Genomic DNA, 47,080 nt, shown 5'->3' with positions numbered 1-47,080 from the left:
CATGTTGAGCCGCGTGCCGCTGACGCCCGAAGGCGTGCCGCTGCGCGACGCCATCCGGGCGATCGACGCGCTGATGGAGGAAGGTGTGAGGGTGCTGAGCTTCAGCTTCCATTCGCCCACGCTTGAGCCGGGGCATACGCCCTATGTGCGGGACGAGAGCGATCTGACCGCATTTTATCGCTGGTGGGACGGGGTGCTGGAGCATCTTGCAAGGCGCAATGTTCAGGCGGCGGCGCTGGAGCAGCTGCTTGCCGCCGTGCCGCGACGCGGAGAGGCTTGCAAAGCCGCCTGATGCCTCCTAATCCCGCGACAGGTGGGGCCTGTAGCTCAATGGTTAGAGCTGGCCGCTCATAACGGCTAGGTTGCGGGTTCGAGTCCTGCCGGGCCCACCAATCCTCACATCGGTTTATCTATGCGGACGCGCCGGCGCATGGGCAAAATTGTGCGGTGCAAAAAATCGCTTGCGACTCGATCCAATCGATGACAGCTTTCCTTCGCCGGAGCAGGGTAGCTTCGGTACATAGGTGATCCTTGCCGATGACGGTGAGGGTTGCTGGCGATCCCAGTGGATCGAAATTGGCAATGACGCCGCCCGGACAGGTCCGACAGACCTGCTTCCTGGCGGCTTTTTTGTTGCTTTTCAGCCGTGGACGCGAGTGCGCGCCGCGGACTTCATCTTCCTTTCGACCGGAGCAGGTTTCCGGCGGCGGCTGGCTGCATGCCTTCCGCGCCGGGACGGGCTTGGCCGGGAAGGATCTGGGGAGAGGGCGCCCTGAATGGCTCAAGCCATCGGGAGCGATGAGGGGGACGTATGAGGAATGTTTGTCTGATGCTGTCGGCGAGTGCTTTGGCCAGTGCCGCCACGCCGGTTCTGGCGCAGGAGGTCATGTTCAAGCCGATCATCGACGCGCGGCTGCGCTATGAAATGGTGGAGCAGGACGGCCCTTTGCCCTTGCAGGAAAGCCGGGATGCCGATGCCGTGACGATGCGGATGCGCGCTGGCGGGGAATTGTCGAAGGGTCCGTTCGCTTTCCTGGCCGAGGCCGAAGGGACGCTCGCCCTTGACGAGGATTATAATAGCGGCGTGAACGGCAAGACGCTTTATCCGATCGTGCCCGATCCTGAAAATGTCGAGGTGAACCGGGTCCAACTGCAATACCGGACCAAGCCGTTGATCGTCACATTGGGCCGTCAGCGCATCAATCTGGACGATCAGCGCTTTGTCGGGTCCGTGGCATGGCGGCAAAATGAGCAGACGTTCGATGCGCTGCGCATCGAATATATGGGGGTGAAGGACCTGAAGGTTGATGTCACCTACGCCATTTCGGCACGGACGATCTGGGGCATTGATGGCGGGAAGTTCGGATCGGTCAACCGGCCGACGCAGATCGATGGCGACAATGTCTTCGCCAATGTCGCCTACAAGACGAAGCTGGGCACCGTGACGGGCTTTGCCTATCTGGTGGACGAGGACGTGGCTGTACCTGCGCTGCTCCGCAACAGCAGCCAGACCTATGGCGCGCGCTTTGCCGGGGCCGTGCCGCTTACGGGAAAGGTGAAGCTCAGCTATCTGGCCAGCTATGCCCGGCAAAGTGATCGTGCCAAAAACCCGGTCGACTATTCGGCGGATTATGTTGCGGCCGAGCTGGGGTTGGATGTCGCGGCGTTCAAGCTGACCGCTGGATATGAATTGCTGGGATCGGATCGGGACGCGGCCGGTGCTGCGGGAGGCTTCGCCTTTCAGACGCCCTTTGCGACGCTGCACAAGTTCAACGGCTGGGCCGACAAATTCCTGACGACCCCGGCGACGGGGCTTCAGGACTATTATGCCGGGGTCGCCTATAGCTTGCCCAAGGTGGGGAAGGCGGGACCGCTGGTGGCGTCATTCACCTTTCATCGATTCAGCAGCGACCGGCAGTCGATCCATTATGGCGACGAATATGATGCGCAGTTGACGTTGAAGATCGACACGCATCTGAGCGCCCTGGTGAAATATGCCGATTACGACCGGCAGGGCATCGCCAGCTTTGCGGGGGACGCGGACACACGGAAATTCTGGGCGCAGATCGACTATGCGCTTTGAAGCCTGGCCCGGCGCGGGGACTCAGCCGGGATAGGGCATGGCCGGGATAGGGCATGAGGGTGAAAGTGGTCGGGGAGACAGGATTCGAACCTGCGACCCTCTGCTCCCAAAGCAGATGCGCTACCAGGCTGCGCTACTCCCCGACGCCTGCGCCTTAGCGGCGAAGGAGGCTTGCCGTCAATCGGCGTTGATGGCGGGAATGGCCCACCATCCATGTTGCTGACGGATGCGCCCGCCACAACGAAGAAGGGCGGACCAAACGGCCCGCCCTTCGGAAATCTCGCTGACGCGAAGATTATTCGGCGGCGTTCGCGGCGTTCGAAGCAGCGTTCGCGGCGTTGTCAGCAGCATTGTCAGCCGCGTTGGCAGCGTTGTCGGCTGCGTTGGCAGCGTTTTCGACGACGTTTTCGACAACAGCGTTCGAAGCGTTCGCGGTCTCGTTAGCCGGCTTCTCACCGCAAGCGGCGAGGGCCATCAGGCCGGCCGAAGCGAAAACAACAGCGATCTTCTTCATTGTGTACGGCTCCCATAGCATATTGCCGCGTTGGTCCGTTCATGACGTCACCTACGCGAGCGACCCGCATTAACGTGTGCGTTGCACAAATCAATGCTTTTCTGCGTCGGTGAAGCGACGGAATCACGCGACGGGTCGTTGTCTACAATAAAAGTTCACTTATTGGCTAGTGATTCCGATGCGTTCGCCGCCAAATGGAGAGTAACTGCCCAGGCGGCGACATTCTGCTGCAATCGCGCTGGATCGACCTTGTCCAGCGTATCGTCCGGCGTGTGGTGAATGTCGAAATAACGCCTGCCGTCCTGTTGAAGGTCGATGACCGGAACGCCGGATTTCACGAGAGGCTCTATATCCGCGCCGCCGCCCGCAGCGACGCGGCTGGCCGCGATGCCCAATGGCGCAAGCGCGTCTGCGATCCGCCGGGCAATCGCTTCCTGCCCTTTCCCAAGACCGAAATCGACGCGCCATATGCGATCGGCGCCAAAGTCCGATTCCATGGCAAGGGCGTGGTGTTCGCTGCCATGCGCGGCGAAATAGGCCCTGGCACCGTCTCCGCCGACTTCCTCCGCGCCCGCAAGCAGCAGGCGGATGGTCCGGCGGGGTGTTCCAGTCTTGGCGGCATGCAGGGCCGCGGCAGCGATAATCCCGCAGCCTGACGCATCGTCGATCGCGCCGGTGCCCTGATCCCAACTGTCGAGATGGCAGGCGGCGAGGACGAGTCCGGCGGCCGGGTCGCTGCCGGGAATCTCCGCTATCACATTGCCGGATGGCTGGTCCTTGAGCATCCTGGAGATAAGCGTCAGATGGATACGCACCGGCTGTCCGCGGGAGATGATGCGCGTGAGTTGTTCGGCATCCGGGATGCTGAGCGCCGCCGCCGGGATGGGCTTGACGCCATCGGCCCACATCTGGACGCCGCTGTGCGGCTGCCGATGCTTGTCCGTGCCGATCGAGCGGATCAGGATGGCGATTGCCCCCTTTTTGGAAGCGATGCTGGGCCCCTGACGGCGGACCGCGCCGAAATAGCCGTAGGAAGATCCGTCCTGCGTCGCATGCATGGCATGGCTGACGAAAGCGATCTTGCCCTTCAGGCTGCCTTCGGGAGCCGCTTCGAGCGCGGCCAGTGACGGGAAATAGGCGACCTCGCCCTCGATACCCTTGGCAGGCGTGGAGGCGCTGTTGCCAAGCGCGGCGAGCACGAGCTTCTGGGGGAAGGGGGCCAGCACCTGCGCTTCGTCCCGCACCCTCTCCCATACCGGCATGCGGTAAGATTCTGCGCGCACGTTCGAGAAGCCTAGCGCCTTCAATCGCGCCACGGCCCAGTCGCGGGCGCGTGCCTCCTGCGGCGTTCCTGCGGGGCGGGGGCCGACTTCGGTGGTGAGTCCCTCCACGAAGTCATAGGCCGTCTGATCCGCCAGCGCGGCCGATCGAATCGCCTCGACAGGATCGGCCGATGCGCCTCGCGCGAGGGAGGGGGCAGCCATGCCGCTCAGCAGCAGCATAACCAGCGAAAACGGTCGGATTTTCTGCATGAATGATGGTGTAACCGGCCATCACCCATTTGCCAACGTGCGCGGCGTTCGCTAACTCCGGGCCAAATTTTCCTGTTTACCCCATCGGAGCTGCTTCAAGCCATGTCCGCCTCGTCCCAATACGCCTTCGTCATGAAGAACATGACCAAGAGCTTTCCCGGCGCCCAGAAGCCGGTGCTCAACGGCATCAACCTGCAATTTTACCGCGGCGCCAAGATCGGCATCGTCGGCCCGAACGGCGCGGGCAAGTCCACGCTGATGAAGATCATGGCCGGGATCGACAAGGATTTTACCGGCGAAGCATGGCCGGGTGAGAATATCACCGTTGGCTATCTGCCGCAGGAGCCGCAGCTCGATCCTGCCAAGACTGTCCTTGAAAATGTGAAGGACGGTGCGCGCGAGATCGCGGACAAGCTCGATCGGTTCAACGAAATCAGCATGATCATGGCCGATCCGCCGGAAGACGCTGATTTCGATGCGCTGATGGAAGAGATGGGGTCGTTGCAGGAGCAGATCGACGCAGTCGACGGCTGGACGCTCGACAACCAGCTTGAAATCGCGATGGAAGCGCTGCGCTGCCCGCCTTCGGACTGGGCGGTGGACAATCTGTCGGGCGGTGAAAAACGCCGCATCGCCCTGACGCGCCTGCTGATCCAGAAGCCGGACATCCTGCTGCTGGACGAACCGACCAACCATCTGGATGCCGAAAGCGTCGAGTGGCTGGAAAATCACTTGAAGGAATATGCCGGTGCGGTGCTGATGATCACCCACGACCGCTATTTCCTGGACAATGTGGTCGGGTGGATACTGGAACTCGATCGCGGCAAATATTTCCCGTACGAAGGCAACTACTCCACCTATCTGGAGAAGAAAGCCAAGCGCCTGGAGCAGGAGGACCGCGAGGAATCCGGCCGTCAGAAGGCGATCAAGGACGAGTTGGAATGGATTCGTGCTGGCGTCAAAGGCCGGCAGACCAAGTCCAAGGCGCGTATCAAGAAGTTCGAGGAACTGGTCGCGAGCCAGGAGAACCGCATCCCTGGCAAGGCGCAGATCGTCATTCAGGTGCCCGAACGCCTCGGCGGCAAGGTGATCGAGGCGAAGAACATCAGCAAGGCCTATGGCGACAAGCTGCTGTTCGAGAATCTGTCCTTCACGCTGCCGCCGGGCGGCATCGTCGGCGTTATCGGACCGAACGGCGCAGGCAAGTCAACGCTGTTCAAGATCATCACCGGGCAGGAACAGCCCGATTCGGGTGAGATCGATGTCGGTTCGACCGTGCGCCTGGGCTATGTCGACCAGAGCCGCGACCATTTGGACCCGTCGAAAAATGTCTGGGAAGAAGTGTCCGATGGCCTGGATTATGTGAAGGTCAACGGGCACGATATGTCGACCCGCGCCTATGTGGGCGCCTTCAACTTCAAGGGGCAGGACCAGCAGAAGAATGTCGGCAAGCTATCGGGCGGTGAGCGCAATCGCGTCCACATCGCCAAGATGCTGAAGAAGGGCGGCAATGTGCTGCTGCTCGACGAACCGACCAACGACCTGGACGTCGAAACGCTGGGCGCGCTGGAAGAGGCGATCGAGAATTTCGCCGGTTGCGCCGTGGTCATCAGCCACGACCGCTTCTTCCTCGATCGTCTGGCCACGCATATCCTGGCGTTCGAGGGCAACAGCCATGTCGAATGGTTCGAGGGCAATTTCGAAATGTATGAGGAAGACAAGCGCCGTCGCCTGGGCGATGCGGCGGATCGTCCGACCAGCCTTGCCTATAAGAAGCTAACTCGCTGATATCACGAGCAGTTGCAGAAATTGCAACACGGATAACGGCTTTCGCACTTGCGGAATTTAATGCTGCATCGCACATAGGAAGGGCCTTTCAGGCATCCTCTCCTAAAAACTTTCCGGCCGGTCCTTCGGGATCGGCCTTTTTTTTATTGATGCCTTATTCTTCCCATTTCCCGCTTTCTGAGTTTGCAGAACCGGGGGCGGGTTTGGAAAAAAGCGCGGTACTCCTGCGCATGCAGTAGCGCAGTTGAAGCGTCTGATGGACGGCGCGTCTTATTGAATACTTGGCCGCGCCCTTAGGCTGTCGGACGCTTATCGAAGGTGGTTAGTCCCTCTGGCGCCACTTCGGCGGAGTCGATGTTCGCGACTCTCGCAGCGGGCGGCCCCTCGTGGGCGCGTTGAATGAATAGCTCGACCGCTTCGGGTGTGCCTTCCACCCAGGCTTCGACTCGCCCGTCCGCCTTGTTACGGACCCATCCGGCAAGGTTGAGATCGCGCGCGGTCTGCACGGTCCAGTTACGGTAGAAGACGCCCTGCACCTGGCCGGTGATCAGCAGATGCCGTGCGATCATGGTCATCAACGCACCCGCTTGATCCAGGTCTGGCCATTTTCACGCGTTTCCGTGATGAAATTGGGGATGGCCTGCACAAGGTCGGACAGCCGTTTGAAGCCATAGTTGCGCACGTCGAAGCTGGAGCGATTGCCGACCCGCTGGCCAACGGGTCCCAGGGCTGCAAAGCCATTCTGGTCGCGCTTGGCCGCGTCATAGGCTTCGATCAGGAGCCGCACGACTTCATCATCCACTTTCTTGACGCCGCTCTTGGCTGTTTCATCCGGCTGCGCGGAAGCGGGATCGGCGGCGGTCACGTCCGGCAGGGGGTGCCCGGCAGTTTCGGCAAGCGACCGGGCGAGCGCCGCCACGTCGATGAAGCGGGTGCATGCGCGGCGGAAACCTTCGGGCGTCTTTTCCGATCCGAAGCCGTATACGTCGATCCCCTCCTGGCGTATCCGGGTGACGAGCGGCGTGAAATCGCTGTCGCTGGACATCAGGCCGAAGCCGGTGACGCGTCCGCCCGCCATCAGGTCCATGGCGTCGATCGTCATCTTCATGTCGGTTGCGTTCTTGCCCTTGGTCAGGTCGAACTGCTGCTGCGTTTCGATTGCCTGGGTCACGGCCTGGCGCGCCCATCCCTTGAGAGCGGGCTTGCTCCAGTTACCGTAGGCGCGGCGAATGTTGACGGTGCCGAGTTCGGCCAGAACCGTCAGTACCGGGTCGAAATGGTCGGCGGAAGCGTTGTCGGCGTCGATCAGCAGGGCCACATTGCCGCTGGGGATCGTCGAGGCCATCAGGCGGATTCCAGCGCCGCCGGATGGAAATTCCCGCTCTGTTCGTCCAGCAGATGCAGTTGCCCGTCAGCGATGGCGAAAAAGGCGCCGATCAGCTTCAACTCGCCAGCACGTTCCTTGGACCGCACGCAGGGGAAGGTGCGCAGATTGGCCAGGCTGACCTTCACGCCTTCCTGTTCCATCGCCCGGTGCGCGTCGCGCCCGCGATCGTCGCCAAAGCGGCTGATCACCGTTTCGCGCGCGGGGGCCAGCATGTCGATCCAATTGTGGATGAAGCCGCCCTCGCCCGGAGGCGCATCCTTCAATTCCTGGCTGAGCGCAGCCTTGCAGCCGCCGCATTTGCCATGGCCCATGACCACGATCTCCCGGACCTTCAGGACCTGAACCGCGAATTCGAGGGCGGCCGAAACACCGTGATGGCCCGGAGTCGTTTCAAACGGCGGGACCAGCGCGGCCACGTTGCGCACGACGAATATCTCGCCGGGCAGGGTGTCGAAGATCTGCGCCGGATCGACGCGGCTGTCGGAGCAGGCGATGACCATGACTCCGGGACTCTGCCCTTCGTTCAGTTCGTCCCATCGCCCGCGCTGTTGCGTCCAGCCAGTGTTGCGGAAGCGGCGGTAGCCCTGGAGCATGTCTGCAAAGTCGGTCATGGGCAAGTCTCTGCCGGACAATCTGGGGGCTGGCAAGAGCGTGCTTGCATCGCTATCTGGGGCGCATGAACGATGTCGTCCCGAACGCCGCCCTGAAGCCCGAGCGCGTCCGCAAGCCGGACTGGATACGCGTGAAGGCGCCGGTCAGCCCCGGTTACCACGAGACGCGCAAGCTGATGCGCGAAAAAGGGCTGGCGACGGTGTGCGAGGAAGCGGCATGTCCCAATATAGGGGAATGCTGGACCAAGAAGCATGCCACGGTCATGATCCTGGGCGACGTGTGCACGCGGGCCTGCGCCTTCTGCAACGTCAAGACGGGCATGCCGCGCAAGGTCGATCCCAATGAGCCGCAGAATCTGGCCGACGCCTGCGCGGAAATGGGGTTGGAGCATATCGTCATCACCTCGGTGGACCGTGACGACCTGCCCGATGGTGGCGCTTTGCAGTTCGTGAAGGTGATAGAGGCGCTGCGCCGGACCACGCCGGGCACGACGATCGAGATATTGACCCCCGATTTCCGCAACAAGCATGAGCGCGCGGTCGAGATGATCGTCGCCGCGCGGCCGGACGTCTATAATCATAATCTGGAAACGGTGCCGCGGCTTTACCCCACCATTCGCCCCGGCGCGCGTTACTATGCGTCGCTGCGGCTGCTGGAGTCGGTGAAGAAACTGGACCCGTCGATCTTCACCAAGTCCGGCATCATGCTGGGCCTGGGCGAGGAGCGGCTGGAAGTGCATCAGGTGATGGACGACATGCGATCGGCCGACATCGATTTCCTGACCATGGGCCAATATCTTCAGCCGACGCCGAAGCATGCGAAGGTAATGGAGTTCGTCGCCCCGGCGGCGTTCAACGCCTATGCCGCGATCGCGCGGGCGAAAGGCTTCCTGCAAGTCGCGTCGAGTCCGTTGACGCGCTCCAGCTATCATGCGGGCAAGGATTTTGCCGAGATGCGGGCGGCGCGTGAAACACAACTGGCTAAACAGCAGGCGCGCTGATCGCAATGCCGAAGCATCACGAAACGCGGCCTCTGCCTTATACACCGGACCAGATGTTCAACCTGGTGTCGGACGTGGCGGCCTATCCGCAATTCCTGCCATGGATCAGCGCGATCCGTGTCCGGTCAGACAGTGATGCTGAAATGGTCGCGGACATGATCGTGGGGTTCAAGGGCATCAAGGAAAGCTTTTCCTCCCGAGTCCACAAGCATCGGCCCGATTATGTCCGGGTCGATTATCTGGAGGGTCCGCTCAAGCATCTGCACAATGAATGGCGCTTCCGCGACGATGGCAAGGGCGGGACGCTGGTGGATTTCGAAGTCGAGTTCGAGTTCAAAAACCGCCTGTTCGAAATGCTGGCCGGGCAGATGTTCGACAAGGCGCTGCGCAAGATGATCGGCGCGTTCGAAACGCGGGCGGCGCAGCTTTACGGAGATTCAGGCAGCAAAAGCTCCAGCGCGCAGAGCGCCGCCTGAAGGCGCACGCCGCCGCGGCCATTATTTTCAAAGTGCCGCATATCGGCAAGGACGGTATCCGGTGACGCGCCGCGTTCGGCCCGCGCGAACACCACCGTGCCCACGGGCTTCTGCTCCGACCCACCGCCCGGCCCGGCGATGCCCGTGATGGCGACGGCGACGCTGGCATGGCTTTTGATCAGCGCCCCCTGCGCCATTGCCCAGGCGGTCGCGATCGATACAGCCCCGAAGGTCTCCAGCACATCCTGAGAGACCTTGAGAAGCTCATTCTTCATATCGTTGGAATAAGTGATAAATCCCGCTTCGAACACGTCGGACGAACCGGCGATTTCGGTAAGCGCGGCCGAGACCAGCCCGCCGGTGCAGCTTTCCGCCACGGCGATGGTGCGGCCAGCGCGGCGGTTGGCGATGATGACGCGCTCGGCAAGATCGACCAGCGGCGGGGGAAGGATGCTGTCAGGCATAATGGTCAGGATAGCGCGGGGAGGGCGAGGGTTGCAACCGCCTGCGCGGCAATGCCTTCGCGGCGGCCGGTGAAACCCAGGCGTTCGGTGGTTGTCGCCTTCACGCTCACCCGGTCAAGGCCGATGGCGAGTATCTCCGCGATGCGCTGACGGATGGAATCGCGATGGGGCCCAATCTTGGGCGCTTCGCAGATGATAGTGAGGTCGATATGCTCGATCCGCCCTCCGCGCGCGGTTACACGATCGGCGGCATATTCGAGGAAGCGGGACGAGGCCGCTCCCCGCCATTGCGGATCGGATGGGGGGAAGTGGCTGCCGATATCGCCCTCCGCCAAGGCTCCCAGCAGCGCGTCGACAATGGCATGGAGGGCGACGTCGGCGTCGCTGTGCCCGGCAAGGCCGTGATCATGGTCGATCCGCACGCCGCCCAGCCACAATTCCTCGCCAGCGGCAAGGCGATGGACGTCATAGCCCATGCCGACGCGCGTCGTGCGCTGGGCGGACAGGCGCGCTTCGGCCCTGGCGAAATCCTGAGGATAGGTCAATTTCTCCAGCCTTTCATCGCCTTCGACAAGGATGACGTCATGGCCCTGTTCCCGCAGCATCTGGGCATCGTCGGTAGCTTCGCGGTCCTCGTCCCATCTGCGATGGGCAGCGAGTATCGCATCGAAGTGGAAGGCTTGGGGCGTTTGCACGCGGAAAAGGGCGCTGCGGTCCACGACCGGCCCGGCGCGGCCTTCATCGCCCCTGACCAGCGTATCGGCGACAGGCAGAGCCGGGACGGCTCCGGCATGAAGGTCGAGTGCGGACAGGAGTCGATCGATCACCTCGCCCGGCAGGAAAGGGCGGGCGGCATCGTGAATGAGGACGCGTTCCGCTCCTCCCGATGCGGCCATGGCTTCAAGGCCCGCCCGAACCGATCCCCGGCGGCTGTCTGCGCCCGCGACGATCCCGGCGATCGGGCGGCCGGGCAGCAGGGCGCGTACGGCCTCTTCCTGCCCAGCGCCCACCACCAGCAGGATGGCGTCGATCGGGGCATGGGCAGCGAGCGCATCGACGGCATGGGCAAGCACCGGCTTGCCCGCGATCTGCCGGAACTGCTTGGGCATGTCGCCGCCCGCGCGGCTTCCCTGACCCGCCGCCACGAGTAGCGCCACGACGCCATGCTTGATCTTCATCATGGCGCGGCCTGTAGCGGAGGGGCGGGCGGTCCGCCAGACCCAGCTTGCTTGCCGCCGGTGCGCTTTTCCGCTAAGGCCTGCCTGTTTTTTAGGCAGATGTGGTGATGCGCAGACTTTCCCCGATTAAGGTCGGTCCCGTGACGATCGACATGCCAGTGATACTGGCCCCCATGACCGGCGTCACCGACATGCCGTTCCGTACGCTCGTGCGCCGCTATGGCTCAGGCCTCAACGTGACGGAGATGATCGCGACCGCCGCCATGATCCGGGAAACGCGCCAGTCCCTGCAAAAGGCGGCCTGGCATCCGGTGGAAGAACCGGTTTCGATGCAGCTTGCCGGATGCTCTCCCACCGAAATGGCGGAGGCGGCCAAGCTGAACGCCGATCGTGGCGCGGCGATCATCGATATCAACATGGGCTGCCCGGTGAAGAAAGTCGTGAATGGCGACGCGGGCAGCGCATTGATGCGCGACCTTCCCCTGGCTGCGGCCTTGATCAAGGCGACGGTGGACGCTGTTGACGTGCCGGTCACGGTCAAGATGCGAATGGGCTGGGACCATGCCAGCCTGAACGCCCCCGAACTGGCGCGCATCGCCGAAGATCTGGGCGCGAAGATGATCACCGTGCACGGCCGGACCCGCTGCCAGATGTACAAGGGCAGCGCCGATTGGGCTTTCGTCCGCAGCGTCAAGGAAGCGGTCAGCCTGCCGGTCATCGTCAATGGCGACATCTGCTCGATAGAGGATGCTGAAACCGCGCTGGAGCAGAGCGGCGCGGATGGCGTGATGATCGGGCGCGGGGCATATGGACGCCCCTGGTTGATCGGTCAGGTGATGCAGTGGTTCCGCACAGGGCAGAAGCTTGGCGATCCTTCGCTGGCTGAACAATATGGCGTGATTACGGAACATTATCGTGCGATGCTCGACCATTATGATGGCATGACCGGCGTGAACATGGCCCGGAAGCATATCGGCTGGTACACCAAGGGCTTGCCGGGATCGGCGGAGTTCCGCAACGCCGTCAATCAGGAGCCGGACGGCGATGTGGTGCTGGAGATGCTCGCCCGTTTCTATGAACCGCTGATCGAACAGGAAGGCCCGGCGGAAACGCGCAAGGCGGCATGACGGTGGCGTCAACTGCCACGCCATCCTTTCGCGCCCAGTCCGATGGGCCGTCTCTGCCGGAACTGATGACGGCGCTTCCGGTGGCGACGCTGGTGGTCGGCCCGGACAACCGCATTGCCGACGCCAATGTACGTGCCGAAACGCTACTCAACATGGCGCGGTCCGCGATCGTTGGCAGCGACATCACGCGCACCATCAGGATGGCCGAAGCGGGTGCGCGTTTCGACATATGGCACAGCAACAAGCCGATCGCCGCCTATGACATCAAGGTTCATGCCGGGCGGACCGCCGAAATGGAGGTCGACCTGATGATCGCGCCGATCATCGACCATGAGGGATGGCGCATCGTTTCCATCCATGCGCAAAGCCAGGCGCGCAAGATCGGGCATCGCGGCACGACCGGCGGCGCACGGTCGGCGATCGGCGCGGCGGCCATCCTTGCTCATGAGATCAAGAACCCCCTGTCCGGCATACGCGGCGCGGCGCAGTTGCTGGAATCGGGCAATAATGGCCATGACACGACATTGACCCAGCTGATCTGCAATGAGGTCGACCGCATCGCCGCGCTGATCGACCGGATGCAGGATTTCACGACGGACCGGACGCTGGAATGCAGGCCGGGGAACATCTATCCGCTGATCGATCGCGCCGCCAATATAGCGGCGGCGGGCTTTGCCAAGGACGTCAAGATCATAAGACGTTATGACCCGTCATTGCCGTTCGCCATCATCAATGATGACGCGCTGGTTCAGGTGATGATCAACCTCATCAAGAATGCGGCGGAGGCCCTGGAGCATGTCGACGATGGGTGCATCCGGGTCGAAACGGCTTTCCGGCATGGCGTGTCGGTGGTGATGGGGGAGGGCAAGGGGAGCGCCGTCCTGCCCATTGAGATATTGATCATCGACAATGGACCGGGCGTGCCGGACCATATCCTTGATCACCTGTTCAACCCGTTCATCACGGGCAAGCGCGACGGCCAGGGCCTGGGCCTGGCGCTGGTCGACAAGCTGGTGCGGGACATGAATGGTTTCGTTCAATATTCGCGGGATCAGGAAGCGGGCGAATCCACCTTCCGCATCCTGCTGCCGATGGGGATGGGATGATGAGCGCGACGGGCGCCATTTTGGTGGTGGACGATGATCCGGCGATCTGCGTCGTCGTGGGTGAGGCGCTGCGGCGGCAGGGGCATAAGGTCAAGACGGCTTCCTCCATCAAGGAGCGCGGGGCGCTGCTGGAAAGCTTCGCGCCCGACGTTCTGATCACGGACGTCATGCTGCCCGATGGCGACGGGCTGGACGGGGTTGCCGAGATATTGGAGCGCAAGCCCGACCTTAGCGTCATCGTGCTGTCCGCCCAGAATACGCTGAACACGGCGATCCGCGCGACGGAGAAGGGGGCGTTCGAATATCTTCCAAAGCCGTTCGACCTGAACGAACTGGCGCGGGCGGTCGGGGATGCGCTGGGCACGGGCAAGGCGCAGGAGGGTGAGGATGGCGCGACCGGATTGCCGCATGACGGACTGCCTCTGGTGGGGCGATCACCGGCGATGCAGGAGGTCTATCGCACCATCGCGCGGGTCCTTTCTAATGACTTAAGTATATTGGTGCTGGGGGAATCGGGGACAGGCAAGGAACTGGTCGCGGAGGCCATTCACAGCCTGGGCCAGCGGCGGACCAAGCCCTTTGTCGCGATCAACATGGCGGCTATTCCGCGTGAGTTGATCGAAGCAGAACTATTTGGTTATGAAAAGGGCGCCTTCACCGGCGCGCAGGCGCGCACCGCTGGCAAGTTCGAGCAGGCGCAGGGCGGCACGCTGTTCCTGGACGAGATTGGCGACATGCCGATGGAGGCGCAGACGCGGCTGTTGCGTGTCCTGCAATCGGGTGAGGTGACGACAGTCGGCGGATCGAAGCCGGTGCGGGTCAACGTCCGCATCATCGCCGCCACCAACAAGGACCTGCCCAAGCTGATCGAGGAGAACAGGTTCCGGCAGGACCTGTATTACCGCCTCAACGTCGTTCCGATCGCGCTCCCAGCGCTGCGCGAGCGGCGGGAGGACGTCATCCTGCTGGCCCGCCATTTCCTTGACCGCGCGGCGCTGGAAGGCTTGCCACGCAAGGCGCTGTCGGACGATGCCGCGCAATTGCTGATGGCCTATCACTGGCCCGGCAATGTCAGGGAATTGCAGAATCTGATGCAGCGGCTTGCGGTGCTGAGCCGCGAGAATGTGATCGCGGCGGATGTATTGCGAAACAGCCTGCCGCTGGACATGGTGCCCGCCGATCATGCCGCGCCCGCCGACCAGCTTGGCCAGGCGGTGCGCGAATGGGCCAAGCGGCAGCTTGGGATCGGCATCGGCCAGCCCAACAGAGCGCTGCACGATGACCTTCTTGCCCTGGTCGAGCCGATCCTGCTTCAGGAAACGCTGGCGAGCGTGGACGGCAATCAGATCCGCGCCGCGGGCCTGCTGGGCATCAACCGGAACACGCTTCGCAAGAAGCTGACCGACTATGGGCTCGACCCGCTGCAACTGCGCGTGGCGGAATGATGGCGGCGAGGCGAAGCGCACGCCTTGTCCGGCAGGAGGACAGGCCGGTACGATTACTGTGTTTGATCGAGCACTGCATTGTTGTAACAAAGCAACTATGGAAGGCGCAGTGACTCTGCCCCGCCGGGGCCGGACATGGAAGAAGATCGTCCCGCCCTTCTTGCGGCGGCGGCTTGCTTCCCTGGTGGAAGCGGCGACGCTGCTGCTGTTCCTGGGAACCGCCGGGCTTACCTATTTCCTGCTGTCGGGGCAGGGGCAATCCTACACGCTGCTGACGCCGCCCATCGTCGCGCTGCTGCTGGTGTGCAACCTGGTCCCGGCGATCGCGCTGCTGGTGCTGCTGGGGCGGCGCGTCGCCCGCCGCCGCGCCGCTCAATCAGCGATCGGCAGCGACGGGCAATTGCATGTGCGGCTGGTCGCCATATTCTCGCTGGTCGCCAGCGTGCCGATGCTGCTGGTCGTGATCTTCGCGTCGCTGCTGTTCCAATATGGCGTGCAATTCTGGTTTTCCGACAGCGCGCGGACCATGTTGCAGAATGCGAGCGATCTGGCGCGCGGCTATTATGAACAGAATCTGCGCGAGGTCGGCGACGAGACCGTCACCATGGCGAGCGACCTGCGCGATTACCTGTCCCAGTCCAAGGTATCGAGCCCGCGCTTTGCCGAGGGCTATATCTATCAGGTCGTCACGCGGAAGCTCAACCGCTCCGCCATTATCGAGGTGGGCAAGGACGGCGTGGCGCGCACGGCGGCGACGGTCGATCCCGACAGCCGCCCCGCGTCCGAAATGCTCTCGCAAGAGGTCATCCGGCGGCTGAACGCTGGGGAGAATGTCGTCGTCGCGGCCAAGCCCACGCAGATCGAGGCGGTGACGCTGCTGTATCCGGGCGCGAAAATCTATCTCTATGCGACGCGCGATTCCGGCTCCACGGCGTTCAGCAATGTCGAGCGGGCGCAGAAAGTCCTGTCCGACTATGACATTTTCGCGGCGCAATCGCGCGCCTTGCAGTTGCGCTTCAACGTCGCCTTGTTCGTCGGGTCGCTGCTGCTGGTCGGCATCGCGGTCTATATCGCGCTGACGGTCGCCGACTGGATGGTGCGGCCGGTGAACGAACTGGTGACGGCGGCCCGGCGCATCACGGCAGGCGACCTGTCCGCGCGCGTCACCAGCCCGCAATCGCGGGACGAGATCGGCACGCTGGCGTCGGCGTTCAACCGCATGACCCAGCGGCTGGAGGCGCAGACCGGCGCGCTGGTGGCCGCCAACAGCCAGCTTGACGAGCGCCGCGCCTTTATCGAAGCGATCCTGTCCGGCGTGTCGGCTGGCGTGCTGTCGGTCGATCGCGATGGCATCATCCTGCTCCTCAACAGTTCCGCGGCGGCGATATTGGTCAAGGATGGGGACGATCCGGTGGGCCAGCCGCTGAGCGACGTTTCGCCCGAACTCGCGGCGCTGATCGCGTCGGAGGAGGATGCGGGGATCGTTCAGACGCGGGCGCATGGGGAAGTGCGGACCCTTGCCGTCAAGGTGTCCGAGGATGCGTCGCGCCACATCCTGACCTTTGACGACATCACGCAGCAGCTTTCGGACCAGCGCCGGGCGGCCTGGTCGGACGTCGCGCGGCGGATCGCCCATGAGATCAAGAACCCGCTGACGCCGATCCAGCTGGCCGCCGAGCGATTGCAGCGCCGCTATGCCGATGAGGTCACCAGCGACAAGAGCACCTTCGCCCGGCTGACCGGGACGATCGTGCGCCAGGTCGGCGACTTGCGGCGCATCGTGGACGAATTTTCCTCCTTCGCCCGGATGCCCAAGCCCGTGTTCCGGCGCGAGGCGGTGGGCGACATTGCCCGCCATGCGCTGTTCCTGCATGAAGTGGCGCACCCGGACATCCGATTTGAATTCCACGCGGACGAACCCGATATGGAATTGGTGTGCGACCGGCGTCAGCTGGGGCAGGCGCTGACCAACATCGTCAAGAATGCCGTCGAGGCGATCGAGCCCAAGCCCGATCCCGCGCCCGACGCGGCGCGCGGGCATGTCCGCATGACGATGCGGCGGCAGGACGCCAATCTGCTGATCGAGGTGCGCGACGATGGTATAGGATTACCGCCGGAGCGGGAGCGCGTGCTGGAACCCTATATGACCACCCGCACCAAGGGCACGGGTCTGGGCCTGGCGATCGTCAAGAAGATCGTCGAGGAACATATGGGCGAAATCCGCCTGGAGGATGTGGAAGGCGGCGGCACTTGCGTCAGTCTTCGTTTCCCCGTGGGCGCGCTCGAAAAATTGGAAGAAGGGCAAGTCCTGACCTTGCCCAAGGGAAAAGTGACAGCCAATGGCGCTTGATATTCTGGTAGTCGACGACGAGGAAGACATTCGCGATCTGGTCGCGGGCGTGCTGGAGGATGAGGGCTTCACCACCCGCACCGCCGCCAACAGCGACAGCGCGATCGAGGCGCTGGATGCGCGCCGCCCATCGCTGGTGCTGCTGGACGTGTGGTTGCAGGGGTCCAAGCTGGACGGGCTGGAACTGCTCGATGAAATCAAACGGCGGGACGCCACCATTCCCGTGCTGATGATTTCCGGCCACGGCAATATCGATACGGCGGTGGCGGCGATCCGCAAGGGCGCGGCGGATTTCATCGAAAAGCCGTTCGAGGCGGACCGGCTGATCCACCTGGTGTCGCGCGCGACCGAGACGGAGCGGTTGCGGCGGGAAAATCAGGTGCTGCGCGCGCGCTTTGGCCAGGATGACGAGCTGACCGGCACGTCGGCGGCCATCAACGCCGTCCGCGCGACGATCAAGAAGGTCGCGGGCACGGGCAGCCGCGTGCTCATCTCCGGTCCTGCGGGGGTGGGCAAGGAAGTGGCGGCGCGCATGCTTCATAGCTGGAGCGGGCGGGCCGATGCGCCCTTCATCATCGTCGCCGCCGCGCGCATGGACCCCGATCGCGTGGAGGAGGAACTGTTCGGCGTCGAGGACCCAAGCGGACTGGTGCGGCCGGGCTATCTGGAGCAGGCGCATGGCGGCACGCTCTATCTGGACGAGATCGCGGACATGCCGCTGACCACCCAGGGCAAAATCCTGCGGGTGCTGACGGACCAGAGCTTTACGCGCGTCGGCGGGCAGCGGCAGGTGAAGGTGGATGTGCGGGTGATTTCCTCCACCGCCCGCGACCTGACGGTGGAGATCGAGGAGCGGCGCTTCCGCGAGGATTTGTTCTACCGGCTCAATGTCGTGCCGCTGGTCATTCCCTCGCTCGCCGAGCGGCGGGACGACATTCCGCCGCTGGTCGAACATTATCTCGCGCGCTTTGCCGCCGACCGCCGGGTTCCTTCGCCAGAGATCGCCAGTGACGCCATGGCGGCTTTGCAGGCGAACGAGTGGCCCGGCAATGTCCGCCAGCTTCGCAACGTCATCGAGCGCACCATGATCCTGGCGCCGGGCGAGCGGATCGGCCGCATCGAACTGGACATGCTGCCGGGCGAGCTGACCAGCAATGGCGGCGGCGAGGGGATCGGCCAGTCCGCCATCATGGGCGCGCCCCTGCGCGAGGCGCGCGAAAGTTTCGAACGGGAATATCTGCGCATCCAGATACGGCGTTTTTCAGGAAACATCTCGCGCACGGCCACGTTCATTGGAATGGAGCGGTCGGCGCTTCACCGGAAGCTCAAGCTGCTGGGCATCACGGACGGCAAGGACAGTTGACCAAGACGAACAGGCGATTGCACATGAGGGGCATGGACGCCCCTTCGCAATTGCGGTAGGTTCCATTCGCTTCCGGCTGGCGGGAGCAGGCAAGACACCCTGCCTAGGGGTGCGAGAGCGGGTAACGTCCCGCCAATAAGGACTGGTGATCACCATGGCCGATAAGATGAACAATCTTCAGGATATTTTCCTGAACAACCTGCGCAAGACCAAGACCCCTGTGACCATGTTCCTGGTCAAGGGCGTGAAGTTGCAGGGCATCATCACCTGGTTTGACAATTTTTCCGTGCTGCTGCGCCGCGACGGGCAGTCGCAGCTGGTCTACAAGCATGCCATCTCCACCGTCATGCCCGCTCAGCCTATGGACCTGACCGATCTGCGCAAGATTGGCGACGGGAACGGCAGGGGCAAGCTGTTGCAGGAAATCTTCCTGAACGCCGTGCGCAAGTCGAACAGCCCGGTCACCATGTTCCTGGTCAATGGCGTGATGTTGCAGGGCGAGATCGCCGCGTTCGACCTGTTCTGCATGCTGCTGGAGCGCGACGGGATGGTGCAGCTGGTCTACAAGCACGCCATTTCGACGGTTCAGCCTCTGCATGCGCTCGACCTGAGTGGTGAGGGCGAGGACGAGGATTGAGCTTTTGCCGCTTTCCGCCGCCCTCCGGTGAAGCGCATGGGCGGCTGAGGCGTTAAGCGGTCATGGCTGTCTTCAATCGCGATTCGGAAGATGAGGTAACGCGCGGCGCGCGGGCGATCGTCGTGCGCGCGGAAACCCATGGCGCCGAAAGGCGCGACAGCGATGCGCGGCTGGAGGAGGCGAGGGGGCTGGCGCTCGCCATCGGCATCGATGTGCGTGCGGCGCAGGCCTTCCGCGTCCGCGACCGCAAGCCTGCGACGCTGTTCGGCAGCGGACAGGTCGAGCAGATCGCGGCGCTGGCCGAAGCCGAGGATGCTGAACTGGTCATCGTCGACAATGCTTTGAGCCCCGTGCAGCAGAGCAATCTGGAGAAGGCGACCTCCACCAAGGTGATCGATCGCACCGGCCTGATCCTGGAGATTTTCGGCGAGCGGGCCGCGACGAACGAAGGGCGGTTGCAGGTCGAACTGGCCCATCTCGACTATCAGGCCGGGCGGCTGGTGCGCAGCTGGACCCACCTGGAACGGCAGCGCGGCGGCTTCGGCTTTCTGGGCGGTCCTGGCGAAACCCAGATCGAAGCCGACCGGCGGATGATCCGCGACCGCATGGCCAAGATCCGCCGCGAACTGGATCAGGTCACGCGCACGCGCAGCCTTCACCGCGCCCGGCGGCAGCGCGCGCCCTGGCCGGTCATCGCGCTGGTCGGCTATACCAATGCGGGCAAGTCCACGCTGTTCAACCGGCTGACCGGCGCTGACGTCATGGCGGAAGACCTGCTGTTCGCCACGCTGGACCCGACCATGAGGCAGATCGCCCTGCCGGGCCTGGACAAGGCGATCCTGTCCGACACGGTGGGCTTCGTTTCGGACCTGCCTACGCAGCTGATCGCGGCGTTCCGCGCGACGCTGGAGGAAGTGCTTTCGGCCGACCTCATCATCCATGTCCGCGATATTGCTCATCCCGACAGCGAGGCGCAGCGGGATGATGTGATGGACGTGCTGAGCGAGCTGGGCGTGGCGGGCGAGGGCGCTCTGGAAGGCGGCGAGGGGGACGAACCACCGCCGATCATCGAGGCATGGAACAAGCTCGACCTGCTGGATGCGGAGGCTGCGGACCATCTGCGCGAACTGGCGGCGCGCCGGGATGATGTGGTGATCCTGTCAGCGATTACCGGGCAGGGCGTCGACGATCTGCAACGGGCGATCAGCAAAAGGCTGACGGCTGGCGCGCAAGTGCATCGCTTGCATGTGCCGCTGTCCGACGGCGCGGCGCTGGCGTGGTTGCATGAGCATGGCGAAGTGATCGGAAGCACGGCCGAGCAGGGGGAGATGCTGGTGGATGTGCGCCTCTCCGACTCCGCCCTCGCACGGTTTCTCAAGCGCGGCGGGCCGAAGGCCGAGGACGGGGACGAGCCTTAGTCCGGGGTCTGCCGCCGTTTGGCCTGTTTCCACAAGGCTTCCTTATCCTCCAGCGACAGGCCGGGAAATGCCTCTCCGGCGATATCTTCCATGGTTCGGAACCGCTTCTCGAACTTGGCGGTTGCGGTGCGCAGGGCGGCTTCGGCGTCAACCTTCCAATGGCGCGCGAGGTTGACCACAGAGAAAAGCAGGTCGCCGATTTCCTCATGATGCTCATCAGGAGAAGCGGCCTCATGAACCTCTTGCAGTTCTTCCTCGATCTTGGCCACGACGCCCTGAATATCAGGCCAGTCAAAGCCGGTCCGGGCAGCGCGCTTCTGGATCTTTTCGGCGCGCAACAGGGCTGGCAGGGCCTTGGCGACACCGGCGAGAGCGCTCTGGTCAGCGTCCTTCCCGGCGCGTTCGGCGGCCTTTATGTCTTCCCAGCGGCCATGACCGTCTTCGCGGGCTACGCCATCGCCGAAAATATGGGGATGGCGGCGGATCATCTTTTCGGTGATGCCGTCGATCACATCCTGAAGAGTGAAATAGCCGGCTTGTTCGGCGATGCGGCTGTGGAACACGACCTGGAGCAGAAGGTCGCCGAGTTCGTCGCGCAGCGCCGCCATGTCGTCGCGCTCGATGGCGTCGGCGACCTCATAGGCTTCCTCGATCGTATAGGGCGCGATGGTGGAGAAATCCTGCTCTATGTCCCACGGGCAACCCGTGTCCGGGTCGCGAAGGCGCGCCATGACTTTGGCGAGCGGCATGATGTCGGCGGGACTTGGATGGGCATTGGACGGCATGGGCAAACCCGGAATAATGGTCTGGGGTAGAGTAGTTTCAGGAGGGAGAATGACCGCCCTGCCATAAATCGAAAAGTCCGATAATATATATTATGTTAAATCCAACATCAGTCTTCCAGGATGCGGCTGTGCTTTTGCGTATCCCGCATGCGGATATAGACGAGCAGCGAAATGGCGATCATCACCGTCACGTAGATGTAGAATGCCTGCTCGATGCCGAGCTGCTTAAAATAAAGCGCGACGAATTCCGCCGTGCCGCCGAAGATCGTGTTGGCCAGGGCATAAGGTAGCGCCACGCCCAGCGCGCGGATATGCGCCGGAAACAGCTCCGCCTTCACGACCGCGTTGATCGACGTATAGCCTGTGACGATGACCAGCCCGGCCATCACGAGCATTCCGGCGACCAGCGGATCGCGGGTTACGGCTAGGGTCGCAAAGATCGGATAGGTGAACAGCACGCCCGCTATGCCGAACCCGATCATCAGCGGCTTTCGTCCGATCCGGTCGGACAGCATGCCTGCAACCGGTTGCAAAAGCATGAAAAAGAACAGGGTTATACCATTGATTTGCGAAGAGACTTCACGGCTGAGGCCGCTGGTATTGACCAGGAATTTCTGCATGTAGATGGAATAGGCATAGAAAGCGATGGTGCCGCCTGCAGTCAGCAGCATCACCGTCAGCGTCTCACGCGGATGCCTGGTGACCAGTTCCACGAAGCCGGACTTGGGCGCTTCCGCCGCGCGTGCGACGGCATAGCTTTGCGTTTCGGCAAGCCCCCGCCGCAGCCAGAAGACGACGACCGCCAGCGCTCCGCCGATCAGGAACGGGATGCGCCATCCCCAGGATTCCAATTGAGTCTCGCTGAGCAAGGCTTGCAGGATCAGCAGGACGCAAATTGCCACAAGCTGGCCAGCGATCAGCGTAACATATTGAAAGCTGGAGAAGAACCCCCGCCTCTGCCGTCCCGCCATTTCCGACAGATAGGTGGCGCTTGCTCCATATTCTCCGCCGATCGACAGACCCTGCATCAGGCGGGCGAGCACCAGCAGCAGAGGCGCTGCAACGCCGATGACCGGATAGCCCGGCGTGACCGCGATCAGCAGCGACCCCGCGCACATCAGCGCGACGGACAGGGTGAGCCCGCTCTTGCGGCCATGCCGGTCCGCATAGACGCCCATCATCCATGCCCCGATCGGCCGCATCAGGAAGCCGACCGCGAAAATGCCCGCCGCGCCAAGCAACTGGGCGGTGCGATCATTGCTGGGGAAGAAATGCGGCGCGAAATAAAGGGTGAAGGCAGCGTAAGCGTACCAGTCATACCATTCAACCAGATTGCCCGCCGACCCGCCGATGATCGCCTTCAACCGTTCCCGCTGGGTCGGCGGCCGGTGGGCGAGCGGCGCCGTCATGGCGTCAGCACCATTTCGCCATCCTGCACGCCCCAGCTTTTAAGGCGCGAGAGCAGGTTCATGCCGATCACATTCACCTCGCCAAAGGCGGGCGACACGACGATGTCGAGATCGCTGGCGCGGATCGGACCGATGGCGAGGGTCGAGACGGAGGCGCGCTGGGCCGCGATCCGGCCATTGGCGGTGATCATGGATACGCCCGGCGCATTCAGGTCGAAGTTCAGGCCGGCGGCACGGGCGGAGGAGACGGACAAGGCGGTGACGCTCGCGCCGCTGTCGATCAGGAAGCGCGCAGGCGTGCCGTTGACGGTGGCTTCCACCCAGAAATGGCCATCGGGCGCCATGGGAACCCGCAGCGTCCGCCCTTCCGCACGCGTCGCTGGCGGAGACGTGGGAACGGCCTGATCCGAAGCAGCGGGAACCGGCCCCCCTTCCCTCGCCGTTTGAGAGAAGAGGCCGCTGCGTTCGCCCAGCTTGAACAGCAGGAGCAGCACGGCGAAGATGACGGCCCAGAACATGGCCATGCGCAGAAGCCCGGCCATGGGCAAGCGCCGCGCCAGAAGGGCCGAGCCGACCAGAACGAGCGCCAGAACATACCAGAGGCTGGACATCGCCTGATCGCCGCTCATGTCCATCAGCCCTGCCGCCTCGCCTCGTCCAGCTCTATCACCATGCCGTCATAGGCCGGCTCCACGCCAGCGGGAAGTGAGCGGCGGAGCGTGGCATAGTCCATGCTCTGGTCCATATGGGTAAGCAGCGATCGCGCCGGACTCAACGCCGCTATGGCGTCAAGCGTCAGCGCCAGATGCGGATGAGTGGGATGCGGCTTTTCGCGCAGGGCGTCCACCACCCAGAGGTCAAGGCCGTCATATAAGGCGATCATTTCCGGCGTGAGCGCGTGGAAATCCGTCGCATAGCCGACCGAGCGGCCGCCATGGGTGAAGCGAAAGCCGGTCGAGTAGATCTCGCCATGGGGCTGATCCGTGCAGGCGATGTCGATGTCGCCGATCCGCAACCCATCGGGCAGGACATGCGGCTCTATCGTCGCATGATAGCCCTGCCGCCCTTCGAATGCGTAGGCGAAGCGCTCCGCCAGCAGTTTGAGCGTCTGGCGGCGGGCATAACCGGGAACGGGGCTGCGCCGGTGATGGTAAAGCTGACGCACATCATCGATGCCGTGGCAATGATCGGCATGATCATGGGTCCACAGGATCGCGTCGATCTGAATCACATCGGCGGCCAGCAATTGCGCCCGCATGTCCGGCGAGGTGTCGACCAGCAGGCGGGTGGACGGGCTTTCGACCAGGATGGAGACGCGGGTGCGGCGGTTTTTCGGTTCTTGCGGGTCGCAGCTTCCCCAATCATTGCCGATCCGGGGCACGCCCGACGATGTGCCGCAGCCCAATATGGTGACCTTCAGCCCCATCGATCAGGCAGGCCCATCGATCTTGCTGAACCCATTGATCTTGCTGAACAGGGCGCGGAAATTGTCCGAAGTGGCCTGTGCCAGTTGCTCCACATCCTCGCCGCGCAGAATGGCCAGAAAGCGGGCCGTATCAGCGACATAGGCAGGCTCGCACGGCTTGCCGCGGTGCGGGACCGGGGCGAGGAAGGGCGAGTCCGTTTCGATCAGCAGCCGGTCCAGCGGCAGGCGAGCGGCGGTTTCCTGCAAGTCCTTCGCGCTCTTGAACGTCACTATGCCTGAAATGCTGATATAGAGGCCCAGATCGAGGGCGGCATCGGCGAACGCGCCGCTGGCGGTGAAGCAATGGATGACGCCGCTATAGGCCCCCTGCCCCATTTCGTCCCGCAATATGGCGAGCGTGTCTTCCTCTGCATCGCGGGTATGGACGATCAGCGGGAGGCCGGTTTCGCGCGCCGCCGCGATGTGCGAGCGGAAGCTGCGCCGCTGCCGATCGCGGTCGCTATGGTCGTAATAATAATCGAGCCCGGTTTCGCCGATCCCCACGACACGCGGATGGGCGGCGCGATCGATCAGCTTGGCCGTGTCGATATGCGGATGTTCATCGGCTTCATGCGGATGAATGCCCACCGTCGCCCACACGTCGGGTTCCCGCAAAGCCGTGCCGAGCACATCATCCCACTCGCTTTCACGCGTGGCGATGTTGAGCATCAGGTCTACGCCCGCAGCGCGAGCGCGTTCAAGCACATTATGCTGATCTTCGATCAAGCCCTTGTAATTCAAGTGGCAATGACTGTCGATCAGCATCGTTCAGGCGTCCGCTTCCGCAAGTTCCAGGCGAGGGAATAGCGGTTTGGGCGCGCTGAGCGCAAAGCCGCTGCCGCGCAACTGCGTGTACCAATCAGTCCCGATGACGTCATAGCCGCGCCGGTCGGCGGCCACGCCCATCTGGTCGAGCAGCGCCGTGGCGCTGGCGGGGATGACCGGCTGGATCATGATGGCGAGGCTGGCGATCGCATCGTAGAGCGTCGCCAGCACCGCTTCCATCCGTGCGGGATCGGTCTTGCGAAGCGCCCATGGGGCCTGCGCGTCGATATAGGCGTTGCAGGCGAACACGGCGCGTATCCAGGCCTCGATCGCTACCGAGGGCGCGAGATCGGACATGGCCTGTTGGAACGCCGTGGCAGCTTGCCGAACCGTAACGAGCAACTCCGTGTCGGCATCCTGCGGCTTGGGCTGCGGCAGGCGGCCGTCCAGATTCTTGGCGATGAAGCTCAGGGTCCGCTGGGCGAGGTTGCCGAAACTATTGGCAAGATCGCTGTTGGACCGGGCCACGATCGCTTCGGCGCTATAGCTGCCGTCATTGCCGAAGGTGACTTCGGACAGCAGGAAATAGCGTAGCTGGTCCACCCCGAAGCGATCGGCCAATTCCATCGGATCGGCGACATTGCCGACAGACTTCGACATCTTCTCTCCCCGGTTGAGAAGGAAGCCATGGCCGAAGATCCGGCGCGGGAGAGGCAACTTCGCACTCATAAGGAAGGCTGGCCAGTAAACCGCATGAAAACGCACAATATCCTTGCCGATGACATGCGTGATATCGCCGCCTTCGGACCAGTAGCGCGCCATGCGTCCGGCATCATCGGGATAGCCGCAGCCCGTCAGGTAATTGGTCAGCGCGTCGACCCACACATACATGACATGGCCTTCGCTGCCCGGCACTTTCACGCCCCAGTCGAAGCTGGTGCGCGAAATGCTGAGGTCGCTGAGTCCGCCTTCGACGAAGCGCATGATCTCGTTTCGGCGGCTGTCGGGCTGGATGAAGTCCGGCTGGCTGTTGTAGAGGTCCAGCAGCCTTTGCTGGTAGGCGGACAGGCGGAAGAACCAGCTTTCCTCGACCGTCCATTCGACCGGCGTGCCCTGCGGCGAGAGCTTCTGATCGCCCTCTCCGCTCACCAGTTCCTTTTCGTCGTAAAAGGCTTCGTCACGGACGGAATACCAGCCTTCATAGCGGCCGAGATAGAGGTCGCCATTAGCCTCCATCGCTTGCCAGAGCGCCTGGCTGGCACGATGGTGATCCGGTTCGCTGGTGCGGATGAAGCGATCATGACTGATGTTCAGCCTGTCGTTCATCTCCTTGAAATATCCCGACATTTCGTCGGCAAGGGCGCGCGGCTCCATGTTGCGCGCGCGGGCGGCCTGGGCCATTTTCAGCCCATGTTCGTCAGTTCCCGTCTGAAAGAACACGTCGCGGCCCATCATCCGCTGAAAACGGGCGATCGCGTCGGTCGCGATCACTTCATAGGCATGGCCGATATGGGGACGGCCGTTGGGATAGCTGATGGCGGTGGTGATCGTATAGGGTCGCGGCATGAGCCCTTCCCTAGCGGCTGTTCCGGGCTAGGCAAAGCCTGCTTTTACCGGCCCTTCAACCGTGGCGGGCCGCGAGCGCCGCGACATGGCCGGAAAGTTCGAACGCGACCGATCCCGGCTCAAGCGAAAGGATGATGGCGCCGCTTGCCAGCTGACGCGCGGCTTCCCAATGGTCGATCGCCTTGCCCAGATCAGCGCCGCTGCGCCGCCGCGCCATGTCCGCGATGAAGGACGGAACACGCTCAAGGAAAGCCTCATAACGCGGCCGGGCGGCCTTGGCCGACAGGGTCTTGGCGAGGATGAGGCGCTGGCGGTTGCCGGGGTCGCCCTCGGCGGCGATCGACGCGAGCGTGCGTTCGATTTCGGCGAAATCAAGACCGGCGTAGCGCAGCGCCTTGCCTGGCGAGCCTTCCCCGGCGCGGACCAGCGCTTCGATTTCCTGTTGGTCGACCGGCGGGTCCTGCGCGCGCAGCACCGTGCGCACCGCATCATCGTCCAGCGGATTGAAACGCAGCGTCCGGCAGCGGGAGCGGATCGTCGGCAGCAGCCTTCCGGGCGCATGGCTGACCAGCAGGAACAGCATGCCCGGCGGCGGCTCCTCCAGCGTCTTGAGCAGCGCATTGGCCGCGCCCCGCTCCAGATCGTCGGCACTGTCGATCACCACCACGCGGCGGGAGGAGAAAGTGGGGGCCGACTGAATCAGCCGGTGCAGGCCGCGCACCTGATCGACGGAAATGTTGCGCGCGGTTCCGCTTTCCTTTTCCAGGCAGAAAAGCTCGGCATAGTCGGGATGCGCATCGGCCGCGATCAGGCTGCGGGTGGGATTGTCCTGAGGGACCGAAAGCCCCTGCCCCTCCAGCGGGTTTCCGGCGGCTTCCGCCAGCAGCCGCAGGGCAGCGGCGCGCGCGAACGTCGCTTTCCCGATGCCGCGCGGTCCGGCCAATATCCAGCCATGATGCATGCGATCGCCGCGCGCGGCGGCGAGCAATGTTCCTGCCTGAGCGTCATGGCCGACAAGCGCCGTCATGGCAGCAGGTCATCCAGCGCTTCCATCAGCCGGGCGGTGACTTCGGCGCGCTCCCCGGAAGCGTCGATGGAGCGGACGCGATCAGGCTCCTGCGCGGCGATGCGGGCGAAGCGGTCCGCGACGGCCCGGTGGAATGCAGGGTCGCGGCCGCCGATGCGGTCGGCCGCTCCGCCATCGCGATCATGGGCGCGCCGCTCGGCCTCCCCATCGGGCAGGAACAGGAAAAAGCTGCGATCCGGCGCGAAACCGCCGCTGCCGATCTGGTGGAGCGTCAATATGTCGGCGTCGCCAAGGTCGCCCATGCCCTGATAGGCGCGGCTGCTGTCGAGAAAGCGGTCGGAAAGGACCCATGCGCCTCTTTCCAGCGCGGGCCTGATCGTCTTGTCGACATGGTCGGAGCGGGCAGCGGCGAACAGCAAAGCCTCCGCCCTGGGATTCCAGCGATCCGCCTCGCCGGTGAGCAGCAGCGCGCGGATCGCCTCCGCCCCTTCGCTGCCGCCCGGTTCGCGCGTTTCGACCACGTCCAGGCCGCGCCCCCGCAAGGCGGCGGCAAGCGCCTTCAACTGGGTCGACTTGCCCGCGCCCTCCCCGCCTTCCAAGGTGATGAAGCGGCCGCGTGTCACCCGAAGAAGGACTTCAACCCGTTCCACAGGCGGCCGAACAGGCCTGCCTCCGACACGGCTTCGCCAGCCTCCAGCGGCAGGATCTGCGGCGGCGTGTCGGGGGTGGAGATGATCAGCTGCGCGATCCTCTGCCCCTTGGCGATGGGCGCCTTGATCGGGCCGGTATAGGCTACCTTGACCGAGATATTGCCCGACGCCGTGCGCGGCAGGGTGACCGCCATGTCCTGCGGCGCGACGAGCGGCACGCTGGTGGCGCTGCCGAGCTGAACCTCAGCGGTTTCGACGGTCTGCCCCTTCTTGAACAGGGGCTGGGACTTCCACGCCTTGAAGCCCCAATCCATGAAACGCACCGACTCCGCGATGCGGCTGTTGAAGGTGGGGAGGCCCGCGACGACCATCACCAGGCGGCGGCCGCCCTGTTCGGCCGAGCCGGTGAAGCCGAACCCTGCCTCCGAAGTATGGCCGGTCTTCAGCCCGTCGGCGCCCGGAATGCGGCCGAGGATGGGATTGCGATTGCCCTGCTCGATATCCGCGCCGCCCATCGTCTTGCCCCAGGTGAAGGAGCGGGTCGCGTAGAAGCGCTTGTAGAGATCGGGCGTCTCCTCGATCGTCGCTTCCGCCAGCCGGGCGAGATCCTCCGCGGTGACATAGGTCACGCCTTCGTCAGGCCAGCCGTTGCTGTTGCCGAAATTGCTGTTGTCGAGGTCAAGCCGCTTGGCTTCCTCGTTCATCAGCGCGACGAAGGCCTGCTCCGTTCCGGCGATGCCTTCGGCCAGCACGACGCAGGCGTCATTGCCCGACAGGGTGACGATGCCATGGAGGAGATTTTCGACCGAAACCTGCTCCCCCGCCGACAGGAACATGGTGGAGCCAGCCGCCGGGCCATGCCATTTCTGCCAGGTTTCGGGACGCACCGTGAACATGGTGTCGAGCTTCAGGTCGCCCTTCTGGATCAGGCGGAAGGCGACGTGGGCCGTCATCATCTTCGCCATGGAGGCGGGAGGGATGCGGGTCTTGCCGCCCTTGTTATACAGAACCGCGCCCGAAGAAAGGTCCTTCATATAAGCGATCGGCGCTTCGCTGGTGTAAGGCGGCGCGGCGGCCGTGAGCGGCTGTGTCAGAAGCCCGATGAAGAGAATGGCGGCTACGGACTTTTTCATGTGGACTGCCTTCGCACTGATGGATTCGGGTGATGAGGATGCCGGTCGCCAGTCATTAGACATGACAGGAACATTCACAAGGGCCTGCGGGAAAGAGGCCTGAGGAACCGCTCTACTGCCTTACGGCGTCGGCCAGAAGCCCAACGGAAAGAGCGTAGAAATTGGAGCAATTATAATCAAGTATCGCCCGGTAGTTGCTGGTCAGCAGATAGGCGGTCTTTCCCGGACCATCGGGCTCCAGCAGGGTGGCCATGACCGTGTCTGGCGGCCAGTTGCCCGCGATGCTGGTAACGCCCAGGCGCCGCCATTCGGCCATGCTGAGCCAGCGGCTGTGCCGGTTGAAGACGCGGGGGCAGCGCGCCGGGCTGGTCCGCGCGGCAAGGCTCGCCCGGTCGAGCCCTCCGGGCACCGACACGGCGACGCCCCAGGGCTGGCCCCGCCGCCATCCGGCATTCACGAAATAATTGGCGATGGACGCCAGCGCGTCGGCTTCGCTGTTCCATATGTCGACGCGGCCGTCTCCATCGCCATCCTTGCCCAGGCGCAGATAGACGCTGGGCAGGAATTGCGGATATCCCGTCGCCCCCGCCCAGCTTCCAACGAGGCGGCTGCGCGGAACGCCGCTGTCGAGCATCTTGAGCGTCGCCAGCAGTTCCGGTTCGAACAGGCTTCGCCGCCGCCCTTCATAGGCCAGCGTCGCCAGCGACCGGATCAGGTCGAAATCGCCGGTATAGGAGCCATAGTTGGTTTCATGACCGTAGATGGCGACCATTATCTCTTCGGGAACGCCGGTTTCCGCCTCGATCCGGGCGAGCCGGGCGCGATTGGCCTGATAGGCTACACGGCCCCGGCTGATGCGGGCGGCATCGACATGCCTCTGCCGGTAGGGTTCGAAATTGGGGATAGGGGAATAAGCCCCGCCGCCCGGCTGGTTCTGATCCAGTTCGATCACGCGCGGATTGGGGGTCAGCGTAGGGAATACGGAATCCAGCGTCGCATCCCTGATGCCCATCGCCCGCGCCTTTGGCCGGATCGATTCAAGATAGCTGCGGAAGGCGACATTCTCCTGCGCTCTTGCCGATCCGTCGAACAGCGGTCCGGTAAGGACGGCGCCAAGACAGAGGATTGCCAGGAAAATGATGGAACGCATTGAAGAATCTCCCTTCCCCGTTTGTGGCACAGGGACAGCGGGTGATGAAATCCCCTAATCTGTCCAAAGCTCCACGAAGCGGAAAAGGGATGCCCGCATTTTAGGCTTGGCTTGGCCGCAGGGTACGCTAGGAAGCAGCGCAACGGACAGGTGGCCGAGTGGTTTAAGGCAGCGGTCTTGAAAACCGCCGTGGGTTCACGCTCACCGTGGGTTCGAATCCCACCCTGTCCGCCATTTGCAACTAAAGCGTCTGAGCCAGCATTTGCAGCGAGGCTGCATAATAGTCGTTGGACAGCGGCTGCGACGCCGATAGATTGAGGGCCTTGCTTGCGATGGCGAGGCCGCCTGGGGACAAAGCAAATTCGGCTTCCTGACCGGTTCGCACGTCGATCCATGCAGGTATGGTCCGGCCTGCGCGCACATAGGCGCGCCAGCAATCGATCACCGGCGTCACCAGATTCCGCCTGCCTCCAGCAAGCGCGTAGAGGGGAATGCGCAGAGCGTCGAAGCCGAAGCGCGGCGGCTTTGAAGCGGCGGGGGTCACTCCCGCGTTCGCAGTCACATCGACCCAATCGGCCGGCAGGTTTCGCGGACCGAAGCGCGCCGCAGCCAGCAGTTTTTCACTGTCTGCGATCACATTTCCCCATACCGCTTCGCCATCCAGCTGCCGGAACTTGTCGAGCGCCGGCCAGACGAAATAGGACGGGTTCACCGTCACCACATTGGCGGTCGCAAAGCCTTCCAGCCCCGGCAGCAGCAGACGGCGGCCGAACTGCTCTATCACCAGATGGGAAAGGATCGCGGCGCGGATTTCCTCCGACCGCGCCATCAAGGCGGGGTCCTTCCAGGTTTCGCCCGCTTGTGCCAGCGCCCAGGCCAGGAAGATGTCCCCGTCGGTGGCATTGTTCCGGTCAGCTACCGGCACCGGCTGGCGCGGGTCGAACCGCCAGGCGTAGAGAGCCAGGTCCTTCCGGGCGAGCGTAGTTTCGGTCCACTCCAAGATTGAATCGAAAGCAGGCCGATCCCCCGCGCGAAGGGCAAGCCACAGGCCATATCCCTGGCCCTCGCTGTGGCTGACGCCGCCATTACCATTGTCGATGATGCGGCCCGACGAGTCGAGAAACGCGGATTTGAACTGCGCCCAGCGTTCGTTCTTCACCGGCGTTCTCCGCTCTCCGGCGCGGGCGCAGGACGATGTCAGCATGGCGAACGCGGCAAGCGCGAAGGTACGGCGATCAACGCCCATGCCACAGGTCCAGCACGCCGCCGTTGAAGTCCATCGCGCGCGTCACCAGCGCGGGGCCGCTGCCCAGTTCGCGAAACCAGCTATCATAGACGCCTTCCAGCACGGCGGCGATCAATTCGGGCCAGTGGCCATCGACATCGCCGTCGATGGCATGGGGAAGCCCCTGATGCCGAATGGCGATGCCATCTTCTTCCATGCAGAAGATCACATGGCCCCAATCGAGCGCGGCCCATAATTTGTTGGCGCGAGTGGCCAGCAGGGGAAGGTCGACGGCAGCATCCATGGGTTCAAGCGCGGCCAGACGCCGGCCGACGGCGCCGAAGAAGGCGCGCGCCTGGGCAGTGGACGCCGTGCTCCAGATTTCCGCAGCCGTCAGTGCCGTCAACAGAGCCAATCCGTGCGGATCGGCGGCCGTGTCTTCCGGCGGCATCAGTCTGCGGAAAGCTTCATTCACGGTGCAGCTCCAAGTGACTGACGGATTCCGATCAGCGAGCGGAATTCGTCATAATTGCCAAAAGTGTTGATCCCCATCTGACCGCCAACCCGCGTCGTCGGGCTTACGCGATAGTAGATCGATCCATCAGCCGACAGCGCAAAGCCTGTCTTGCTGATGCTGTCATAGGTTGAACGCACATCACTGTTCAGTTGTTTCAAACTGTTAAGCACGCCTTGGGCCGCATCGCTGGTCGGGTAGAGATTGGCCTCTTCCTGATCATAGCTTTGATAGCCCGGAGCGAAATTGCCCCGCACCTCCCATCGGCTGCCCTCATATGTATAACGGACGGGGAAGCTGACACTTAAGAAACTTTGCGGGCTAAAATATCCGCCATGGCCAAAGGTGAAGAAATTCTGGTTATTGTCGAAATCCTGATAATTGACGTTGATGCCACCCGTCAGCGATGAAGCGTCGCCTTCATAGAAGCGCATGTAGCCGCCCAGGTTCAGCTGAATGCCGTAATTGCGTCGGACATTGAGGCCACGGTAGCGGTGGAAGCTGGCATCGCCGTAGAAGCCGCTGCCGTTGCGATCATAGCTGAAGGACATGCCGCCGCCGGTCTTCATCACCTGACCCCAACGTTCGCCCAGTCCATAAGAGCCAAACAGCCCTGGCGTGTCGCGCAGGCGCTGCCCCGTGACGGGATCGCGTGCGTCGGCATCGGCGGCGATCGCATTTACCGCTTGCTCCAGTTGCGCATCGCCCGCCGGATTATCGGCACCCGCATAGGACAGGATGCTGTCCTTCACGGGTTGCCGCTCGATCCAGATCTTGCCCGAAGCGGTGGAGGAAAAGCGGGGCGTGGCCGCCGCATACCAGGTCGCCTTGCTCTTTCCGAAGCCCAGAGGCGTCACCCCTGCTTCCAGATGCACGAGCGGGCTCTTGTAAGCGGCGGACAAGGCGACGCCAGAGGCATGCTGAGTGTCCGCCCCGATGTTGCGGGGCGCGACCTGGCCGACGATCGCGGCGGCTTCGGAAATGCCGTTGCCGCCAAACCGCGCGGAACCGGATGATGCTGGCGCACCTGCATCCAGCACGACCGCCTCGGCCTTCGCGGAAATGCGTCCCCCGGCAACGCCTGTCGAGATGGTGGCCGATCCACTGATTTCCCGCAGCTCGCTCAGCCCCTCTTCTCCAGAACGCTGGCGGTAGCCCGTTTCCACGTCCGCACGCGGCCCGCTTTCCCCTGAGAGCGAGCGGATGTCCGACTCCAGCCGCGCGAGCACCGGATCGCCGATCGGCATGCCGCCCGATTGCACTCCGTCAAAGGCTGAGCCGCTGCCGCCCGCAGAGGGGAAGCCGGTCTGGATCGGCGGCAACGGATTGCTTGCGTCTGGCAGGCGCGACCCGCCGCTCAGGGCAAAGGGATTCACCGGCGCTGGCGCTGGCATACTCCCCTGCGAGCGGAACGGATTGGCACCCATGGAGGTGGCCGCGAAAGGATTGCTGGCGGTTAGCGGAGTGTCCGAACCGCCTGTGCGCCTGGCGTAAAGTTCCCGCGCCCGCTTCAGATAGCGCAGCGCAGCGCCTTCATTGCCACGCGCCTGCTCCATGCGGGCTGCGGCGAGGTAGACCTCATGGTCTTCGGGCCATTGCTGTGCCGCGCGGTCGATCGCCTGCTTCGCCAGCGAGGTATCCCCAGCAGCGCCCGCTGTCTCGATCAGGCCAAGCAACGCATCACGATCCTTGGGTGACTGCGCCAGGATGAGCTGATAGCTTTGCGCGGCGCGCGCAGGCATACCGCCCGATTGATAGAGCCGCGCGAGCGCCGAAAGCACCTCGCGATTACCGGGCGCGGCATTCCAGGCGGACTGGAGCAGGTCGAAGGCGGGCGCATATTGCTGCGCCAGCCGAAGCCGGTCCGCCTGCGCCGCAGCCATTCCACCCTTGATACGCGCAAGCGTCCGTTGCCCCTCGGCCGATCCTTCCGCCATCTGGCTTGCGCGTTGAAGCGCTGCTGCGGCGAGGTCATCGCGCCCGGTCTTGGCCAGCACCCGGACGACGGGTTCATAGCCTTCGACGTCGCTGATTTCGCCAGCCATGGCCTGCTGCGCCAGTGACGCCGCGCCGTCCACGTCTCCCGCATCGTAGAGTGCGTCGGCAATCGCTGCCTGTTGGGCGGCGGGAAGGGCGGATGTCGCGCTCAACTGCTGCAAGACGGCGCGTGCTTCGGCCTGCCGTCCCGACGCGGCAATATCGCGGGCGCGCTGGATTGCTTGATCGGCTTTGAGGCCGAGTGCGAAGTTGCGCATCTGATCGGTGCGCTGCGCGTCAGGAATCCTGTCTATCAACGCCGCCGCTGCCGCTGGACGATTGAGCGACCCATTGATCAGCGCCGCCGCGTAAAGGGCATCCGGGTTCGACGAGGTGGACAGCGACCGGACGAGCGCGTCTGCATCGGACACCCGGCCGCGATCGATCATGAAGCGGGCATATTCATAGCGTATCCACGGGTCGTTCTGGTCGAGCAGCAGCCCGGACTGAAATTCCTGTTCCGCAGTCACTTCATCGCCGCGGGCTGCGGCGGCGAGCGCGCGCCCACGCGCAGCGCGGCTTTTCAGCCGCATTTCCGATTGCGCGTCTTCAGAGCCGCTACCGCTAGCCTGGCGGAACATATCGGCGGCATCGGCATAGCGCCCCTGACGTTCGTAGATATTGGCCAGCAACTCGATCGCGGGCTGACGTTCCGCATAGCCCGAGCGCACGAGCGCTTCGGCCTTGCCCTGAGCCTCGGCGATCCGTCCTGCGGCAAGGGCCGACTGCGCCTCTCCCAAGCCAGCGTAGAAGCGCGCGGCTGCCAGCGCCTCCGCCCATTTGGACGCCGTGCCCATGCGAGAGGCCTGCTCAAGCAGGTCGCGCGCATCAGCGAAGCGGTTCTGTCGCAGGCGCACCACGCCCAAGCCACCCAGCGCGTCGGCATCATTGCGGTTCCGGCTTAGCGCACGTTCGAACAGATTGGACGCTTCGCCAAGGTTGTTGCGATCGAGCGCCCTGAACCCTGCGGCTCGCGCTTCGCCACCAGTATCCGGCCGGGCGGGCCGCGATGGTGCCTGGGTGCGGGTAGAGGGCTGAGCGGAACGCTGCGTCCCGGCAGAAGCGGACGGAGCCGGTGCCGGTTTGGCGGCAGGGCGCGCAGCTTTGCTGCTTGCTCCGCCACCGTTCAGTCCTCTGCGCGCCTCTGCATTGGACGGGTCGAGCGCCAAGGCGCGGCGATAGGCCTGGTTCGCCAGATCCTGCCGCCCCTTGCTCTGCCAATAGCGCCCCTGCTGGATGAGAGCAGCAACACCGGGCGTTTCGGCCCAGCCGGTGACCGGCATGGCGACTGAGGCCACAAGAGCTGCAATCAGGATTTTGCGCATTTTCATGGTGCTGCTCATGCTTCGTCCGCGTCCCTGAGGCGGCGCCTGGCCTGCCGGTTGAGGTAGAAATAGGCAGGTCCGGCAAGCAGCAGCGCCAGCAACAGCCCGCTAGCCGCCATCAGGATCGGCCGCTGGCTGAACCAGTAGGCAACCCGCATCCATACCGGCAGAGATCCGACCCAATAGGTCGGACCGACAGCGAAGCTCGTCATCCCCTCCCCATCCGTGACTGCCAGATCGCCCTGAATCTGCGCATTGATTTTGGTATCGGCCATGCCGTTCACCAGTTGCGGCAAGGCATTGGGATCGTCCGCAATCAAGGCGACCACGCTGCGGCCGCTGTCGAAAGGGGACCGGAAGCCGACAATGCCGGAAAAGCCCCGCGCATTGTACAATATCTGCTCCGCCTCTTCGGGCGATGAGCGGCCGCCCAGCGCGAAGAAGTTCTGAGCGCTTTGCAGCGCGGTCCGCTCCGTCACATGCAGCGCGCCGTCATGGTAGCGCACGGGCGCGGAACCGAAAAGCTGCTCCGAACTCGCCACGCTGCTGGCGCCCAGCACCAATATGTCCTTGCCTTCCAATTCGGACGGCTCGATCTGGCTGGTAACGGTGACACGGGTCGCAGGCAGTCCGGTCGAGTCGGCAAAGCGGCCCATCATTCCCAGAAAAGCCTCGACCGCGCCGGGCGAAGGATTGCCGCCCATGATCACCATCGTTTCGGCAAGATCGGGGCGGATGGTGAACGGATATCCCGCACCCGCAAAGGTCGCGAGGTCGGGCATCTGCAAGGCATGATAGGCATGGCTGAAGTCGATCGTGCTGGTGGGCTGGATCGCGACCCGCACATTTTCGGGCAACGTCCCTTCGCACTTCTTCTTGTTCGCCAAGAGGAGATTATAGTCGAAGATCAATTCGTTCTGACCGAACAGATTGTAGCGCGGCAGGACGACCGAAGCCTTGCCCTCCTGGGACGAAGGCCCCCGGCTGGCGAACATCCGGTCCCATCAGTCGCCGCCCGACAGCGGCAAGGTGCGCAGATATTGGTTGTTGATCGACAGATCGAGACGCGACCCGCGCTTGTCCAGCCAGTCCGCAGTGGGATAGCGGTAGCGAAGCTCCAGCCGTCCTCCCTGACGCGGCCAGAAGAAGAGGTCGGGCGTGATGCGAAAACGCGCGCTCAACGGTCCCGGAGGAAGGCCAAGACCTTGCAAAGCATAGGCGCTGGTCAGTTCGCCCAGCCGCACGGGCCGGTCCGTCGCGATCCAGCGAGGCGCGGAGTAGCGCGGATAGGCCGGTATGCGGACATTATCGAACGCCATCTGCGCGCCGCCGAACACGCCGCGCCCGCTGGCGATTGCTGCCGCCGCAAGCTTCAGTTCCTGCGTGTTGCGGCCCATGATCACCAGCAATTGCCCAAAGGAATCGCGCGGATTGCGGATCACAGCCGCCGCAGGACCCCGCACCTGCATGTTGAGCCCAGCGACCGGACGATTTGGCAGGAGGAAGACTATGCCGTTCCCCTGCGGAAGCTGATTATAGAGCGGCTTGAAGGAAAATCCGCGATAGCTTGCCATGCCGCCGAACCAGGATGCAATGCTTGCCGCTGCTTCCAGTTCGCTATTGCCCGGCGTCCCTGCAAAGACAAAAGGAAGCCGCAGCGGCAGATTGTCATTCCGGTCGAAGAAAGGCCCGGGCAGACGCGCCAGATCGGGGGATATCGGCAGCGTCTGTACGGTCAGATCGAACCATGACCGTACATTGCTGACATTGGCCCATAGCGAACTGTGAAAGGGGTCCTCACAATCGCGCGTGTAGTGGCCGAGCAGGCGAAGGTTCAGCCGATTGTCCCCCGGCAGGAACAACGCCGGATTGACCGGGATCGTCACCGCCTGGCCCCCTGCGTCGGCAGGCCGCAGCGGAATGATGCGGACGACTTCGCCATTCAACAGCACGACCAGTTGACTTAGGTCACCGAGCATCGCGGGCGACCAGGCAAGGTTCAGCGTCAGGTTTGCCCTCGTCACCACCTCGTTGCGGCGCATGCCGAACGGAATGCCGATTTCGCCCCGGCTGCCTTGCAGGCGAATGGGTGTCTTGATCTGCAAGTCACGGAAGCTCAGCCGCTGCTGGCGCGCGCCAGCCGGCGGAGCGGAGGAAGCCTCTCTGGCCGGAGCAGACTGCGCCCTTGTTTCTTGAGGAAGGCCCATCAGGGTAATGGCCGCGAGCAGCAGGGCGGCGCTCTTGCCCGCAACAGCGGCAGCGGCATGGGTGCGCTCGCGCTTCAAGGAACGGCGTTCCTTGCGGTTCAACCGGAACAGGCGCTTGAGTGTCGTAAAATCAACCACGATGATATCCCATAAGGAACGCAGGCCCGAAACCGGACGCGGTGGAGCAACCGGCTGCCAAGCATCGGCGCGGCCAAGGATCGCGCGGACGAGATGCCGCGAGAGTGTGAGATCGAGCGGCTTGAAGCGCAGGAAAGCCTGGCCGTGATCGCTGCGGATCGTGTCGACCGGGATGGTGAGCTTCTCATCGCCCATCGGCAGCGAGATATGCGTGACCGTCCGGTCGCGCAGGGATACGTCCTGCGGCAGCGCTACCGCCGTTCCGCCCATTGACAGGTCGATCGTGGTCGCGTCGAACACATGGCCGTCCTGCATGTAGATGGTAACGGGAAGCTGCGTCTCGATACGGATATGCTCGCGCGCCTGACGCGTCTCACGCGCGACGGATACCGCCGCCAGCAGGATGATCAGGCTGAACGAAGCCCAGGCCGTGTTGAGCAGAAGCGTGTCCGTCTGGATATTGAACAGATGCGGGAAGAAGACACGCTTCACCACGCCGAGCGTGATGCCGAACAGCATCAGGCCGATGCAGATGAGGTGCGGTTTCACCGTACCGAGATCGAAATAGGTACGGTCGAGAAGGCTGCCCTTGTCCGTGACGTTGAACTTCCCCTTGCGCGGGTTGAACAGTGTCAGGACCGTCGCAGGCACGAGGTGGAAGGCAAGGATCGTCTCGTAGATCTCACCCCAAAATGGTCTGCGGTCACCACCCTGTGATCGCGCACCCGATACCATCGAACAATAAAGATGCGGCGCGGCATAAGCGAAGATCAGGGACGCCGATGCATGGATGATGTTCTGGCCGAAGATCAGATAAGCCAAAGGACTGGTTAGAAAGACGATGCGCGGCAGCGGGAATTGGAAGTGCAGCATAGCGTTGAGGTAACAAAGCCGCTGCTGCCATTTGAGCCCTGGGCCAAGCAGCGGATTGTCGATGCGCAATATCTGCGTCATGCCGCGTGCCCAGCGGATACGCTGGCCGATGTGCAGCACCAGCCGTTCAGTCGCGAGCCCTGCGGACAGGCGCGCGCTGATATAGGCGGTGCTCCATCCCATGCGTTGCAGTTTCAGTGCGGTATGGGCGTCTTCCGTGACCGTTTCGCCCGCAAATCCGTTAGTCTGTTGCAGCGCTTCCCGGCGGATGATCGCGCACGACCCGCAGAAGAAGGCCGCGTTCCAAAGGTCGTTGCCGCCCTGAACATTTCCGTAGAACAGGTCGCCTTCACCGGGCAGATCATCGACAGTGCGCAGGTTGCGCTGAGCCGGATCGGGCGAATAGAAATGATGCGGCGTCTGCATCAACGCCAGCTTCGCATCCTTCTGGAACCAGCCTACGGTCATTTGCAGGAAAGCGCGCGTCGGCACATGGTCGCAATCGAAGATCGCGATCAGTTCGCCGTCGGTTTTCTTCATTGCAGCGTTGAGATTGCCAGCCTTGGCATGAAGATTGTCAGGCCGCGTCAGGTAGCCGCAGCCGACCTGACGGGCGAAGGCGCGGAATTCGGGGCGGCGGCCGTCATCCAGAATGTAAACGCGAAAACGATCTGCAGGATAATCCATGTCCATCGCAGCGAACACGGTGTTCCGCACGATCGACAGGCTTTCATTATAGGTGGGGATGAACACATCCACGAAGGGCCATTGATCCGGCTCCCCTTCAATCTCCACCACCGGCCGGTTGAGCGGCCAGCTGGTCTGGAGAAAACCAAGCAGCAGGATGACCCACGCGTAAATTTCGGCCAGATAAAGGCCGGTGCCCAACAGGAATTCCAGAGGGGTTCCGAATTCAAGCGTCTGGGTCGTTCGCCAGAACATATAGCGCGTCGAAACCAGCACCGACAATATGCCAAGCGCCAATGTCGTCTTGCGCGTGCGGGACCGGCTCAGCACGATCGCGCCGATGATGGTGATCCCGGTGAACAGCCATTGCGCTTCCAGATCCATCGGCACCCCGATGACCAGCGCCGCCAGCAACGCAGCGAACAGCGCCGTCAGCCACTTGGCTGGTGATGACTCCAGGAGCCTCATGACAGTTGGTCCGTGGCCTGAGCGATGTCGGCGCGGCCCGCGATAGCCTTGGCGACGGCTCGCATGTCGCTCAGAGCTGCGCTGGCGGGTGCATATTTGCTGATCGGCTCGAACATGGCCGCCGCTTCATTGACCGCCTCATCCCGCCGCACCGTGCCGATCAGCGCATCACCCAAAAGCTCGCGCAGGAAGATATGGGCATGCCGTGAGAAACGGTGCGTGTCGTCTAGCTGGTTGAGGATGAAAGCTGTGTTCGACAGTTCCACCGTGGGCTTACCGGCCTGCACCTTCGTAAGCGCAGCCAGGGATATGGGGTGGGGAAGCAGCGTGCAGACGCGAAGATGAGCGTGCGGCAACAGCAAATCCCTGGTGTTGCGATCACCAGCTGCCACGTCGGCGACGTAAACCTTACCGTCGTCGAAAGGCGATCTGCCTGCCTGAAGCGCGGCGATGAAAGCCGGCTCATGCGCAAGCTGGTGCGCCGAAAAGATTTCCACGCCGGAAACTGCCAGCGCCGAACCATGGCTTCCATGAAACTCCGCCAGAGGCTGGGCGGGGAGCAGCCCGAAGAAGAGTTTCAGGGAGTCCTGATAGGTGAAATCCAGGGCAACGACGTCATGGCCCTGGCTGGCAAGATGCATGGCCAGATGAGCCGCGATAAAACTGGTTCCCGTTCCGCCCTTGGGCGAATGGCATAGAAGGAGAGGCATCAGTTCCGTCCCTCCCCGTCCTTTTTCGAAAGACGTTGGAGGAAGGACCGCAGTTCGCCATTCCCCTCCCCTTGAGCAGCGGGGCGGCTGCCTTCACCATAGCGATCGAACAGGCCCGGACCGCGCGGGGGAGATGCGGGCCGCGCGGGCTGAACTTTCGTTTCAGGAATGAAATCTTCCACATTCCGGGATTCCAGCGCGGATAGCGGCTTGCCCACGACCCGCTCGTCAGTGAGCAGCGCCTCGAAAACGGGCCACAACTCCATATCCGCGAAATTGTCGGTAAACTCCCGGTAGCGGAAATCCTTCCGCCCGAGCCGGGCAAGCAGATGAGCGGCGTCTGATCGCATGAGAATCCCCCTTCGCACTTATTGTGCGATATATATCGAGAGTTAAAAAGAAATAGCCATCAAATGGAAAGTATACGCCCAAGTGTTTTTTTGGGACAAAGGCGGCAGCAAAGCTGAAGATCCTTGCTTAAGAAAGCGCTTCTAAGGCCGCCTTCAAGCAAATCGGTACATCCATAAGGGAGCAATCCCTGATACGGGTCAGACATGCTTGTTCATTAAATGGAGCTTCGAAGCTTAACAGAAGAGGAGAAAAGCACGGTTCGCCAGTTAAACTGAGTTAAGGCTGGTGGCGGATTAGCGTGCTATATCGAAGTCTCTCCAAATGGGAGGTTGGGATGTCAGCCGATACAGACGCGCGTTACCTGTTCCGGCGCGCGCGGGAAGAAGCCGCGAAAGCCGATGCTGCATTGGCGCGGCGCGCTTCGGAAGCGGAGATTGCAGCACATCGCGAACTTGCACTGCGGTACAAGGTGCGGGCGCTGGCCGCCGCCGCGCCTGATCAGGTGCTGCACGATGCGATGGAAAAATTCACCTCGCCCGAAAATCGCGCCGCGAGCCCTCGCCCGCAATAAACGCCGCACTGATCCAGCAAATGGAAACGCCCCCGGGCAAGGGACTGCCGGGGGCGTGATCTGCTTGCTGTCGGGCAATCAAATCGGAAAGCGACTTAGCAAAGTCGAAGGCGATCGGCAATGCCGCTACGGTAACGCCGGTTTTCCTGCTCCCCGTACCGCACTGTGAAGTGGATCGGGAAGATAGGACGAAACGCCCAATTGCAATTGGCTTTTCGATGATCACATAGGCCGTCTGCATATAAGGACCGGTGATCATGAACGAACAGGAAAAGGCGCCCGCCCCGCAGGACCAGGAGATGTGGCGCCCGCGTTCCGCCATTGAAACCGGCGCGCTAGGGCGCTGTCCCCGGTGCGGGACAGGGCATATCTTTCACGGCTTCCTGACCGTCCGCGACCGGTGCGAGGTCTGCGGCCTAGACTATTCCTTCGCTGATCCGGCGGATGGTCCTGCGGTGTTCGTTCAGCTGTTCGCCTGTGTGCCGGGCGTCATCTTCATCGTGATGCTGGAGATCCTGGCGCGGCCGGGGCTGTGGGTGCATATCGCCGTTGGAATTCCGGTGCTGATCCTGACCACGGTCCTGCCGCTGCGGCCGATCAAAGGATGGCTGATCGCGGCGCAATATGTGAACAAGGCGCAGGAAGCCGGGACAGCGCAGCTATGGGCGAAGCTGCACGGTGACGCAGCGGAGCGAAACAGCAACCGCTAGGACCACCGGCTGGCGATCCGGGGCCCTTTTACAAGATCGTGGGGAAAGGGCTGAAGGGGCGTGTGCAACGCCCCTTTTTTTCATGATGGCCGATGATCAGCTCAGCGCGCCATGGCAATGCTTATACTTCTGCCCTGATCCACAGGGGCAGGGCGCATTCCGGCTGATGTTGAGGTTGGCAAACTCGCCCGGAGCCGCATTGCCGATCGGCGGGCGCGGCAAGGTCGTGGTGATGCCGCCAAGCTGCCCGGCATCGATATCCGCGCTGTTATCTTCCCCGAAGAAGGGGTCGATATGGGTGGTGATGAAGTCCGGCAGGACGGGCAGTTCAAATTCCGGCAGCGGTTCTTCCATGCGGAACTGGACCCGCGCGATGGAGCCGGTCACATCCTCACGAATATTGCTCAGCATGCGTTCGAACAGGGCGAAGGCTTCCTGCTTATATTCGTTGATCGGCGTCTTCTGCGCATAGGCGCGGAGGTGAACGACCTGACGCAGCGCGTCGAGGGTGGAGAGATGCTCCTTCCAATGATGATCCAGGCTCTGGAGCAGGATCGACTTTTCGATCATGTGCCAGTTTTCAGGATCGATCTGGCCGACCTTCTCCGCCACGGCTTCATCCGCAAGGGCGTTCAGCCGCTCCTCGATCATCTCTGGATCGACGGCGTCTTCCGCCAGCCATGCGTCGAAATCGGGTTCAAGGCCAAGAATTTCGGACGTGCGCGCCTTAAGGCGATCCATGTCCCATTGTTCGGGGTAAGTGCCGGGCGGGCAGGACGCGCCGACCAGATCGTTGACGGTTTCGCGGCGCATGTCGGTGACGACATCGTCCACTGTGTCGGCGTCCATGATGTCGCTGCGCTGTTCGTAGATGACCTTGCGCTGATCATTCATCACGTCGTCATATTCGACGACCTGCTTGCGGATGTCGTAGTTGCGCGCCTCGACCTTCTTCTGCGCGGTCTCGATCGCCTTGCTGAGCCATTTGGACGGAGGCAGCGCCTCGCCATCCTCCAGATTGGAGCGGATCATCTTGGCGAACATCGTGTCCGGTCCGAAGATGCGCATCAGGTCATCGTCAAGGCTGAGATAGAAGCGCGACAGGCCAGGGTCACCCTGACGCCCGGAACGGCCGCGCAACTGGTTGTCGATGCGGCGGCTTTCGTGACGCTCTGTGCCAAGCACGAACAGGCCGCCCGCGGCGAGCACTTCCTGCTTTTCCGCTTCAATCTCGGCCTCGATCCGGGCGATGGCGGCTTCGCGTTCGGGCCCTTCGGGCATGTCGCGCAGTTCATCCTCCACGCGGAATTCCAGGTTGCCGCCCAGCTTGATGTCGGTGCCGCGCCCGGCCATGTTGGTGGCGATGGTGACAGCGCCCTTGCGACCCGCCTGCGCGACGATATGCGCTTCGCTTTCGTGGAAGCGGGCGTTGAGGACGGCGTGCTTCACGCCTTCCTGCGTCAGGAATTCGGACAGCATTTCCGATTTTTCGATCGAAACGGTGCCGACGAGCACCGGCTGCCCCTTTTCCGCATGGACCTTGATCGTCCTGGCGATGCCGCGGAACTTGTCTTCCAGATTCTTGTAGAAGCTGTCTTCCTCATCGACACGCTGCACCGGCCGGTTGGTCGGGATAGTGACGACGTTCATCTTGTAGATTTCATAGAATTCGGTCGCTTCGGTCGCGGCCGTGCCGGTCATGCCGGCCAGCTTGGGGTACATGCGGAAATAATTCTGGAAAGTGATGGAGGCGAGCGTCTGGTTTTCCGGCTCGATATTCACCGCTTCCTTGGCTTCCACCGCCTGGTGCAGGCCATCGGACCAGCGGCGGCCGTCCATCATGCGGCCGGTGAACTCATCGATGATGATGACCTTCCCGTCCTTAACGATATAGTCGATGTCGCGGCGGAACATGACGTTCGCCCGCAGCGCCTGGTTCACATGATGGACGACGGCGGTGTTTTCGAAATCATAGAGGTTCGCGCCTTCCAGCAGGCCCGCTTCCTCCAGCATGCGCTCGATCTTTTCGGTGCCGTCCTCGGTCAGGGTGACGGTGCGCTGCTTCTCGTCCTTCTCATAATCCGCATCATCGAGCCGCTTCACGATGGCGTCGACGGCGACATAAAGTTCCGACTTGTCGTCGGTGGGACCGGAGATGATCAGCGGAGTGCGCGCTTCGTCGATCAGGATCGAGTCCACTTCGTCGACGATGGCGAAGTTGAAGGGCCGCTGCACCATCGAAGCGCGGTCATATTTCATATTGTCGCGCAGATAGTCGAAGCCGAGTTCGTTGTTCGTCGCGTAGGTGATGTCGGCATTATAGGCCTCGCGGCGCTGATCTTCCGACAGATTGGGGACGATCACGCCGGTGGTCAGCCCAAGGAAGCGATAGACCTGCCCCATCCACTCGCAGTCGCGGCTGGCGAGATAGTCGTTCACGGTGACGACGTGGACGCCCTTCCCCTCCAGCGCGTTCAGATAAGTGGCGAGCGTGGCGACCAGCGTCTTGCCCTCGCCCGTGCGCATTTCGGCGATTTCGCCGCGATGGAGGACGATGCCGCCGACCATCTGCACATCATAATGGCGCTGGCCGAGGGTACGCTTGGCCGCTTCGCGCACAGTGGCGAAAGCTTCGGGCAGCAGGTCGTCCAGCGTTTCACCCTGCGCCAGACGCTCGCGGAAACGCACCGTCTGCGCCGCAAGCTCGTCATCGCTCATCGCCGAAATCGCGGGCTCGAAAGAAGCGATGCGTTCGACGATCTTGCCCAGCGACTTCACATAACGGTCATTGGACGATCCGAGGAGGGATTTGGCGAGTGCGCCGAACATGCAACATCCTGACAAAAGGGAAACGCGCACCCCTTGAGGCGACACGCACAGACATGCGCCGCGATTTAGGGAGGAGGCGGGCTTTAGTCAATCAGACGGAGCCTGCAAGGCGCCATCATTGACCGGCCGCCATATTGCGCTAATCGACGGACATGATTCAGCGCTCTCCCCTCGCCCCCGCCGCTTTTCCCGATCTTCCGCCGATCGCGGGCGTCACGACGCGCGTTGCTCGCGCACGTTACAAGAATTGGGATCGCTGCGACCTGACCTTCGTCGAGCTTTCGGAAGGAACCGTGGTCGCGGGCGTGACGACGCAGAGCAAATGCCCCTCGCCCGAAGTCGAATGGTGCCGCGACGCCATACCGCTGGGATCAGCGCGCGCACTGGTGGTCAATGCAGGCAACGCCAACGCCTTCACCGGGCACCGGGGCCGTGCGGCCGTGGAAGCGATCGCGGCGAAAGCCGCCAATCATCTGCATTGCCTGCCATCGGACATCTTCATTTCCTCCACGGGCGTGATCGGCGTGCCGCTGCCGGTGGACAAGGCCGAAGCGGGGCTGGAGGACGCCTTTTCCGCCGAACCTTGCGGGTGGGAGGATGCGGCGAACACGATCGGCACGACCGATACCTTCGCCAAGGGCGCCCATGTCAGCGCGATGATCGGCAGCACCAGGGTAGAATTGGTGGGGATCATCAAGGGTTCGGGCATGATCGCGCCCGACATGGCGACGATGCTGGGCTATATCTTCACCGATGCCGCGATCGACCCGAAGCTGTTGCAGCAGATGCTGTCGGCGGCGAACAGGCACACATTTTCCTGCATCACGGTGGACAGCGACACGTCCACCAGCGACACGGTGCTGGCCTTCGCCACGGGCAAGGCAGGCAATGCCCCCCTCACCTTCATGGACGATCCGGGCGCGGACGCCTTTCATGCGGCGTTGAGCGACCTTTGCCGCCAGCTGGCGCATCTTGTCGTGCGCGATGGCGAGGGCGCTTCGAAGTTCATCGAGATCACGGTCGAAGGCGCGGAGAGCGATGCAAGCGCTCACCGCATCGCCCTGTCCATCGCTAATTCCCCGCTGGTCAAGACGGCGATAGCGGGAGAGGACGCCAATTGGGGCCGCGTGGTCATGGCCGTGGGCAAGGCTGGCGAACCGGCGGACCGCGACAAGCTGTCGATCCGCTTCGGCGCGACGCAGGTGGCGTCGGGCGGGCTGGCCGTCGAGGGCTATGACGAAGCGCCGGTTGCCGCACACCTCAAGGGCCAGAACATCCAGATCGGCGTTGACCTTGGCCTGGGGGATGGCCGGGCGACGGTGTGGACCTGCGACCTGACGCATGGATATATTTCGATCAATGCGGATTACCGCAGCTGATGCCAATCGAACTGCACGAAACCGTCGTCGCGCTGATGCGTGACGTGGCGCGTGACATCGTCATGCCGCGCTATCAGAATCTGCGGACGGAGGAGATCAGCGAGAAGGCCGCCGACGACCTTGTCACCATCGCCGACAAGGAAAGCGAAATCAGGCTGGCGGAAGGGCTTGCGCGCATCCTGCCGGAAGCAGGGATCATCGGTGAAGAAGCCTGCGCGGCTGACCCGGCGATCCTGGAGCGGGCGGGCGACGGACTGAACTGGATCATCGACCCGATCGACGGGACCGGCAATTTTGCGGCCGGACGCCCGCCTTTCGGCATCATGATCGCGCTTGCCGATGCGGAAACGACGCTGGCCGGGTGGATATTGGACCCGCTGACCGGAAGGCTGTGTCACGCCATCCTGGGAGCGGGCAGCCATATCGACGGCGCGCAGGTGCATGCGCGTGAGAGCGGCGACGCCCTGCCCGTGGCGGCGCTAGCCGTCTACTTCATGACGCCGGAGGAGCGGGCCGACATTCAGCAGCGATCGGCAGGCAATTTCGCGCTGGTGGACATACCCCGCTGCGCAGCCGAGCAATATCCCCGGCTGGTCCTGGGGCAGAATGACGTGTCGGTTTTCGCG

The 47,080-nt window shown here is 63.0% G+C and carries 38 protein-coding genes, 3 tRNA genes and 2 pseudogenes (1 of these 43 running past the window's edge); 18 read left to right on the top strand and 25 right to left on the bottom strand.

Annotated features, from left to right (window positions below):
- From L288_RS0121090 to L288_RS23915, 3 genes and pseudogenes are all read left to right on the top strand, one after another.
- Positions 1-292 (top strand): annotated as a pseudogene (locus L288_RS0121090) (polysaccharide deacetylase family protein); the annotation flags it as partial.
- Positions 293-316: 24 nt separating this feature from the next.
- Positions 317-392: transfer RNA gene (locus tag L288_RS23920), tRNA-Ile, on the top strand.
- Between the two features lie 437 nt (positions 393-829).
- Positions 830-2,083 (top strand): alginate export family protein, encoded by a 1,254-nt coding sequence (locus L288_RS23915; protein ID WP_021236645.1) that lies wholly within the window; start codon positions 830-832, stop codon positions 2,081-2,083.
- A 66-nt stretch (positions 2,084-2,149) separates the two neighbouring features.
- Here L288_RS23915 and L288_RS23910 read toward each other — a convergent pair.
- From L288_RS23910 to L288_RS23900, 3 genes are all read right to left on the bottom strand, one after another.
- Positions 2,150-2,226 (bottom strand) — tRNA-Pro (locus L288_RS23910).
- Positions 2,227-2,378: 152 nt separating this feature from the next.
- Positions 2,379-2,597: a hypothetical protein gene (locus L288_RS23905; protein ID WP_021236644.1), complete on the bottom strand. Its 219-nt coding sequence runs from the start codon at positions 2,595-2,597 to the stop codon at positions 2,379-2,381.
- Between the two features lie 155 nt (positions 2,598-2,752).
- Entirely contained in the window at positions 2,753-4,129 is a 1,377-nt protein-coding gene (locus tag L288_RS23900; protein ID WP_021236643.1) for a M28 family peptidase, read from the bottom strand.
- 102 nt (positions 4,130-4,231) lie between these two features.
- Here L288_RS23900 and ettA point away from each other — a divergent pair, with 102 nt between their 5' ends.
- The gene (ettA, locus tag L288_RS23895; RefSeq protein WP_021236642.1) at positions 4,232-5,917 is read left to right on the top strand and encodes an energy-dependent translational throttle protein EttA; all 1,686 of its coding nucleotides are present in this window, start codon (positions 4,232-4,234) and stop codon (positions 5,915-5,917) included.
- 293 nt (positions 5,918-6,210) lie between these two features.
- On the opposite strand, the gene L288_RS23890 is transcribed toward ettA, so the two are convergent.
- The 3 genes from L288_RS23890 to L288_RS23880 are packed head-to-tail and all read right to left on the bottom strand — an operon-like array spanning position 6,211 to position 7,915.
- The gene (locus tag L288_RS23890; protein ID WP_021236641.1) at positions 6,211-6,492 is read right to left on the bottom strand and encodes an acylphosphatase; all 282 of its coding nucleotides are present in this window, start codon (positions 6,490-6,492) and stop codon (positions 6,211-6,213) included.
- Positions 6,492-7,262 (bottom strand): NYN domain-containing protein, encoded by a 771-nt coding sequence (locus L288_RS23885; protein ID WP_021236640.1) that lies wholly within the window; start codon positions 7,260-7,262, stop codon positions 6,492-6,494. The genes L288_RS23890 and L288_RS23885 overlap by 1 nt, the downstream gene beginning before the upstream one ends.
- Positions 7,262-7,915 carry a carbonic anhydrase gene (locus L288_RS23880; RefSeq protein ID WP_021236639.1) on the bottom strand — a complete coding sequence of 218 codons (654 nt, stop codon included), beginning with the start codon at positions 7,913-7,915 and terminating at the stop codon, positions 7,262-7,264. Before L288_RS23880 ends, L288_RS23885 begins: the two co-directional genes overlap by 1 nt.
- A gap of 65 nt (positions 7,916-7,980) precedes the next feature.
- On the opposite strand from L288_RS23880, the gene lipA reads away from it, so the two are divergent.
- Both lipA and L288_RS23870 read left to right on the top strand, forming a co-directional pair.
- On the top strand, positions 7,981-8,916 hold the full coding sequence (lipA, locus tag L288_RS23875; RefSeq protein WP_051209597.1) for a lipoyl synthase: 936 nt from the start codon (positions 7,981-7,983) through the stop codon (positions 8,914-8,916).
- 5 nt (positions 8,917-8,921) lie between these two features.
- Complete coding sequence (locus tag L288_RS23870) at positions 8,922-9,392, top strand: type II toxin-antitoxin system RatA family toxin (protein ID WP_021236637.1); 471 nt, start codon at positions 8,922-8,924, stop codon at positions 9,390-9,392.
- On the opposite strand, the gene L288_RS23865 is transcribed toward L288_RS23870, so the two are convergent.
- Positions 9,344-9,856: a CinA family protein gene (locus L288_RS23865; protein ID WP_021236636.1), complete on the bottom strand. Its 513-nt coding sequence runs from the start codon at positions 9,854-9,856 to the stop codon at positions 9,344-9,346. The genes L288_RS23870 and L288_RS23865 overlap by 49 nt on opposite strands.
- A 5-nt stretch (positions 9,857-9,861) precedes the next feature.
- Positions 9,862-11,037: a bifunctional 2-C-methyl-D-erythritol 4-phosphate cytidylyltransferase/2-C-methyl-D-erythritol 2,4-cyclodiphosphate synthase gene (locus tag L288_RS23860; protein ID WP_021236635.1), complete on the bottom strand. Its 1,176-nt coding sequence runs from the start codon at positions 11,035-11,037 to the stop codon at positions 9,862-9,864.
- A 104-nt stretch (positions 11,038-11,141) separates the two neighbouring features.
- Here L288_RS23860 and dusB point away from each other — a divergent pair, with 104 nt between their 5' ends.
- The 7 genes from dusB (at position 11,142) to hflX (ending at position 20,480) form a co-directional block, all read left to right on the top strand.
- Positions 11,142-12,161, top strand: coding sequence for a tRNA dihydrouridine synthase DusB (gene dusB, locus L288_RS23855; RefSeq protein ID WP_021236634.1), 1,020 nt, complete (start codon positions 11,142-11,144; stop codon positions 12,159-12,161).
- Positions 12,158-13,267, top strand: a complete 1,110-nt coding sequence (locus L288_RS23850; protein ID WP_021236633.1) for a two-component system sensor histidine kinase NtrB — start codon at positions 12,158-12,160, stop codon at positions 13,265-13,267. Before dusB ends, L288_RS23850 begins: the two co-directional genes overlap by 4 nt.
- The gene (gene ntrC, locus L288_RS23845) at positions 13,267-14,712 is read left to right on the top strand and encodes a nitrogen regulation protein NR(I) (RefSeq protein ID WP_021236632.1); all 1,446 of its coding nucleotides are present in this window, start codon (positions 13,267-13,269) and stop codon (positions 14,710-14,712) included. The genes L288_RS23850 and ntrC overlap by 1 nt, the downstream gene beginning before the upstream one ends.
- Positions 14,713-14,809: 97 nt before the next feature.
- Positions 14,810-17,062 carry a HAMP domain-containing histidine kinase gene (locus L288_RS23840; RefSeq protein ID WP_021236631.1) on the top strand — a complete coding sequence of 751 codons (2,253 nt, stop codon included), beginning with the start codon at positions 14,810-14,812 and terminating at the stop codon, positions 17,060-17,062.
- Positions 17,052-18,425: a nitrogen assimilation response regulator NtrX gene (gene ntrX / locus L288_RS23835; RefSeq protein ID WP_021236630.1), complete on the top strand. Its 1,374-nt coding sequence runs from the start codon at positions 17,052-17,054 to the stop codon at positions 18,423-18,425. Before L288_RS23840 ends, ntrX begins: the two co-directional genes overlap by 11 nt.
- Before the next feature lie 154 nt (positions 18,426-18,579).
- On the top strand, positions 18,580-19,062 hold the full coding sequence (gene hfq, locus L288_RS23830) for an RNA chaperone Hfq (protein WP_021236629.1): 483 nt from the start codon (positions 18,580-18,582) through the stop codon (positions 19,060-19,062).
- Between the two features lie 62 nt (positions 19,063-19,124).
- Positions 19,125-20,480, top strand: coding sequence for a GTPase HflX (gene hflX, locus L288_RS23825; RefSeq protein WP_021236628.1), 1,356 nt, complete (start codon positions 19,125-19,127; stop codon positions 20,478-20,480).
- Here hflX and mazG read toward each other — a convergent pair.
- The 10 genes from mazG to L288_RS23775 all read right to left on the bottom strand — a co-directional run bounded on the left by mazG (position 20,477) and on the right by L288_RS23775 (position 30,430).
- A complete protein-coding gene (mazG, locus tag L288_RS23820; RefSeq protein WP_021236627.1) occupies positions 20,477-21,265 on the bottom strand; it encodes a nucleoside triphosphate pyrophosphohydrolase in 789 nt (262 codons plus the stop codon). The genes hflX and mazG overlap by 4 nt on opposite strands.
- 107 nt (positions 21,266-21,372) lie before the next feature.
- The gene (locus tag L288_RS23815; protein WP_021236626.1) at positions 21,373-22,674 is read right to left on the bottom strand and encodes an MFS transporter; all 1,302 of its coding nucleotides are present in this window, start codon (positions 22,672-22,674) and stop codon (positions 21,373-21,375) included.
- The gene (locus L288_RS23810; RefSeq protein WP_030541844.1) at positions 22,671-23,303 is read right to left on the bottom strand and encodes a retropepsin-like aspartic protease family protein; all 633 of its coding nucleotides are present in this window, start codon (positions 23,301-23,303) and stop codon (positions 22,671-22,673) included. Before L288_RS23810 ends, L288_RS23815 begins: the two co-directional genes overlap by 4 nt.
- Positions 23,304-23,308: 5 nt before the next feature.
- Positions 23,309-24,100 carry an MBL fold metallo-hydrolase gene (locus L288_RS23805; protein ID WP_021236624.1) on the bottom strand — a complete coding sequence of 264 codons (792 nt, stop codon included), beginning with the start codon at positions 24,098-24,100 and terminating at the stop codon, positions 23,309-23,311.
- Positions 24,101-24,103: 3 nt separating this feature from the next.
- The gene (locus L288_RS23800; RefSeq protein ID WP_021236623.1) at positions 24,104-24,904 is read right to left on the bottom strand and encodes a TatD family hydrolase; all 801 of its coding nucleotides are present in this window, start codon (positions 24,902-24,904) and stop codon (positions 24,104-24,106) included.
- 3 nt (positions 24,905-24,907) lie between these two features.
- On the bottom strand, positions 24,908-26,470 hold the full coding sequence (gene metG / locus L288_RS23795) for a methionine--tRNA ligase (RefSeq protein WP_021236622.1): 1,563 nt from the start codon (positions 26,468-26,470) through the stop codon (positions 24,908-24,910).
- Between the two features lie 55 nt (positions 26,471-26,525).
- Complete coding sequence (locus L288_RS23790; RefSeq protein WP_021236621.1) at positions 26,526-27,497, bottom strand: AAA family ATPase; 972 nt, start codon at positions 27,495-27,497, stop codon at positions 26,526-26,528.
- Positions 27,494-28,120 (bottom strand): dTMP kinase, encoded by a 627-nt coding sequence (gene tmk / locus L288_RS23785; RefSeq protein ID WP_021236620.1) that lies wholly within the window; start codon positions 28,118-28,120, stop codon positions 27,494-27,496. The genes L288_RS23790 and tmk overlap by 4 nt, the downstream gene beginning before the upstream one ends.
- Positions 28,117-29,280 carry a D-alanyl-D-alanine carboxypeptidase family protein gene (locus tag L288_RS23780; protein ID WP_021236619.1) on the bottom strand — a complete coding sequence of 388 codons (1,164 nt, stop codon included), beginning with the start codon at positions 29,278-29,280 and terminating at the stop codon, positions 28,117-28,119. The genes tmk and L288_RS23780 overlap by 4 nt, the downstream gene beginning before the upstream one ends.
- Positions 29,281-29,392: 112 nt before the next feature.
- The gene (locus L288_RS23775; protein ID WP_021236618.1) at positions 29,393-30,430 is read right to left on the bottom strand and encodes a lytic murein transglycosylase; all 1,038 of its coding nucleotides are present in this window, start codon (positions 30,428-30,430) and stop codon (positions 29,393-29,395) included.
- A gap of 144 nt (positions 30,431-30,574) precedes the next feature.
- Between L288_RS23775 and L288_RS23770 the strand changes: the two genes are divergently transcribed.
- A tRNA-Ser gene (locus L288_RS23770) sits at positions 30,575-30,664 on the top strand.
- Between the two features lie 7 nt (positions 30,665-30,671).
- On the opposite strand, the gene L288_RS23765 is transcribed toward L288_RS23770, so the two are convergent.
- The 6 genes and pseudogenes from L288_RS23765 to L288_RS23740 form a co-directional block, all read right to left on the bottom strand.
- The gene (locus L288_RS23765) at positions 30,672-31,676 is read right to left on the bottom strand and encodes a glycosyl hydrolase family 8 (protein WP_021236617.1); all 1,005 of its coding nucleotides are present in this window, start codon (positions 31,674-31,676) and stop codon (positions 30,672-30,674) included.
- Positions 31,666-32,130, bottom strand: coding sequence for a cellulose biosynthesis protein BcsD (gene bcsD / locus L288_RS23760; protein ID WP_223308064.1), 465 nt, complete (start codon positions 32,128-32,130; stop codon positions 31,666-31,668). The genes L288_RS23765 and bcsD overlap by 11 nt, the downstream gene beginning before the upstream one ends.
- A complete protein-coding gene (locus L288_RS23755; protein WP_330216940.1) occupies positions 32,127-35,537 on the bottom strand; it encodes a cellulose synthase subunit BcsC-related outer membrane protein in 3,411 nt (1,136 codons plus the stop codon). Before L288_RS23755 ends, bcsD begins: the two co-directional genes overlap by 4 nt.
- An 8-nt stretch (positions 35,538-35,545) precedes the next feature.
- Positions 35,546-39,904, bottom strand: a pseudogene (gene bcsA, locus L288_RS23750) (UDP-forming cellulose synthase catalytic subunit).
- Entirely contained in the window at positions 39,901-40,614 is a 714-nt protein-coding gene (locus L288_RS23745) for a cellulose synthase operon protein YhjQ/BcsQ (RefSeq protein ID WP_021236612.1), read from the bottom strand. Before L288_RS23745 ends, bcsA begins: the two are co-directional and overlap by 4 nt.
- A complete protein-coding gene (locus L288_RS23740; RefSeq protein WP_021236611.1) occupies positions 40,614-40,964 on the bottom strand; it encodes a hypothetical protein in 351 nt (116 codons plus the stop codon). The genes L288_RS23745 and L288_RS23740 overlap by 1 nt, the downstream gene beginning before the upstream one ends.
- A gap of 335 nt (positions 40,965-41,299) precedes the next feature.
- Between L288_RS23740 and L288_RS23735 the strand changes: the two genes are divergently transcribed.
- Together L288_RS23735 and L288_RS23730 are read left to right on the top strand one after the other, a co-directional pair.
- Positions 41,300-41,536 (top strand): hypothetical protein, encoded by a 237-nt coding sequence (locus tag L288_RS23735; RefSeq protein ID WP_021236610.1) that lies wholly within the window; start codon positions 41,300-41,302, stop codon positions 41,534-41,536.
- Between the two features lie 257 nt (positions 41,537-41,793).
- Complete coding sequence (locus L288_RS23730) at positions 41,794-42,246, top strand: DUF983 domain-containing protein (protein ID WP_021236609.1); 453 nt, start codon at positions 41,794-41,796, stop codon at positions 42,244-42,246.
- A gap of 96 nt (positions 42,247-42,342) precedes the next feature.
- Here L288_RS23730 and secA read toward each other — a convergent pair whose 3' ends face one another.
- Positions 42,343-45,075, bottom strand: coding sequence for a preprotein translocase subunit SecA (secA, locus tag L288_RS23725; protein ID WP_021236608.1), 2,733 nt, complete (start codon positions 45,073-45,075; stop codon positions 42,343-42,345).
- A 152-nt stretch (positions 45,076-45,227) separates the two neighbouring features.
- Between secA and argJ the strand changes: the two genes are divergently transcribed.
- Entirely contained in the window at positions 45,228-46,454 is a 1,227-nt protein-coding gene (gene argJ, locus L288_RS23720; RefSeq protein ID WP_021236607.1) for a bifunctional glutamate N-acetyltransferase/amino-acid acetyltransferase ArgJ, read from the top strand.
- On the top strand, positions 46,454-47,080 hold the 5' portion of the coding sequence (locus L288_RS23715) for an inositol monophosphatase family protein (protein ID WP_021236606.1). The gene runs 171 nt beyond the window's last position; 627 of the gene's 798 nt are visible here — the first part of the coding sequence; it begins with the start codon at positions 46,454-46,456; its stop codon lies beyond the right edge, outside the window. The genes argJ and L288_RS23715 overlap by 1 nt, the downstream gene beginning before the upstream one ends.

Source organism: Sphingobium quisquiliarum P25 (assembly GCF_000445065.1).
GTDB classification, from domain to species: domain Bacteria; phylum Pseudomonadota; class Alphaproteobacteria; order Sphingomonadales; family Sphingomonadaceae; genus Sphingobium; species Sphingobium quisquiliarum.
The sequence above is the reverse complement of the archived record's forward strand: the minus strand, read 5'-3'. Positions and strand labels throughout refer to the sequence as shown.

Excerpts from the sequence above, each read along its gene's own strand:
- L288_RS23915 (WP_021236645.1), top strand. The coding sequence starts at position 830 with ATGCTGTCGGCGAGTGCTTTGGCCAGTGCCGCCACGCCGGTTCTGGCG.
- L288_RS23905 (WP_021236644.1), bottom strand. The coding sequence starts at position 2,597 with ATGAAGAAGATCGCTGTTGTTTTCGCTTCGGCCGGCCTGATGGCCCTC.
- L288_RS23900 (WP_021236643.1), bottom strand. The coding sequence starts at position 4,129 with ATGCAGAAAATCCGACCGTTTTCGCTGGTTATGCTGCTGCTGAGCGGC.
- ettA (WP_021236642.1), top strand. The coding sequence starts at position 4,232 with ATGTCCGCCTCGTCCCAATACGCCTTCGTCATGAAGAACATGACCAAG.
- L288_RS23890 (WP_021236641.1), bottom strand. The coding sequence starts at position 6,492 with ATGACCATGATCGCACGGCATCTGCTGATCACCGGCCAGGTGCAGGGC.
- L288_RS23885 (WP_021236640.1), bottom strand. The coding sequence starts at position 7,262 with ATGGCCTCGACGATCCCCAGCGGCAATGTGGCCCTGCTGATCGACGCC.
- L288_RS23880 (WP_021236639.1), bottom strand. The coding sequence starts at position 7,915 with ATGACCGACTTTGCAGACATGCTCCAGGGCTACCGCCGCTTCCGCAAC.
- lipA (WP_051209597.1), top strand. The coding sequence starts at position 7,981 with ATGAACGATGTCGTCCCGAACGCCGCCCTGAAGCCCGAGCGCGTCCGC.
- L288_RS23870 (WP_021236637.1), top strand. The coding sequence starts at position 8,922 with ATGCCGAAGCATCACGAAACGCGGCCTCTGCCTTATACACCGGACCAG.
- L288_RS23865 (WP_021236636.1), bottom strand. The coding sequence starts at position 9,856 with ATGCCTGACAGCATCCTTCCCCCGCCGCTGGTCGATCTTGCCGAGCGC.
- L288_RS23860 (WP_021236635.1), bottom strand. The coding sequence starts at position 11,037 with ATGATGAAGATCAAGCATGGCGTCGTGGCGCTACTCGTGGCGGCGGGT.
- dusB (WP_021236634.1), top strand. The coding sequence starts at position 11,142 with ATGCGCAGACTTTCCCCGATTAAGGTCGGTCCCGTGACGATCGACATG.
- L288_RS23850 (WP_021236633.1), top strand. The coding sequence starts at position 12,158 with ATGACGGTGGCGTCAACTGCCACGCCATCCTTTCGCGCCCAGTCCGAT.
- ntrC (WP_021236632.1), top strand. The coding sequence starts at position 13,267 with ATGAGCGCGACGGGCGCCATTTTGGTGGTGGACGATGATCCGGCGATC.
- L288_RS23840 (WP_021236631.1), top strand. The coding sequence starts at position 14,810 with ATGGAAGGCGCAGTGACTCTGCCCCGCCGGGGCCGGACATGGAAGAAG.
- ntrX (WP_021236630.1), top strand. The coding sequence starts at position 17,052 with ATGGCGCTTGATATTCTGGTAGTCGACGACGAGGAAGACATTCGCGAT.
- hfq (WP_021236629.1), top strand. The coding sequence starts at position 18,580 with ATGGCCGATAAGATGAACAATCTTCAGGATATTTTCCTGAACAACCTG.
- hflX (WP_021236628.1), top strand. The coding sequence starts at position 19,125 with ATGGCTGTCTTCAATCGCGATTCGGAAGATGAGGTAACGCGCGGCGCG.
- mazG (WP_021236627.1), bottom strand. The coding sequence starts at position 21,265 with ATGCCGTCCAATGCCCATCCAAGTCCCGCCGACATCATGCCGCTCGCC.
- L288_RS23815 (WP_021236626.1), bottom strand. The coding sequence starts at position 22,674 with ATGACGGCGCCGCTCGCCCACCGGCCGCCGACCCAGCGGGAACGGTTG.
- L288_RS23810 (WP_030541844.1), bottom strand. The coding sequence starts at position 23,303 with ATGAGCGGCGATCAGGCGATGTCCAGCCTCTGGTATGTTCTGGCGCTC.
- L288_RS23805 (WP_021236624.1), bottom strand. The coding sequence starts at position 24,100 with ATGGGGCTGAAGGTCACCATATTGGGCTGCGGCACATCGTCGGGCGTG.
- L288_RS23800 (WP_021236623.1), bottom strand. The coding sequence starts at position 24,904 with ATGCTGATCGACAGTCATTGCCACTTGAATTACAAGGGCTTGATCGAA.
- metG (WP_021236622.1), bottom strand. The coding sequence starts at position 26,470 with ATGCCGCGACCCTATACGATCACCACCGCCATCAGCTATCCCAACGGC.
- L288_RS23790 (WP_021236621.1), bottom strand. The coding sequence starts at position 27,497 with ATGACGGCGCTTGTCGGCCATGACGCTCAGGCAGGAACATTGCTCGCC.
- L288_RS23780 (WP_021236619.1), bottom strand. The coding sequence starts at position 29,280 with ATGAAAAAGTCCGTAGCCGCCATTCTCTTCATCGGGCTTCTGACACAG.
- L288_RS23775 (WP_021236618.1), bottom strand. The coding sequence starts at position 30,430 with ATGCGTTCCATCATTTTCCTGGCAATCCTCTGTCTTGGCGCCGTCCTT.
- L288_RS23765 (WP_021236617.1), bottom strand. The coding sequence starts at position 31,676 with ATGGGCGTTGATCGCCGTACCTTCGCGCTTGCCGCGTTCGCCATGCTG.
- L288_RS23755 (WP_330216940.1), bottom strand. The coding sequence starts at position 35,537 with ATGAAAATGCGCAAAATCCTGATTGCAGCTCTTGTGGCCTCAGTCGCC.
- L288_RS23745 (WP_021236612.1), bottom strand. The coding sequence starts at position 40,614 with ATGCCTCTCCTTCTATGCCATTCGCCCAAGGGCGGAACGGGAACCAGT.
- L288_RS23740 (WP_021236611.1), bottom strand. The coding sequence starts at position 40,964 with ATGCGATCAGACGCCGCTCATCTGCTTGCCCGGCTCGGGCGGAAGGAT.
- L288_RS23735 (WP_021236610.1), top strand. The coding sequence starts at position 41,300 with ATGTCAGCCGATACAGACGCGCGTTACCTGTTCCGGCGCGCGCGGGAA.
- L288_RS23730 (WP_021236609.1), top strand. The coding sequence starts at position 41,794 with ATGAACGAACAGGAAAAGGCGCCCGCCCCGCAGGACCAGGAGATGTGG.
- secA (WP_021236608.1), bottom strand. The coding sequence starts at position 45,075 with ATGTTCGGCGCACTCGCCAAATCCCTCCTCGGATCGTCCAATGACCGT.
- argJ (WP_021236607.1), top strand. The coding sequence starts at position 45,228 with ATGATTCAGCGCTCTCCCCTCGCCCCCGCCGCTTTTCCCGATCTTCCG.